At 69.5% G+C, this 57,671-nt stretch carries 42 protein-coding genes and 1 pseudogene (1 of these 43 running past the window's edge); 10 read left to right on the top strand and 33 right to left on the bottom strand.

The features are described from left to right. Positions 1 to 390, top strand: the final stretch of a protein-coding gene (locus MBA17_RS38840; protein ID WP_238502676.1) for a class I SAM-dependent methyltransferase. It extends 450 nt beyond the left edge of the window; 390 of the gene's 840 nt are visible here — the last part of the coding sequence; the start codon falls outside the window, past its left edge; it ends in the stop codon at positions 388 to 390. Between the two features lie 111 nt (positions 391 to 501). On the opposite strand, the gene MBA17_RS38835 is transcribed toward MBA17_RS38840, so the two are convergent. The 5 genes from MBA17_RS38835 to MBA17_RS38815 all read right to left on the bottom strand — a co-directional run bounded on the left by MBA17_RS38835 (position 502) and on the right by MBA17_RS38815 (position 8,072). Continuing rightward, positions 502 to 1,278, bottom strand: coding sequence for a tyrosine-protein phosphatase (locus tag MBA17_RS38835; RefSeq protein WP_238502675.1), 777 nt, complete (start codon positions 1,276 to 1,278; stop codon positions 502 to 504). A gap of 65 nt (positions 1,279 to 1,343) precedes the next feature. Beyond that, positions 1,344 to 3,353 carry a glycosyltransferase family 2 protein gene (locus tag MBA17_RS38830; protein WP_238502674.1) on the bottom strand — a complete coding sequence of 670 codons (2,010 nt, stop codon included), beginning with the start codon at positions 3,351 to 3,353 and terminating at the stop codon, positions 1,344 to 1,346. A 70-nt stretch (positions 3,354 to 3,423) separates the two neighbouring features. After that, positions 3,424 to 4,563 (bottom strand): UDP-galactopyranose mutase, encoded by a 1,140-nt coding sequence (gene glf / locus MBA17_RS38825; protein ID WP_238502673.1) that lies wholly within the window; start codon positions 4,561 to 4,563, stop codon positions 3,424 to 3,426. Between the two features lie 3 nt (positions 4,564 to 4,566). After that, positions 4,567 to 6,360, bottom strand: a complete 1,794-nt coding sequence (locus MBA17_RS38820; protein WP_238502672.1) for an ABC transporter ATP-binding protein — start codon at positions 6,358 to 6,360, stop codon at positions 4,567 to 4,569. Next, on the bottom strand, positions 6,357 to 8,072 hold the full coding sequence (locus MBA17_RS38815; RefSeq protein ID WP_238502671.1) for an ABC transporter transmembrane domain-containing protein: 1,716 nt from the start codon (positions 8,070 to 8,072) through the stop codon (positions 6,357 to 6,359). Before MBA17_RS38815 ends, MBA17_RS38820 begins: the two co-directional genes overlap by 4 nt. Before the next feature lie 91 nt (positions 8,073 to 8,163). On the opposite strand from MBA17_RS38815, the gene MBA17_RS38810 reads away from it, so the two are divergent. Beyond that, the gene (locus MBA17_RS38810) at positions 8,164 to 9,429 is read left to right on the top strand and encodes a hypothetical protein (protein WP_238502670.1); all 1,266 of its coding nucleotides are present in this window, start codon (positions 8,164 to 8,166) and stop codon (positions 9,427 to 9,429) included. Between the two features lie 134 nt (positions 9,430 to 9,563). On the opposite strand, the gene MBA17_RS38805 is transcribed toward MBA17_RS38810, so the two are convergent. The 13 genes from MBA17_RS38805 to MBA17_RS38745 form a co-directional block, all read right to left on the bottom strand. Next, a complete protein-coding gene (locus tag MBA17_RS38805) occupies positions 9,564 to 14,933 on the bottom strand; it encodes a condensation domain-containing protein (protein ID WP_238502669.1) in 5,370 nt (1,789 codons plus the stop codon). Then, positions 14,926 to 15,156: an acyl carrier protein gene (locus MBA17_RS38800; protein WP_238502668.1), complete on the bottom strand. Its 231-nt coding sequence runs from the start codon at positions 15,154 to 15,156 to the stop codon at positions 14,926 to 14,928. Before MBA17_RS38800 ends, MBA17_RS38805 begins: the two co-directional genes overlap by 8 nt. A gap of 98 nt (positions 15,157 to 15,254) precedes the next feature. Next, positions 15,255 to 16,592: a condensation domain-containing protein gene (locus MBA17_RS38795; RefSeq protein WP_238502667.1), complete on the bottom strand. Its 1,338-nt coding sequence runs from the start codon at positions 16,590 to 16,592 to the stop codon at positions 15,255 to 15,257. 72 nt (positions 16,593 to 16,664) lie between these two features. Beyond that, positions 16,665 to 17,531 (bottom strand): hypothetical protein, encoded by an 867-nt coding sequence (locus MBA17_RS38790; protein ID WP_238502666.1) that lies wholly within the window; start codon positions 17,529 to 17,531, stop codon positions 16,665 to 16,667. An 82-nt stretch (positions 17,532 to 17,613) separates the two neighbouring features. Then, on the bottom strand, positions 17,614 to 19,323 hold the full coding sequence (locus tag MBA17_RS38785; protein ID WP_238502665.1) for a condensation domain-containing protein: 1,710 nt from the start codon (positions 19,321 to 19,323) through the stop codon (positions 17,614 to 17,616). Further along, entirely contained in the window at positions 19,320 to 21,980 is a 2,661-nt protein-coding gene (locus MBA17_RS38780; RefSeq protein ID WP_238502663.1) for an FkbM family methyltransferase, read from the bottom strand. Before MBA17_RS38780 ends, MBA17_RS38785 begins: the two co-directional genes overlap by 4 nt. Next, entirely contained in the window at positions 21,973 to 22,929 is a 957-nt protein-coding gene (locus MBA17_RS38775; RefSeq protein ID WP_238502661.1) for a TauD/TfdA family dioxygenase, read from the bottom strand. The genes MBA17_RS38780 and MBA17_RS38775 overlap by 8 nt, the downstream gene beginning before the upstream one ends. 97 nt (positions 22,930 to 23,026) lie before the next feature. After that, positions 23,027 to 24,277, bottom strand: coding sequence for a M20 family metallo-hydrolase (locus tag MBA17_RS38770; protein ID WP_238502659.1), 1,251 nt, complete (start codon positions 24,275 to 24,277; stop codon positions 23,027 to 23,029). An 18-nt stretch (positions 24,278 to 24,295) separates the two neighbouring features. Next, positions 24,296 to 27,493: a non-ribosomal peptide synthetase gene (locus tag MBA17_RS38765; RefSeq protein ID WP_238502730.1), complete on the bottom strand. Its 3,198-nt coding sequence runs from the start codon at positions 27,491 to 27,493 to the stop codon at positions 24,296 to 24,298. A 43-nt stretch (positions 27,494 to 27,536) separates the two neighbouring features. Next, complete coding sequence (locus tag MBA17_RS38760; RefSeq protein ID WP_238502657.1) at positions 27,537 to 28,760, bottom strand: cytochrome P450; 1,224 nt, start codon at positions 28,758 to 28,760, stop codon at positions 27,537 to 27,539. A gap of 8 nt (positions 28,761 to 28,768) precedes the next feature. Continuing rightward, positions 28,769 to 30,775: a carbamoyltransferase family protein gene (locus tag MBA17_RS38755; RefSeq protein WP_238502655.1), complete on the bottom strand. Its 2,007-nt coding sequence runs from the start codon at positions 30,773 to 30,775 to the stop codon at positions 28,769 to 28,771. A gap of 441 nt (positions 30,776 to 31,216) precedes the next feature. Then, positions 31,217 to 31,444: a hypothetical protein gene (locus MBA17_RS38750; RefSeq protein WP_238502653.1), complete on the bottom strand. Its 228-nt coding sequence runs from the start codon at positions 31,442 to 31,444 to the stop codon at positions 31,217 to 31,219. Between the two features lie 380 nt (positions 31,445 to 31,824). After that, the gene (locus MBA17_RS38745; RefSeq protein WP_238502651.1) at positions 31,825 to 32,721 is read right to left on the bottom strand and encodes an alpha/beta fold hydrolase; all 897 of its coding nucleotides are present in this window, start codon (positions 32,719 to 32,721) and stop codon (positions 31,825 to 31,827) included. Between the two features lie 102 nt (positions 32,722 to 32,823). Between MBA17_RS38745 and MBA17_RS38740 the strand changes: the two genes are divergently transcribed. Then, positions 32,824 to 33,489 carry a TetR/AcrR family transcriptional regulator gene (locus MBA17_RS38740; RefSeq protein ID WP_238502649.1) on the top strand — a complete coding sequence of 222 codons (666 nt, stop codon included), beginning with the start codon at positions 32,824 to 32,826 and terminating at the stop codon, positions 33,487 to 33,489. A 78-nt stretch (positions 33,490 to 33,567) separates the two neighbouring features. Here the strand turns inward: MBA17_RS38740 and MBA17_RS38735 are convergent, their stop codons facing one another. The 3 genes from MBA17_RS38735 to MBA17_RS38725 form a co-directional block, all read right to left on the bottom strand. After that, positions 33,568 to 35,283 carry an ABC transporter ATP-binding protein gene (locus tag MBA17_RS38735; RefSeq protein WP_238502647.1) on the bottom strand — a complete coding sequence of 572 codons (1,716 nt, stop codon included), beginning with the start codon at positions 35,281 to 35,283 and terminating at the stop codon, positions 33,568 to 33,570. After that, positions 35,280 to 37,100, bottom strand: a complete 1,821-nt coding sequence (locus MBA17_RS38730) for an ABC transporter ATP-binding protein (protein WP_238502645.1) — start codon at positions 37,098 to 37,100, stop codon at positions 35,280 to 35,282. The genes MBA17_RS38735 and MBA17_RS38730 overlap by 4 nt, the downstream gene beginning before the upstream one ends. Before the next feature lie 260 nt (positions 37,101 to 37,360). Beyond that, positions 37,361 to 38,212 (bottom strand): alpha/beta fold hydrolase, encoded by an 852-nt coding sequence (locus MBA17_RS38725; RefSeq protein ID WP_238502643.1) that lies wholly within the window; start codon positions 38,210 to 38,212, stop codon positions 37,361 to 37,363. Positions 38,213 to 38,290: 78 nt separating this feature from the next. Here MBA17_RS38725 and MBA17_RS38720 point away from each other — a divergent pair, with 78 nt between their 5' ends. Further along, a complete protein-coding gene (locus MBA17_RS38720; RefSeq protein WP_238502641.1) occupies positions 38,291 to 39,175 on the top strand; it encodes an AraC family transcriptional regulator in 885 nt (294 codons plus the stop codon). Positions 39,176 to 39,369: 194 nt separating this feature from the next. Here MBA17_RS38720 and MBA17_RS38715 read toward each other — a convergent pair whose 3' ends face one another. Next, positions 39,370 to 39,513 carry a hypothetical protein gene (locus MBA17_RS38715; protein ID WP_238502639.1) on the bottom strand — a complete coding sequence of 48 codons (144 nt, stop codon included), beginning with the start codon at positions 39,511 to 39,513 and terminating at the stop codon, positions 39,370 to 39,372. A gap of 286 nt (positions 39,514 to 39,799) precedes the next feature. Here MBA17_RS38715 and MBA17_RS38710 point away from each other — a divergent pair, with 286 nt between their 5' ends. The 3 genes from MBA17_RS38710 (at position 39,800) to MBA17_RS38700 (ending at position 43,643) form a co-directional block, all read left to right on the top strand. Further along, entirely contained in the window at positions 39,800 to 41,542 is a 1,743-nt protein-coding gene (locus MBA17_RS38710; protein ID WP_238502637.1) for a pyruvate dehydrogenase, read from the top strand. A 405-nt stretch (positions 41,543 to 41,947) separates the two neighbouring features. Continuing rightward, on the top strand, positions 41,948 to 42,937 hold the full coding sequence (locus MBA17_RS38705; RefSeq protein ID WP_238502635.1) for a GlxA family transcriptional regulator: 990 nt from the start codon (positions 41,948 to 41,950) through the stop codon (positions 42,935 to 42,937). 76 nt (positions 42,938 to 43,013) lie between these two features. Continuing rightward, positions 43,014 to 43,643, top strand: coding sequence for a DJ-1/PfpI family protein (locus tag MBA17_RS38700; protein ID WP_238502634.1), 630 nt, complete (start codon positions 43,014 to 43,016; stop codon positions 43,641 to 43,643). 376 nt (positions 43,644 to 44,019) lie between these two features. Here the strand turns inward: MBA17_RS38700 and MBA17_RS38695 are convergent, their stop codons facing one another. After that, the gene (locus MBA17_RS38695; RefSeq protein ID WP_238502729.1) at positions 44,020 to 44,910 is read right to left on the bottom strand and encodes an aminoglycoside phosphotransferase family protein; all 891 of its coding nucleotides are present in this window, start codon (positions 44,908 to 44,910) and stop codon (positions 44,020 to 44,022) included. 9 nt (positions 44,911 to 44,919) lie between these two features. Between MBA17_RS38695 and MBA17_RS38690 the strand changes: the two genes are divergently transcribed. Continuing rightward, entirely contained in the window at positions 44,920 to 45,138 is a 219-nt protein-coding gene (locus tag MBA17_RS38690) for an NAD(P)H-binding protein (protein ID WP_238502633.1), read from the top strand. Here MBA17_RS38690 and MBA17_RS38685 read toward each other — a convergent pair whose 3' ends face one another. The 3 genes and pseudogenes from MBA17_RS38685 to MBA17_RS38675 form a co-directional block, all read right to left on the bottom strand. Beyond that, the gene (locus MBA17_RS38685) at positions 45,139 to 45,456 is read right to left on the bottom strand and encodes a hypothetical protein (protein WP_238502632.1); all 318 of its coding nucleotides are present in this window, start codon (positions 45,454 to 45,456) and stop codon (positions 45,139 to 45,141) included. Between the two features lie 2 nt (positions 45,457 to 45,458). After that, positions 45,459 to 45,602 (bottom strand): annotated as a pseudogene (locus tag MBA17_RS38680) (argininosuccinate synthase); the annotation flags it as partial. A 143-nt stretch (positions 45,603 to 45,745) separates the two neighbouring features. After that, complete coding sequence (locus MBA17_RS38675) at positions 45,746 to 46,207, bottom strand: SRPBCC family protein (RefSeq protein WP_238502631.1); 462 nt, start codon at positions 46,205 to 46,207, stop codon at positions 45,746 to 45,748. A 173-nt stretch (positions 46,208 to 46,380) separates the two neighbouring features. Between MBA17_RS38675 and MBA17_RS38670 the strand changes: the two genes are divergently transcribed. Further along, a complete protein-coding gene (locus MBA17_RS38670) occupies positions 46,381 to 46,641 on the top strand; it encodes a hypothetical protein (protein ID WP_238502630.1) in 261 nt (86 codons plus the stop codon). A 104-nt stretch (positions 46,642 to 46,745) separates the two neighbouring features. Beyond that, positions 46,746 to 47,654, top strand: a complete 909-nt coding sequence (locus MBA17_RS38665; RefSeq protein WP_238502629.1) for a thiopeptide-type bacteriocin biosynthesis protein — start codon at positions 46,746 to 46,748, stop codon at positions 47,652 to 47,654. A gap of 114 nt (positions 47,655 to 47,768) precedes the next feature. Here the strand turns inward: MBA17_RS38665 and MBA17_RS38660 are convergent, their stop codons facing one another. The 7 genes from MBA17_RS38660 to MBA17_RS38630 all read right to left on the bottom strand — a co-directional run bounded on the left by MBA17_RS38660 (position 47,769) and on the right by MBA17_RS38630 (position 57,530). Further along, positions 47,769 to 50,966, bottom strand: coding sequence for an AfsR/SARP family transcriptional regulator (locus MBA17_RS38660; protein ID WP_238502628.1), 3,198 nt, complete (start codon positions 50,964 to 50,966; stop codon positions 47,769 to 47,771). Positions 50,967 to 51,441: 475 nt separating this feature from the next. Next, positions 51,442 to 53,094 (bottom strand): ABC transporter ATP-binding protein, encoded by a 1,653-nt coding sequence (locus MBA17_RS38655; protein WP_238502627.1) that lies wholly within the window; start codon positions 53,092 to 53,094, stop codon positions 51,442 to 51,444. Positions 53,095 to 53,246: 152 nt separating this feature from the next. Beyond that, complete coding sequence (locus tag MBA17_RS38650; protein ID WP_238502626.1) at positions 53,247 to 54,710, bottom strand: alpha/beta hydrolase family protein; 1,464 nt, start codon at positions 54,708 to 54,710, stop codon at positions 53,247 to 53,249. Continuing rightward, a complete protein-coding gene (locus tag MBA17_RS38645) occupies positions 54,703 to 55,479 on the bottom strand; it encodes a hypothetical protein (protein WP_238502625.1) in 777 nt (258 codons plus the stop codon). Before MBA17_RS38645 ends, MBA17_RS38650 begins: the two co-directional genes overlap by 8 nt. After that, positions 55,469 to 55,681, bottom strand: coding sequence for an actinodefensin-associated protein B (gene adfB / locus MBA17_RS38640; RefSeq protein ID WP_238502624.1), 213 nt, complete (start codon positions 55,679 to 55,681; stop codon positions 55,469 to 55,471). The genes MBA17_RS38645 and adfB overlap by 11 nt, the downstream gene beginning before the upstream one ends. Then, positions 55,678 to 57,039 carry a hypothetical protein gene (locus MBA17_RS38635; RefSeq protein ID WP_238502622.1) on the bottom strand — a complete coding sequence of 454 codons (1,362 nt, stop codon included), beginning with the start codon at positions 57,037 to 57,039 and terminating at the stop codon, positions 55,678 to 55,680. Before MBA17_RS38635 ends, adfB begins: the two co-directional genes overlap by 4 nt. A gap of 95 nt (positions 57,040 to 57,134) precedes the next feature. Continuing rightward, the gene (locus MBA17_RS38630) at positions 57,135 to 57,530 is read right to left on the bottom strand and encodes a lasso peptide biosynthesis protein (protein ID WP_238502620.1); all 396 of its coding nucleotides are present in this window, start codon (positions 57,528 to 57,530) and stop codon (positions 57,135 to 57,137) included. Between the last annotated feature and the right edge of the window lie 141 nt (positions 57,531 to 57,671).

The raw sequence follows: 57,671 nt of genomic DNA, 5'->3' as shown, positions 1-57,671 counted from the left end.
ACCGTCCGGCTCAGTGATCGGCGGGAGGACACGGAGATTCCGCGCATCGTCAACGACGCGCTCCTCCCGTACGAAAACGAGGCACGCCCCGCACCGAAACGGCCGCGGGATCCTTTGGGCACCCGAGACGGCGTCGAAGAGGTGCTGGCGAACAACGGCTTCACCGGTGTGCGAGTCGTCGACGAAACGTATCAGGCCCGTTTCGACGATCCCGCCCATTACTGGCGCTGGATGTGGTCGCACGGCGCGCGAGAAAGGCTGGAGAAGATCTCGGCCGATCGGCTGGGTCCGGCGCGCGAGGCGGTCATCTCCGCCCTTTCGAAGTTCGCTCGCGACAAGCAGCTCATTTATCCGATTCCCGCCCGGTTCGTCGTCGCGGAAAGGGCATGAGGGACGCTGGGCGGCCGGCTCAGCCGAGCCCGAGCCGGCCGAAGCGCGCCACCGGCGAGACCAGACGCCCTCGCCGGGGGTTCACCGGCGCGTGAACGCGCGGCAGACCTCTCAGTCCAGGAGTTTGGCGCGTATCGCCTCCGTGTCGGAGCCGGTCCAGCCGTGTTGTGCGAGCCAGCGCAGGACGCCGCCGTCGCGGGCGTCGAGGACGTTGAAGAAGCGCTCGATGTACTGCGCGCGAGGCAGGTGCTCGCTCGCCGACCGGGGGTCCAGATCTGCTCGGTAGGTGTCGCTTCTGCGGAGCCGGGTCAGAATCCGCTCGAGCCGGTCCGCTGTCGCGAGGTAATCCTCGATGATCGCCGCGCGGTCGGCGCCGGCGATTTCGAGCGCGAGCGCGCACAGCACCGAGGTGCGGTCCTTGCCCGCGGCGCAGTGCACGATGGCCCCGCCGTCCTCGGACGCCATCGCGCGCAGGGCGCTCACCACGGAGTCCGGCCTTTCCCGCAGGTAGGTGTAGTACAACCCGGTGACACGCCGGTCGGCGTCGCCGTGGCGTTCGTGCCAGGGCAGCACCGGGTTGACGTCGACGGCATCGGTGTCGGTGCGGGTCCCGCCTTCGGCGAACAGCGTGTGGTGATGAATGGTCATTTCGGGCACGGCCGTCAACGGACCCGGGCCTTCGAGCGTCACCTCGCGTCCTGAGCGCAGGTCCACCACATGCCTGAGCTTCAGCTCGCCGACGACCCTTGCCACGTCCCCGGGCGTGAGTTCCTGGAGGTTGTCGGATCTGATGATCCGGCCGAACTTCGTCTCCCCGCCGTCGAGAGTGGCCAGCCCTCCCAGATCCCGGACGTTGACGGCGCCTTCCAGCTCGATCCACCTGTTCATCTCTGATCCTCCGTGTAGGGCAACGTGAAAAACGGCTGCTCAGGTGGCGCGGTGGTCCGCTCGGATCAGTCGGCTCGGCGTCGCCGGGATGCGATGACGCGCCGGAAGTAGTCGCCGAGCCGGGGGACGTGAGCGTCGAAGGTGAAGTCATCGCGGTGCCTGCGCATGTTCGCCGTCCGCTCCTGGATCAGCGCTGAGTCGTGAAGCTGCGCACCGAGATGTGGAATGCCGCTGAACGGGACGTCAACGGCATACCTGCGGGCGAGATTGCGAATGGCCGACGTCGATCCGTTGTGCGAGTCGGCCAGGATCCACGGCAGACCGGCCGCGGCGTAGCTGCTCAGCCGTCCGGGATAATTGAGGTCGGGCCAGCTGGCGCCTCTCAGTTCGCCGTGGTTCACGCTGTCGAAGACGTGCAGCCAGCCGGCATCGTACTGAGACAGCTCGGACACCCACTGCTGAGGCTCGACGGCCGGGTGCAGGTGAACGTAACCGCCCGCCACTCCCTTCGGGATCGATTCCCCGGCCAGTTCGTGATAGGCCTGACCATAGATGTGGACGTGGATTCCGGCTTCGGCGAGCTCCTTCCATTCGTCGACGTCCTTTCGCCACATGCCGGCGCACACGGTGTGCGCTTCGCCGGTCCGCTCGGAGAGCTTGGGCCGGAATTCTCCGTGGAACCAGTCGCGGGGCGGCATGTCGCCGTCCATGATGAGGTCCTCGCCGCTGAACTGAGGAATTCCGCGCAGGGCCAGCTCGAACCAGGTCCGGCACTCGTCGTTGATGAAGATCCGGCCATCGCTGCGGGACATGAGACGGACGAGTCCGGGCCACAGGGCATGTTCGATGGCGTGCCCGGGACTCTCCTTGAAATGCCAGACGAAAGGAGCGTCGAGTCCGGCGTCCATGACCTGCTCGGCCAGCGGAATCGACGACCAGTTGAGCCCGGCGTAGATGACATCGGGCCTGAAGTCCGCCGCCGCGCGACGCCAGTCGCCGGTCGCCGGAATATCGCGGATGTGTCCCCAGGGAAAAGGCCCGGTGGCCATCCACAGGTCCGGATCGGGATGCCATAGTCCGGCCAGTTCGTGACCGGCCTGCTCCAGCACGAGCAGGCGCTCGGGATTGAAGCCCAGATCGCCCACGACCAGGATGCGCAGACCCGTGCCGGCGGTCTTCGCGTGACCGGGCGGCGGCGAGTAGCCGACGTCGGACCGTCGCTTCTCATGGACGGGCCGTCCGCACCAGGGGCGCCAGTCCAGGTATTGCCCGGCAGGGACACCGTAGAACGAGCGGTAGCGTGGCAGGCCGCCTACCGGCCACCCGTATCTGCCGGGTGTGCCGCCGATGATGCGGTGATGCTGCAGGGGATGCTGCACCCACTGGCAGGTGGTCTTTCCGGCGTACCGGAAGGTCGCTCCAAGGCGGATGAGCCGCCGCCATTGGTCCGCCTCGATGGCGTCGGAGACGTATTCGTCGCGCGTGGTCCACGGGGACTGCTCCTCGGAATCCCTGCGGTGCATCACCTGGACCATCGCCAGGGTATTGCCGCTCTTGAGCGTGTCCAGCCAGCTCACCGGAGCCGGGGCGTTGAGGGTCTCGATCTCGTGGCCGATGACATCGTCGCCGCGAAGGGTGGCCGCGCCCATGCGGGAGGCCACGAGACCTCGGTTGAAGGCGATGTGCACGCCTCCGTAGGCGATGTAGACGCGGGGACTCTCTTCGAGCACCGCGACCAGCCTCTCAAGATGATCGGCATGGTAGATGTCATCGGACGGCAGATAGGAGATGTACGTGCCGGTGGCGTGGCGCGTCGCGAGGTTCAGCGCCGCCCCGAGGCCGAGATTCCGCTCGTTGCGCAGATAGGTCACCCGGTCGTCCCAGACCTCTTCCAGGAGGTCGTGCAGGAGTTCGTGGGTACGGTCGTGGGAGCCGTCATTGACGATGACGAGTTCCCAGTCGCGGTAGGTCTGGGCGCGCAGGCTTTCGATGGCTCGGGGAATGAAGGCTTCCTGCTGATACGTCGGCATGAGAACGGAGACTTTCGGCAGGCCGGCGGCGGCGGGATTGCTCATGAGGTGAAGGCTCCCCTTTCCGGTGCGCGTGACCGCGCGTTTTCGGCTGGTGATGGTCGATGGCCGGCGGTCAGGATCGCGGGCCGGTGAGGTGCGGAAGCAACCGCGTTTCGAACAGGTGCAGTGCCGACGCGATGGCCATGTGCATGTCCAGATACTGGTAGGAGCCCAGCCGGCCGCCGAAGAAGACGCCCGGCTCCTTGCGGGCCAGCTCTCGGTAACGGCGCAGCGCCTTACGGTCCGCAGGCGAGTTGATCGGGTAGTACGGCTCGTCCTGCGGACCCGCGAAGCGGCTGAACTCCCGCATGATCACGGTCTTGTCGGCCGGATAGTGGTCGCGCTCCGGATGGAGATGCCGGAACTCGTGTATCCGGGTGTAGGCCCTGTCCAGGTCGGCGTAGTTGAGCACCGATGTGCCCTGGTGGTCTCCGACCGGTACCACCTCGGTCTCGAGGTCGAGGGTGCGCCAGCCGAGCCGGCCCTCCGAGAAGCCGAAGTACCGGTCTATGGGACCTGTGTAGACGACGGGAACGTGATCGGCGATCTCGCTCCTCATCTCGAAGAAATCCACGTTCAGCCGGACGTCGATATTGCGGTGATCGCACATGCTTTCCAGCCACGTCGAGTAACCGTTGGCGGGGAGCCCTTCGTACGTATCCGAGAAATACCTGTTGTCGAAGGTGAAGCGAACGGGGAGCCGTCCGATGGTCTCGCCGGGCAGCTCGCGAGGGTCCGTCTGCCACTGCTTGACCGTGTAGTCGCGGATGAACGCCTCGTACAGTGGCCTGCCGATCGTGGAGATGGCCTTGCCCTCCAGCGTGCCGATGTCGAGTTCTTCGTCCCTCTGCGTGCTGAGCAGGGCACGGGCTTCGTGCGGTGTGAGCACCCTGCCGAAATAGCTGCAGATGGTGCCCAGGTTGATCGGCAGCGAGTAGACCCTGCCCCGGTGGACGGTGAAAACCTGGTGCCGATAGTCGGTGAAGTCCGTGAATTTGCTCGCGTACCGCCACACTCGCTCGTTGGAGGTGTGGAAGATATGCGAGCCGTAACGATGGACCTCGATGCCGGTCTCGTCATCGACTTCGCTGTAGGCGTTACCGCCGATATGCGAGCGGCGATCGATCAGCGCGACCCGCAGGCCGAGTTCCGACGCGCATCTCTCGGCGACCGTCAGTCCGAAGAGCCCCGCGCCGACGATGAGGATGTCCATGCACTACTCCAGACCAGGTGTGTGGTTGCCATTGCCGGTCCGGCCGCCGTGGTAGGCCTCCCAGAGCCGGTGGTACGCGCCTTTTCGGGGAAGGAGTTCGTCGTGTGTGCCGATTTCCACGAGCCTGCCGTCCTCCAGGACCGCTATACGGTCGGCCCGGCGTGCGGTGTGCAGGTGGTGCACGATGGAGACGACCGTGCGGCCCGCCAGGAAACGCGTCAGGGCTTCCTCGGTTCCGCGGACGGCCGACGGGCTCAGCATGGAGGTCGCCTCGTCCAGCACGAGCACCCTGGGGCCGGCCAGCAGGATGCGGGCGAGGGCGAGTTGCTGGGCCTTGTCGGGCGGAAAAGGGCCGTGGGCTCCGTTGAGCCGGGTATCGAGTTTCTCCGGCAGCTGCGCGGCCCAATCCGCCGCTCCCACGGCGAAAAGGGCCTCTTCGAGTTCCGCGTACGTGGCGTCGGGGGCGGCGATGCGCAGGTTCTCGGCGAGGGTGCCCACGAAGACGTGGCTCTCTTGGGTGGTGAGCATGACTTGGCGGCGCAGTGACGGAAGCCCCAGGTCGGCCAGCGGGATGTGCCCGAGTTTCACGCTTCCCTCGGTGGCGACGTCGACCCCGGCCATGAGGCGGGCGAGGGTGGTCTTGCCCGCTCCCGTGGGGCCGACCAGCGCGAGGTGCTCGCCGGGGCGCAGGTCGAGGTCGATCCCGTGGAGGACCTCGCGGGCGGCGGCGTCGTCGTAGGTGTAGCGGACGGCGCTGGCTTCGAGCAGGGCACCGGCCGGGACACGCCGTGTCTCCTTGCCCGGTTCACCGGTCGGCATGACGCCGACGAGCCGGGCGAGGCAGGCGCCGCCGGTCTGCAACTGGTCGAGGCTGTCCACGATGTTGATCATGTGCAGGGCGAGGGTCTGCATCAGCAGCGCGACCGTGGTGACGGTGCCGAGATCGGCCTGCCCGGTCCGGATAAGGATCAGTCCGAGGATGAGGGTGGTGAGCGTGGGCAGCAGCGAGCAGAGATCAAGGGTGGGGAAGAGCGCGCCGCGCAGCCGTATCGTCCGGTGAAAGGCGGCACGAGTGCGGGTGATCTCCTCTTCGAGGCGGCGGGCCCGGCGGTGCCGCCAGCGCAGGGTGTCGATGGTCCTGGCGCCGTCGGCGCTCTCCGCGACGACGGCGTGCATGGCGGCCTGCTGGGCCATGAGCGCGCCGAACGCTTGCGGATAGCGGGCGAAGTACCAGCGTACGGCGGGCACGAGGATGGGGAACACGATCAGGACGGTGACCGTGAGCAGCGGGGACACCGCGAGCGAACCCACCAGGAGGACCAGGACGGTGGTGGCGTTGACGAAGAAGGTGGGCAGCGCGTAGCGGAAGGTCAGCCCGACCTGATCGGCGTCGGCCGTCACCCGGGAGAGCAGATCTCCGGTGTCGAGCTTTTCCACGGCCGTCAAGGGCAAGGTGAGCAGCCCGTCGAGGAAGTCTTCACGCAGGCGGTTGAGGAGCCGTTCGGCGAGCAGGAGGACGGAGCGTGCGGCCCACCAGGAGAGCAGCGTCTGGGCCAGGAGGAAGATGCCGCCACCGAGAGCGCTGAGATTCAGCTCGCGCAGCAGATCAGGGCCGGCGCCGACGTGGACCTCGGTCGCGATCAGGGCCGCCATCCCGCCGAGGACGTTCGGCAGGCCGAGGGCGGCGAGAGCGGCGGCGACGTTCAGGACCGCGGCCGTGGCGACGGAACGGGGCTCACTCCGCAGGAGGGCGCGGGCGTAGCGGCGAACCCGCTCCGGCTCCGCGGTGGCTCTCACCGCTTCACGCAGTCGCGGTAGGGCCGGTGCCGGAGCAGCTCGGCATGGGTGCCGCGCAGGACCTCTCCGCCGTGGAAGACGACTTCGTCGGCGCTGGCCAGGAGCTGAGGAGAAGAGGTGGCCACCACGGTGGTGCGGCCGGCGCGGTGGCGGGCGAGCCGGGCGGTGATGCGAGCTTCGGTCCGGGCGTCGACGGCGGTCGTGGGACGGTCCAGGAGCAGGATGTCGCTGTCGGCGAGCAGGGCGCGGGCGAGGAGCAGGCGCTGGAGCTGGCCGCCGGAGAGACCGCGGCCGCGCTCGCCGAGGGTCATGTGCGTCTCGTACGGCTGGTCGGGCGGGGGGTCGAGGTCGATGTGAGATGGGTCGAGCCCGACGATGTCGAGGGCGGAAGCGGTGTGCAGGGCGCGGACGATCTCGTCCGCGGAGCGCCGGCCGTCCACGTCGAGCTGCTCGTGAAGGTCGCCGCTGAAGAGGTGGGCGTCGTGGTGGAGCAGATGGATGTGGGCGCGGACCTGTTCCATGGAGAACTCGGTGAGCGGAACTCCGGCGAGCCGGCCCGCCGGCTCGGTGTGCCTGGCCAGACGATCGAGTACGGCGGTCGCGCGTTCCGGGGACTCGTCCACCATGGCGGTGAAGCGGCCCAGGGCGATGGTGATCCCGCTCTCGGGATCTCGCAGCTCGCCCTGGTAGCGGAAGGGCCTCGTGCCACGGGTCTCGATGGTCGGCTGGGCGGTCAGGAAACCATGGATGCGCCGGGCGGCGACCCGGGCGTGCGCGAAGTGGTTGATGCCCATGATGGTGGTGCGCAGAGGACGTACCAGCAGGGTGAGATAGCCGAAGAAGGCGATGAAGACGCCCGGGGAAATCTCTCCCGCGACGGCCTTGTGGGTGCTCCACAGGACCACGACGAGCAGCAGGATGCCGGGCAGCAGCACCTGCGCGCCTTCCAGGACGGCACGCGAGCGGGCCACGGCCTCGCCTTCGCGTTGCAGGTCGCGGGAGGCGGTGCGATAGCGGCTCGCGAAGTATTCCTCTCCGCCGAGTCCGCGCAGGACCCGCAACCCGGTCACGGTGTCGCCCGCGAGGGTGTTGGCCGTGGCGATCCTTTCGCGCTGGGCGCTCTTCTGCCTTTCCAGCGAGCGGAAGGTGGGACGCAGGCACAGGAGCATGATGGGCATTCCCAGCAGCACGGTGAGGGCCAGGTCGGCCGACTGCATGATGAGCAGCGTCACGGCGACGCCGTAGGAGAAGAGGCTGCCGCCGAGCAGACCGATATAGGCGATGAGATAGCCGAAGGTGACCGCATCGGCCGAGGTGATGGAAACGATGTCGCCGGTGCTGAAGCGGCGGCCGGTCTCACCGCCGAGCCGCATGATCTGCTGCAGTATGGCGCGCTCCGTGCGGATGATGCCGTCCATGCGGGCCAGCTCCAGCACCGTCCAGGCGCCGTAGCCGCTGATCGTCACCACGGCGATGACGCCGACGAGTGTCATGACCCAGCGGGTCAGCTCCCGGCCGTCCCCGATGCCGCTCTGCAGTGCCTGACCGACCAGGTAGGGAACGAGGATCTGAGCGCCGAAGAACAGGCAGTACAGAAAGACCAGGAGCAGAATGCGATATCGCTGCGCGTCCAAGAGCCACCCGAAGACGGCGCGGACGGGACCATGGGCCGGTGCGAAGTTCGGCAATGGCTCCGCGGCGCTGTATGTCATATCCAACTCCGTCTGGCTGTTATTGATGGCGTCATGATACGCTGCGCAAAATGATTTAGTCGGTGTCGACGGCAAAATGGAGAGATAAGCCTTGGCATATCGGAGTGCCGGTCGGCTGCGTTATCGGCGAATAATCCAGGAATATGTGTCCGGCGCGTCCGATCTCGCTGAAAGTTTTGTTTTCGCGGACGCGGCGGTCCGGAAGGCGATTCCGGCCCGTGACCGGAGAGAGGCGGTGATACTCGATGTGACCTGCGGTGTCGCCGGGCCGATTCTGGTCACCTACACCACCTGGGTGCTGTCCGAGGCACGCCGCGCCGGTCTCCGGCGGCTCCGGTTCTTGTCGAGAGAAGGGCAGGTTCTTTTCGAACTCGCCCGTATCCTCGCGCCCGCGCTGGGAGCGGACCTGGATCTGGAATATGTTCATGGGAACCGGCTGACCTGGAACCTGGCCGCAGCGGATGCAGGGCGGCTGGGAAAGGAGTCATGGCTCTTCAACGGCTTGATGGAGTTGGGCCCGGCCGAACTGTGCGCGCGTCTCAAGCTGCCTGCCCGATTCGTGCCGCTGCTGGTGTCCTCGGGATTCACGGAAGACGGGTCCTCCGGTCCCGAAGCGCGGGCGTCGGCCCTGCGCGAATTTCTGGGCCTGGAATCCGTCATGGCGGCGGTGTCGGGAACCATCGGTGCCGCGCGAAGCCTGCTGGCCGAATATTCCGCGCAACACCGGCTGCTCGGCGCGGCGACCGGGATTGTGGACACCGGATGGGTGGGTCGCCAGGTCGAAGCCCTTATCACCGTAGGCGACGTGCCCAAGGAGGATCGACCGCGGGTGTTGTTCTGGGGGTATCAACCGTCATCACCCGTTCAGGCGAAGAACGCCGACATCTTCAGCGCGTACATGTACAACACGGTGACCGGGCAGGGGACTCTGCTGGCTGATGCGCCATTCGTCATGGAGATGTTCTGTACGAGCGATCACGGCACCCTCGTGGAGTATGTTCGGGACTCGGATGGGCAGGTCGTGCCTATTCTCGCCTCGTCGCGAAACGCGGCCGCCGAGGAATGGGGATTAGGTTATTACCGGGGCGCCTTGGTCTGCTTCGCCGAGGCGGTGGCGCAGCGGTGTGTTCACTGGGATCAGGATCTCCGTTCATTGGTCCGCGGTCTTCTTGAGCTGTTCTGGCATCACCCCACCGTCGACGAGGCCGTCACCTGGGGCGGTTTTCCCTACGAATTAACCTCGGACGGGTCCGTCATCACCTCTGTGGCGCGTCCGATTCTCGATCCAGGTGAACGAGCGCGGGTGGACGATCCTCCATGGCTGGCGGGATCTCTCATTTTGGGCGACCTCGCGTGAATCGGTGCGATGTGCGGCCGGCCCGATGGCCTGCATTTCCGGGCGCACATTTATTCTATCCGGACGGCGGCGGTCGGGTCTATGGTTCGGGTTGGTTTCGATGAGTTTCATGACGGGGGTCGTCCGTACGGGTTTCAGTCGAATGCGGCGAGAATGTCTTTCGTTATTTCCGGCGTCACCGTGGGGTCCAAGGTGATGCACTGAATAGCGGCGGATCCGTCGTTCTGGGCGGACACGCTCACCTGTGCGGAGAAATGGAACAGGTCACGCGCTGCGAGCTCATGGACGGCTGACAGCGGGGGCTGCCGGCGCGGCCGGCGGAAGGTGAAGGCGAGGGCGTTGTCGTTCCATTGCGGCCAGGTGGCGGCCGTCGCCCGAATGACCGGCAAAGGGGTTGTCGTGGCGGCGTGGACGGCGTGGGCGAGGGCGGCGAGTTCCTTGTCTCTTATCGGAATGGGTTGGAAATACCACAACAGGCCCAAGGCGTAGTCCGCGTGGGGAAGGTCGATGTCTCTGCCGTTGACCACCAGATACAGGGTCTCGACACCGAGATGCCGCCATGCGGCTCGACCGGCGGCAGCGGCCAGCGCCGCGCGCAGGTCCGTCCCGTGGCGGCTCGCCCAGGCGTGGGCGCGGCTGATGCGGGCGGCGGGTGTCTCGATGGTGCGGACGGCGGGAAGGGGGGCGGCGGAATCGCGGGCGGGGAGCGGTTCCACGTTCCGCGCCTGTCCGAGGGCACGTTCGTAGGAGACGTGTTTGCGCAGTGCGGTGCGGTCGGGCAGGTAGTGCGCCGGCGTGGGGAGGTCGGCGCGGCCTTGGTGCCGGGCGAAGCGGTCGATGAGGCGCAGCAGCCGTTGATTGCTCGGGCCGTCCATCAAGGCATGATGCGTCTCCATTCCGAGGAAGAACTCGTGGTCGCCGGGGAAAACGGTCAGGTCTGTCAGCGGCCCGCCGTGCCGCGCCGCCGCGGGGTCGATCAGGTCCGGGCCGTTCAGCCAGGCCAGCGCATGGTCACGACCGCTGCCACCGGTGTGGATCTGCAACGCTCGATCTGCCGGCAGCCACACCTGCTCCAGTTCTCCGTCACGGGTGCGGAAGCGCCGCCGGAAGGGGTCGAAGGCCGGCAGGAGGCGGGACAGCGTGCCGATGAACGCGGCGACGTCGGACACGCCCGTGACGGCCAAGAGCTGGCGGGGCAGGTAGACGCCCGAGCGGACGCCGGCGTGGTGCAGCATCAGCTGCTGCATCGTGCTGACCGGCAGGGCCTCCTCGGTGAAGCGGCGGGCGGGACGCGCCGGTGCGAGGTGGGGCGGTGCGGGGCGCGAGTCGGCGGTGTCGAGGGCGTCGTCGAGCGCGGCCAGGAGGTCCGCGGCGTGCGCGGGGGCGTACCGGTCGGGGTCGTAGTCGATGACGGCCTCGATGTGCCGCGGCCCGGGACGCAGCGACAGCGTGGCCTGATAGGGCAGCGCCGGCGAGCCGGTGACGGCCCGCGCCAAGGCCCGCAGACGGTCGGCGAGGAATTTGGCCGCCTGCGGGCGGAGCGGCTGTTCGACGATGTCCAGGGCGAACCGTCCCACCTGCGAGCCGAGATCGGCCCGCCCCGACCAGCGCAGCGCGCCGTAGCCGAGGCCGGAATCGGGGACTTCGTCGACGCTTCGCCGGCACTCTTCGATGGCGGCGGCGCTGAGCGGGGCATGCTCCAATGCGACCGGATGATGCACCGCGACCCATCCGACGGTGCCGCTGAGATCCATGGCCGGCAGCGCCAGGCGGCCATTGCGTTCCAGGTCCACCACACTGGCACCGGGACCCTCCACCGCGTACAGGGCATGGCCGAGCGCGGCCAGGAGGGTGCGTGACGGCTGAGCGGAAGCCCGCCTCAGGCGCTCCCGTCCGGCGGTGATGAGGCGGACGGAGCGCTCACGATGCCGCGACCGGGCGGCGAAGCCGGAAGTGATGCCGCCGCCCAGGACACGCCGCCACTGATCGGCGTCCAGATCGAACGCGCCGAGGTCGCGCTGCGCGGCGACGGTTCGCGCGTAGGCCGCGAACGTGTGATCGACGGTGGCCGGACCCTGATCACGTGGGCTGCGCAGCAGCCGGAGCAGACGGTCCTCGATGACATGCCAGGACCAGACGTCGACCACCAGGTGATGGGCGAGCAGGAGGAGCGCGCCCTGGCCGTGCGCGTCCCGTATGGCCAGGGCCCGGAGCATCACGCCCGCGAAGGGATCGAGCTCCCCGTGAAGGGCGGCGATGACGGCGGACAGTTCCGGGTCGCCGACGCCCGCGTCGACGGAGGTCACCACCACGGGAGCCTCTTCGCGGGGGATGAACCGCCGGCCCTGATCGTCGAAGCTCGCCCGCAGCAGGGGAGTTGCGGCCACCAGGTCGCGCAGCGCCCGCTCAAGGGCGCTGGTCGCGGGCAGGTCGGTGAAGGCGATCACGTGACGCTGCGCCCAGGCGCGCGGATGGTCTGGTGCGAGCGCCTGGAACCACTCCTGTGCCGGCCCCAGCGGGATGTGCCGCTCGGCGGGTGAGGGCACGGTCTGGACGGTCTCGTCCGAGCTCCGCAGGCCGTACAGGCGCGCCAGGTCGGAGTAGCGGGGATACGCGTAGATGTCGGCAGGCGTGAGTTCCAGGCCCGCGCCGCGGGTGAGACGGACCAACCGCAGTACCGTCAGGGAGTCGCCGCCACACTCGAAGAACGAGTCGTCGGGGCCTGGGGGAGCCCCGATGACCTCGGCCCAGCAGCGGCTGAGCACATCGTCCTCGTACGCGCCCGTCGCGTCGTGACCGGTGGGCGGGCGAGGCAGGTGTTCGCGTGGCAGCGCCGTCTCGTCGACTTTGCCGGTCGGCCGGCGGGGCAGGCTGTCCAGGGCCACGATGTGATGGGGCTCGGCGGCGGCCGGCACCCGATCGCGCAGCGCCCGGCGAAGCGCGGCGATGTCGGTGCAGCCCTGCACGAACAGCGTCAGTACGGTCCGGCCGGCCTCGAAACGCGTCGCGGCGAGATGCGCGTCGCCGCACAGGCCGCTGGCGAGGGCGGCGGCTTCGACCGCCTGCGGTTGCACCCGGATGCCGCGCACCTTGACCTCGCGATCCAGCCGGCCGCTCACGACGAACTGCCCATCCGGCGTAAGCCAGGCCACGTCGCCGGTGTAGTAGACGCGCTCGGATGAGCCGAACGGATCGGCACCGAACGAGCGTCGCGTCAGTGGTTCGTCGTCGAGGTAGCCGAGGGCGATGCCCGTTCCCGACAGCATCAGCTCGCCGGGCACGCCCGGCGGCGCGCCGGCCGCGCGATCGATGACCACGCGCGCCCCCAGGCCGCGGATCGCCCGGCCGATGGGCACGGGGTCGGCGGGGTGGTGCAGTTCGGCGACGATGGCGGTGACGGTGGCCTCCGTGGGCCCGTAGATGTTGAACACCCGAGCGTTGGGAAAGGCCCGCACGTCGGCCGCGACGCAGGCGTCACCGGCGGTGGCGATCATGCGCAGGCCGGGGAGGTTCTCACCGGCGAGCAACCGGAACAGCATGGCGGGCAGGAAGGCATGGGTGACCTGGTGGGCGCGTAACCGGTCGGCCAGCGGCGGGCCGCTGACGGGGTCCGCGTACACCAGGGTGGCGCCGGTGAGCAGGGCGGTCGCCACGTGGCATATCCACGGGTCGACCGTGGGCGGCGCGATCAGCAGCACCCGGCTGCCGTCCGTGATGCCGTAGCGGCCGGCCTCCCCTCGTACCAGATTGTTGAGAGCCTCCCGGCTGACCACCACGCCTTTGGGCACGCCGGTCGAGCCGGAGGTGAAGATCACATACGTGGGGGAGCCAGGACCGAGGGGCGCGGGCGGGGCCGCTGGGCGTCTGGAGCCGGCGGGTTCGAGGCCGTCGGCGGTGAGGCGGGCGGCGACGGGCGTCGATGCCGTCGAAGGCGGATCGGCGGGGGTGTAGACGGCGCCGAGTCGCAGTACGGCGATGAACGCGGCGATGCGGTCGAAGGTGGGCAGGTCGTGCACCACCACGAGGTCCCCGTGGCCGACGCCGGCCGCGCGGAGCCGTTGTGCGAGGTCGTGGACGCGCGCGAGAAGATCGTGCGCGCTATGGGGGCGATCGTCCACGAGCACGATCCGTGCGCCGTCGGCGGTCAGGCTCCGCAGGATGTCGTCCTCGAGCGACGCGAACGGGTACGGCGGGCTGGGCGTCGCGAGCGCCGTGATGCGCGCGCGCACCGAGGGCGGCAGCAGTTCGTCGCTTCCGCACCGTACGTCCGGATCGGACTCCAGCCCCGCGAGCGTGGCGTCCATCGTCTCGCCGACGCTGACGATGAGCGGGGACAGGGGACTGGTGGGCCCGGTGCGCACGTGCAGGTGCACGCTCCCGTCGGGCTGCTCGCGGGCCACCGTGGTCAGGCACGCGACCTGGTCGGTGCTGCGGAGGGCGATGGGGGTGACCTCGGCATCCGGCAGGGCGAGCGGGGCGGCGGTGAAGGGTTGCATGATGAAGGCGGTCGCGTCGCTTCTGCCGGCGCTCAGGGGCACGCCCAGGTCGTCCAAGGTGTCGAAATCGACGACGGCGTGCTGGCGGAGCCGTAGCAGGTCGCGGGTGACGGTGGCGGCCTGCCGGCCGATGGGACGGGCCCAGTCGTGCCGGATCCGCAGCGGCAGCAGGGCGGTCAGTTGGCCGAAGGTCTGCAGCGCGTCGATGTCCCTGGTGTCGACCGCCACCTCCGTACTGATGTCACCGGTGCCCAGATGGCGGGCGACGGCGTGCGAGTGCGCGGCCAGGAGGGCGCCCGCCATGGTGCTGCCCAGCCTTCCGGTGGCGGCCCGGAGCCGCGCGGTACGGCCGGGCGGCAGGCTCAGCCGGAACTGCGCCGCGCCACCGTCGGCGGGGGGCGGCGTGGCGGGGTCGAATCCGGCGAAGGCGCTTGTCCAGTAGGCACGGCTCCCGGCGCCGGGCCGCGTAGCCGACAACACCGCGGCGTAGGAGGTGCGTTGAGCGGCGGACCGCGGGCCGTGATAGTGGGCGGACACCGCCTCGTGTAACAGCGCCAGCGATCGGCCGTCCGCCACGATGTGGTCGAAGACCTCCAGGACGATCCACTGATCCTCGTGGACCCGCCAGATGTGCACCTCGCCGACAGGCCCGCGCCGCAGGTCGAACGTCGCCGCCGCGTGCTCCTCCAGCCGGCCGAGTAGGGCCGGGCCGGGCCGCCCGTCCACCAGTGGCCTCGTAGGGCGCAGGTCGGCGCGGCGCAGCCGGAAGCGAGGCGTGGAGTGCACATGCCAGGAGCCGGCGGGCACGTCGCCGCTCCAGCGCATTCGTAGCGCATCGAAGCCGCTCAGCGCCTGGACGTAGGCGGTGGCCAGACGCTGTTCGTCCAGGGCGCCGGAGATCTGGAAGGCGCTGGTGCACGAGAGTCCGCCGGGGAGGGCGGCCCGACCGGCCAGGAGCCGTTGCTGGGCGGGATGGGGCGCGATGCCCTCGAGGGCAGGCTCAGACATCGGTGCCTTGTTCGGTGCGTTCGCGAATCAGGACGGCCAGTTCGCGGGCCGTGGGGTGGTCGTAGACGTCCACCGGGTCGAGGGAGACGCGGTATTCGCGGAAGAGGGCGCCGATGATGCGGACGATCTGGATGCTGGTCAGCCCATGGCTGAGGAGATCGCCGTCGGGGGAAAGGTCGGCGATGATGATGACGCCGCAGATCTCGCTGATGCGACATGCCATCTGGTCTGTTTCCCGGAAGCGGTCGCCGCCGGGCCCGGCGGCCATCGGGGTCGTGGGGGTGTCGATGGTCGATGCTCCTTGTGATGAAGGCGAAAGGGTCACGCCGGTTCGCTCAAGGCCTGGGCACGGGCGAGGAAGTCGGTGACGAGACGGCCGGCCGCGGCGGCGTCGCCCGCTCCGGCCCTCCAGACGATCCGCCCGTCGCCGGCGTGCCCGGCGGCCGCCGGGGCCAGGAACACCGTCACGTCCGACTTGGCGGCACTGTCGGGAGGAGGCAGCGGCGTCCAGCGGACGGGGCCGATCCGCCGGTGCGCGTGGCGATTCTCGAACGACAGCACCGCCTGTGCGGGGCCGCCCAACGCGGTGTCGCAATCGGCGAGCGAGGCATGCGCGCGGGCGGCGGCGAAGGTGACGGACCGCTGCCATCGGCCGATCGCCTGCCGTGGCGTCAGCGCCGGATCAGGGGCCTGGGCGAGCACCGGAACGAAGGCGACGTAGCAGCCGACGACGTCGGCGTCGGCCGCTGTGGTACGGCGGGTCATGGGAATGTGCAGCGCCAGCCGGGGAGGACGGGCGCGGGCCGCGAGCGTCTCCGACAGCGCGGTTCCGTAGACGGCGGCGACGGGGACGGCCAGGGCCGCGGCCTGGGCGGCGGCCGCGGTGCTCAAGGACTCCGGGAGGGCGAAGCGCAGCGGCGGCGCCGAGGCCGCCGGAGGTCCCGCCGTCGCGGGCAACGTGCCGAGCCCGGCGGCGCGCAGCTGCCTGACGATCTCCTGGGCGGCCTGCCGAGCGGCCTCCTGCGCGTGGGGGGCGAGGCTGCCGGCGGCCCAGCGCGCGTACCGCCGGTCGTGGCGCTCGGGGACCGCCCGCTGCGCGATCCGGCGGAACAGCTCGCTCCACAGCAGGTCGGTGGCGTGCTCATCGAGCAGGACATGATGGGTGACCAGGGTGCAGACGGCCTCGTGACCGCCGGCCGGCGCGACAGGGGGCAGCCGGAAGACGATCAGCCGCGTGTACGGGGTGTCGGAGTCGAACAAGTTGACGACCCGGTGGCGTTCGGCGCTCAGCCGCTCGGCCACGGCCAGGTCCGCTTCCGGCGAGCTCAGGCTCGACACGTCGACCTGTTCGATGACGAAGGGAGGGACGCCCGAGCCAGGCTCGGCGCGGACGTCGATCTCGAAGGCGGAGTCCAGGTCCAGCCGCCAGGCGAAGACGTCGTGGCGGGCCAGCGTCGCGCGGGCCGCGTCGAGCAGCGCGGCCCAGGAGGGGATGCCATGGGCGCGCACGGAACTGAGCAGCGTGTAGGCGCTGGGATCGCCGGCCGTGGCTTGGGCGCTCAGGATCGCCAGCTGGACGGCGGACAGGACACGTGCGGTGCCGTCGAAGGTGCGGTCCGCTTCGAAGGCCGTCAGGCGTTCGTCGGCGTCGCCGGTCATGGTGCTCGCCTCCTTCGGAGGAAAGGTGGCGCCGGCGCCACCGAGCCGGGGGACGGACAAAAGGGAGAGGCCTCAGGAGGCCGCCGGAGCGGGTGGCTGGGTCAGCCAGTAGCCGCACATCAAGGTCCGGCGCTCGACGCCCGGCTCCCCGCCGAGGACGCCGTGCAGCGCATGGGGGGCGTTGGGCATGACGAAGGCCCGGTTGGGCGCGAAATCGAGCTGGTGGACCGCTTGGTGATCGGCGTTGGAGGTGAAGGTGAGCGGCCGGACGGCGCCGGGTTGCGCCGAGTACAACGCGGTCCCCCAGCGGGTGGCGCTGTCGGGCGTGACCGCGCCCTTCAGATCGAGGTAGACCACGATGGTCAGCAGCTTGGGCAGGGCGTCGACGTGTGCGCCCAGCGCGTCGCTGACGCCGGCGTCGAGGTTGGCGTACAGCTTGAAGTTGGTGGTGTCGAGGCTGCTCAGGTCGAGCGTGGCGAGGTTGCGCTCGACGGTGTCGGCGAAACAGGTGAACAGGCCCCGGACGAATCGGGGATGGCGCAGGGCCAGCCGCAGGCGCAGCCAGGTGGCGCCGGACAGGCCGTCGCCGGCCAGCGAGTTGTCGACGATGCGCTGCCTGCGTTCGCCGATATAGGCGGTCGAGGCGGCGCCCGGCAGCCCGGTGACGGCGGCGAAGGCCTCGGCCGCCGGCCAATCGCGCAGGATGTCCTGGTAGAGGGTCTCGGGCAGAAAATCGTCGATCGTGGCGACGGTGAAGGACCGCTCCAGCACCCGCATGTGATCGAGGGTGGGGGCGAGGTCGATCTCAGGCACGCCGGCGAACTCGTCGAGTGCGCCAGGGCCCTGCTCGTAGCGGGTGAGGAAGTCCTCGACGAGCGGGTACGCCGGCGCGGCGGCGCCATCGGTGGCGGCGTGCCGGGCGGTGGCATCAGGAGTCATGTTCGGTGTCCGATCAATGGCGTGGGCGGATGGGATGGGCGAAGCAGACAGGGGCGGGGACGACGCGCGGGGTGTCTCGCGCTCACTGTCGTGTCCGGGTGTCGATCGCGGCGGCCACCCCTTTGAGGGTGGGATCCTCGTAGACCGAGGGGACGGGCAGCTCGACCGCGAACGTCTCGCGAACCTGAGCCACCATCAGGGCCACCAGCAGGGAGTGCCCGCCGAGGTGCAGGAAGCTCGCGCTCGGCTCGATGTCGTCGGTGTGGAGCAGGCCGGCCCAGATGCCGTACAGCGCCTCCTCGGTGGCGGACATCGCCGGGGAGCCGGAGCTCTGATCGGCCGGGGCGGCATCCACGGAGGGGAGCCGGACGGGAGATGGCCGAAAGTCGGGCACGGGCAGTGCCCAGTCGCGGATCGGCAGGTCCGGGTCGGCGGAGACGAGGCGGAGGACGTCGTGGTAGGCACAGGCCAGGTCGTGTGCGGTCTGCGCGTCGATCGTGTCGGTGCGGTAAAGCAGTCGGCCGGCGAGGGTGCCGTCGTCATCCGACCAGAGGTGCAGCTCCAGGGGATAGCGGATGTCGACGCGGTCGATGGGGAAGCGCTCGATGCGCACTCCGTCGAGCTCCACGTCCTGGTAGGGCAGGTTGGCGAAGGCGAGCGAGATCTGCGGCAACGGTCCGATGCGACCCGCGTGGTGTTGGGCGAGCCGCTGCACCACCTGGTGGTAGGGAGCCTGGCTGTGATCGTAGGCATCCAGCGCGGTGGAGCGCGTCTGCCTGAGCAGGTCACGGAAGGTCATGGTGTCGGTGAAGCGGAAGCGCAGCGGCAACACGTTGACGAAGAAGCCGATGAGCGACTCGAAGTCGGGCGGGCGTTCGCCGTAGGGGGTGTTGACGATGACGTCGCTCTGCCCGCCGGCGTGCCGGATGACGGCGGCCAAGGCGGCGTGCAGGGCCATGAACACGGTCGCGCGCTCGTGGCGGGCCAGCGCGGTCAGCGCGCGGGAGGTGGTCGCGCCGATGGCGAGTTCGATGCCGGCGCCCAGGCCGCCGGTGGCGGCGGGCCGGCGGATCCGCGGGGTGAGCGGAAGCTCGGGCAGGTCGCCGACGCCGTGGAGTTGGGTCTCCCAGTAGGCCAGATGAGAGCTCAGCACGGCCGGATCGAGGGCCCGCTGCCAGGTGACGAAGTCGCCGTAGGTCGCCGGCAGTGCCGGCAGCGGGGAGGGCCGCCCGAAGCGGTGGGCGGCGTACAGCTGGGACAGCTCAGAGGCGAACAGGCTCTTCGACCAGCCATCGCAGATGATGTGGTGCGTCATCCAGAAGAAGATCTGCTGCTGGTCGGCCACGGTGAGCAGCAGGCATCGCAGTCCCGGTTCGCTCCGCAGATCGAAGGGGACGGCGGCGGCGGCGTTCAGTATGGCCGAGGCCGCGCTGTCGCGCTCCGCGGACGGAAGGTGCCGGAGGTCGTGGACCGGCAGGTCGACGGGGCACGGGGGATGCACGGCTTGGGTGACGTTCTCGCCGTCGAGGACGGGGAAGGTGGTGCGCAGCACGTCGTGCCGGGCGACGATGTCGGTGATGCTGCGCCGCAACGCCGCCTGATCCAGCGGGCCGGTCAGCTTCAACGCGGCGGGGACGTTGAAGATGGGGCTGCCGGGGGCGGCGCGTTGCTGGAGTGCGATCCCGTGCTGTCCCGGTGACAGCGGGCGCGTGCGGAACGCGTCGCCGCCGGATGCGGCCCTGCCGGGCTGCTCGTCGAGGTCCATGGTGGGTCCGTTCTCGATGGGGGTCATGGCAGCTCTCGCGGGGACAGCAGATCGTGCACCGCGGCTGCGAAGGCGTCGAGTTCCGGCGTATCGAAGAGGGTCCTGATCGGCAGGTCCGGCAGGTCGTAGCGGCGGCGGACGCGCGTGATCACTCGGGCGGCCGACAGCGAGGTGCCGCCGATGGCGAAGAAGTCGTCACCGCCGCCGACCGGTTTGCCCAGGACGCCGCCCCACAAGGCAGCGATCTCGGCGGCGAGGGGGCTGGCGGCGTGCCGGTCATCGGTGTCGAGGCTGGTCGGAACGTCCCTGATGAGCACCCCGCGATCGATCTTCCCGCTGGCAGTCCGGGGAAGATCATCCAGGATGGTCACCGTGGCCGGCGTCGCGTGCGAGGGGAGACGGTCGGCCAGATGCCGGGACAGCTCACGATCCGACACCGCGGTGATCTGGTCGCCGAGCAGGCCGGGAGCGGCCGGGTCAGGACGGCGGGCGCCGGGGCGGCGCGCGTACAGATAGTGCAGTGCGGAGCCGGTGAACATCACGTCCTGCCGCGTGACGACGGTGTAGCCGCGCCGGGTGAGCAGGCCGGTCATGACCTCCAGACGCCCGTCGATGTCGTGGACTTCGGCGACGATCTGCTGGATGCGCGCCCAGTGCCGATCGTCGATCCCGGCCAGCAGGTCGAGCTCGGACTTCTGCACGTCGATCTTCAGCAGGTCGATGAGGTCGATGCCCTCGGCGTCGATGACGTCGCTGAGGCGCGTCAGCCGGCACGGCAGGGAGCGCTGCACCAGCTTCGCCTCGGCCAGGTCGTCCAGCAGGTCGTGCAGTTCGTCCCGATCGGCAAGGGCGTGATGCCGTACCTGATTGGCGATGATCGAGGTCAGGGTCTGCAACTCCTCGGAACTGTCGGCGTGCACCGAGGACAGGCCCGTGCTGTGCGGATACCACGTCAGGGTCGCCGTCCCGGTGTGATCGCTCAGCCCCTGGACGCGGACGGTGACGTTGCGGCAGTCGTTGGCGCGCAGATTCGCCTTGAGGATGCCGGCGGTGGGCAGCGCCGGCTCGAAGGCCAGGACGCGGGCGTGCCGGTATCGGGCGGCCACGCTGAGAGCGAACAGGCCGGCGTTGGCGCCGGCGTCGATGACGTACGCGTCCGCCGGCAGGCCGATGCCGTGCTGCAGGTAGATCTCACGCTCGAAGATCTCCTCGTACATGAAGTCGGTCTCCGCGCGATGCAGGTCCATGATGCGCAACCCGTTGGGCAGCAGGCGAAGGCGGTCGGACAGGTCCTGGCTCAGGTAGCCGTCGCGCAGCCGGGCGAAGGCCAGCAGGCGCGGGCCCTGTTCGGTGGGCAGCGCGACCACGGCGGACTCCGCCACCGCCGCGTGCTCGCGCAGCGCCGTCTCGATCTGCGCGAGATCGACCCGCTTGCCGCTCACCTTGATCAGGCGGTCCGCGCGGCCGGCGAAGGCGAGGACGCCGCGCTCGTCCAGGCGCCCCAGGTCGCCGGTCCGATAGTGCCTGGCGGGAACGCCGTCGTGGCCCGGGCCGAGCGTGAAGCGGTCGGCGGTCAGGATGGGATCGCCCCGGTAGCCGAAGGCGAGGCTCGGGCCGGCCACGGCGATCTCGGCCAGGCCGTCACCGGCCGGTGAGGTTCCCGGGTCGATGAGTTCGATCTCGACGCCCGGCAGCGGCGTGCCGATCGGGACGATCGGGGCCGTGTGATCGCTGCTGCCGAGGGGGTGCAGGCAGACGATGCCGGCGGTCTCGGTCTGCCCGTACATGTTGAACATGGCCAGATCGGGTCGGCCGGAGGCCGCGCGCCAGGCCGCGACGAGCCGGCCGGGCAGCGGTTCGCTGGCGAGCAGCAGCATCCGCAGGCGGTTCCCGAGCGCCGCGGCCACCTCCCGCGGCGGCAGGCCGTCCACGGCGTCGAGCAGCACCGACAGCAGCGAGGGAATGAGGTCCGCGACGGACACGCCGCTGTCACGGATCAGCCGCAGCAGCGCGTGCGGGTCCAGGCGCTGGTGCTGCGTCGCGATGACCACGCGCGCGCCGTACAGCAGCGGCAGGAACAGTTGCCGCACGGAGGAGGAGAATGCGAAGGAGGCCACATGCAGGTAGGTGTCGTGAGGGGTGATGCCGCCGACCGCGGCGCCGAGGGCATGGAGGTTGTGCCGCACACCGGACTGCCCCACCTCCACCAGCTTCAGCGCTCCCCCTGACCCGGAGGTGGGCATCACGTAGGCCAGTCCGGGCGTCGGCTCGGCGACGGCCGCCGGCGGGGGCGGAAGCGGCTCGGTGGGCTCGCGCGGACCGCCGGCGAGCGCGACCAGGTCGCGGGCGCCGGCCAGGATCAGGTGCGGCTGAGCCTGGTGGAGGATCTGCCGGAGCAGGTCGGGCGGGGCATCCTGATCCAGCGGCAGGTACGCGCACCGCGCCCGCAGAATGCCGATGATCGCGGCGACCGTCTCCAGGTCGCGTTCGGCGGGGAGCGCGACCAGGCCGCCGGCCGGCACACCGGCACGACGCAGTCGATCGGCCGCCAGGCGGGTGGCCCCGTCCAGTTCCTGGTAGGTGAGGGTCTGACCGCGACACTCGATGGCGATGGCCCGCGGCGTTCGCTCGGCCCAGCGGGCGCAGGCGTCGGACGGCCACGTCTCGGATGCGAACTCAACCATGCCGGCCGACCTTCTCGACGTCGGCCAGGCGGGTGGGGCCGCCCATGGCGACCAGCACTTCACGCTGACCGGTGAAAGCGGCGCGGCCGTGGGCGGTGAGCATGTTGTCCAGGAACAACAGGTCTCCCGGTCGCCAGTCGAACGTCCGCCGCTCGGCGTGGTAGGCCGCACGGATGGTGTCCAGCACGTGCGGGTCCAGGTCGCCGCCGTCAGGGAGCCTGGCGTCCATGGGCAGGTCGTCGCCGTAGATCTCCCGCCACAGGGCTTCGAGGTCGGGGCCGCCGTTGGAGGGATGCCATTGGTGGGCCTGGTTGAACCAGACCCGCTCGCCGGTGACGGGATGGACGATCGCGGCCGGCCGGACCTGGCTCGTTCGCAGGGTGCCGTCGCTCAGCCAGGTGAAGTCGATGTCATGCGTGCGGCAGTACGCCTCGACCGCGCCGGGATCGTCAGTGGCGAAGACCGTGGGCCAGCCGACCCCGGCGCCCTTGCCCTCATGCATGTGCCGCAGATAGCGCACGGCCGTCGGCGGAGGGGAGGGGGAGTCGGTCTCGATGCGCGCATAGATCCTGCGGCTGTCGGCCAAGGGGGTCTGCCCGCCGCTCTCGGCGGCCTTTCTGCAGTAGAACGCCAGTGTCGCGGGCCATCGCGTGCTGTAGGAGAGTTCGTTGTGCAAGGCGATGACCTGGTCGGCCGCGTACTCCGTCGAGGTGTAGACGCCATCGTCCACCGCGGTGCGTGGCGAGGCCCCCTCGACGTAGTCCATGAGCGGTCCGAGGATCACCGCGGCGGCCTCGCGGAATGCGCCCGGCGGCAGGACGGCGAAGCCGCGGACGAGGACGGCTCCGTCCGTGAGGAGCAGGCCGCGGACGTCCTCGCGGTGACGTTCCAGCCAGGCGGTCAAGGCAGGGCCGGAGCGCTGGGGGGAGAGCAATGACGGCAGGGTCATGGCGAGTACCTGTTTCGGCGGTCGGAGCAGGCGAGGAGACGGAGCGCCGCGGTGCGGGGGGCGCTCGCCGGGTGGTGGCGGGGCCCGCCGGGGAACGTCATCGCCGTCCCGCCGCACGCAGCGTCGCGCCGAGCAGCACGCGGGCTCCGGCGATCAGGTCGGCCGGCGAGGTGTCCTCCTGCGGCACGTGGCTGACACCGCCGATGCTCGGTACGAAGATCATCCCTGAGGGCGTGATCCCGGCCATGATCTGGGCGTCATGGCCGGCACCGCTGGACAGGATGCGAGCGGCCAGGCCGTGCGCGGCGGCGCTGCCGGTGATGTGCCGCCGCATCTCGGCGTCCATGGCCGTCGGCTCGGAGCGGACCAGCCGCCGGCATCGGACGCCGAGCCGGCAGCGGGCCGCGATGGAACCCGCCTGATCCCGTACGGCGTCTTCCGCCTTGGTCAGCCGTGCCGCGTCCGCGTCGCGTAGGTCGACCAGCAGGCGGGCATGGCCGGCAAGGGTGTTGGCCGAGTTGGGCTCCACCTGCACGTGTCCCACGCTCGCGACGTGGCAGAGGCCCTGCTCGGCCAGCTCGCGGGTGGCGGTGATCAGATGAGCGGCGCCCAGGAGCGCGTCGGCGCGGGCGGCCAGGGGAGTGGTGCCGGCGTGCGCGGCCTCGCCGGTGAAGTCGACGGCCAGGACGGCTCGGCCGGTGATGGCGTCCACGATGCCGATCCGCTCAGGACCGGCCGCAAGGATCGGGCCCTGCTCGATGTGGAGCTCCAGATAGCCGCGCACGCTGGGCGATGGCCATACCGCGGTGGGCAACGCCTCGAGGTCGCCGCCGGCCAGGGCCAGGGCAGGGGCGAGAGGATCGCCGTCGTGATCGGCCGGTTGCTCGGGCAGGGAACTCAGCATTCCCGCGGCGACCATGGAACCCCAGAACGCCTGCGGGAACAGGGCCCCCTCCTCGTTGGCGAAGGCGATGGCGGCCACGTCGCAGCCGAGGTCGATGTGCCGCTCGGCGAGGACCTGGACCACCTCGAGTGCGGACACCACGCCGTACGCGCCGTCCAGCCATCCGCCGTTGACCACGGTGTCGAGATGCGAGCCGATCAGAAGGGTCGGGCGGGTCCGGTCGATGGCGGCGCGGCCGAACAGCACGTTGCCCGCGGCGTCGATCTCCGCGTGCAGGTTCGCGCGCCGCGCCTGGCCGATCAGAAAGGCGTCGGCCTGACGGCCGGCCTCGCTGAAGCCGGGTCTCGTGATACCGCCTTCGGCCGTCCGGCCGAAGGCCGACAGGTCGCGCAGGCGTCGCAACAGCCGCTCACCATTGATGTCCGGTTCGCTGCCGGCGCCCATGGGAATCACCTTTCCTCCTCACCGCGTGCCCGGGTGGGCAGGCGGGGACGTCCCCGCCGGTCCGGGGCGTGCCGATGGGTGGCCCTGCTGATCCAGCAGGGCGGCGAACTCACCGAAGGTCGCGCTTCTGCGGATCAGATCCAGGACCTGCTCGACGGGCAGGACGCCCTCCTCGGCCAGCCGGGCGGCGACCTGCACGTCGCGGGTGAGGTCGCCGTCGGACGTGGTGAGCCGGGTGTCCACGGTGACCTCGGCGAGCTCATGGACCCGTCGCCACACGTCGGCGGCCAGCTCGCCGCGGGCCGTGACCGCCGCCGCGCGGACGCGGGCGCTGCCGGCCTGATGCCGCCCAGGAGCCGGCAGCGCCTTGCGGTCCACTTTGCCGTTGCTGTTCAACGGGATCTCGGCCACGGAGATCAAGAAGCCGGGCACGAGGTAGTCGGGCAGAGACTCGCTGAGAAAGGTCCTCAGCAACTCAGGGGTGACAGCGCCGCGGGGAACGTAATAGCCGGCCAGCGCGACCGTTTCGCGGGTGGCGCCCACACGGGTCACCGTCGCCTCCGCGACCATCGGATGACGCGCGATGGCGGCCTCGACTTCGGCGGGGTCCACACGATAGCCCCGGATCTTGAGCTGGTCGTCGACTCTGCCCAGGAACTCCAGCACGCCTTGGGGCGACCAGCGGCCGATGTCGCCGGTGCGATACAGGCGCGCGCCGGGCCGGGAGTCGAACGGATCGGGGATGAACCGTTCCCGGGTGAGCTGCTCGCGATGGGCGTACCCGCGCACGACACACGAGCCGCCGATGTACAGCTCACCGGGCACACCGATGGGCAGGGGCGTGAGCTCCTCGTCGAGGACGTACATGGTGGTGTTGGCGATGGGACGGCCGATGGGGATCAGGTCGCCGTCCTCGCTGCCGTCCACGACGTGGACGGTGTTGCCGACCGACGCTTCGGTCGGGCCGTACTCGTTGAGTATGGGGGTTTCGGGGTCGAGCCGCCGCCAATGCCGGAGGGCACGTACGGAGAACGCGTCGGCTCCGACGACCAAGGTCCCGGCCAGACGCCGGGCGGCGGCCGGTTGGATCAGCTCGCTGAAGGTGTCCAGTTGCCCGGGGGTCAGTTTGATGAAGGTGAAGGGGGCCAGTCGTGCCAGCGTGTCGGCGATGTCGAACAGGCTGAGATCTTCACCGAGGATGCACACTCGCTCCCCGATCAGCAGGGGGATGTAGAGATTGGGCACGACCATGTCGAAGGCCACGGAGGAGAAGACCGGCGCCCCGCCGTGGCCGCGCCGGGCGTAGATGTCGATGCCGTGCTGCAGGTAGTTCGCCACGCCGCGGTGCGGGACCTCGACGCCCTTCGGCCGGCCCGTCGAGCCCGAGGTGTAGATGACGTACATCAGGTCGTCGGCGTCACTGGTGCGCCCGAGATTCGTGCCGGGCAGGCGCGCCGCGTCCGGTGCGGGCTCATCGACGAGGAGGATGCGCCAGGGGCCCGGGGGCAGGGTGCCGACGTGGCGGTCGTCGGCCAGGACGAGCAGCGCGCGTGAGTCCTGCAGCATGTAGGCCGTCCGCGGCGCGGGCTGGTGCGGGTCCAAGGGGACGTAGGCGGCGCCGGCCTTGATGACCGCGAGGAAGGCCACCAGCATGTTCGCGTCTCGGGTGGTGTAGACGCCCACCGTCCCGCCGACCCCCACGTCGTACGTCCGCAGGTGGCGCGCGAGCCGGTTGGCGCGGGCGTTGAGCTCGTCGAAGGTGAGGGTGACCTGGCCGTCGGTGACGGCGGTGGCATGGGGGGTGCGGCGCACCTGTTCTTCGAACAGCTCGTGGACCGGACGGTCGAGGTCGTAAGGCCGGGGGTGGAGGTTCCAGCGCGTCAACGTCAGGTCGCGTTGTGCGGCGGTCAGGGCCGGCAGCGGTTTGTGGTCGTCATCGCTGGACAGGTAGTGGCGCAGTGCCTCCAGGTGCAACCGCATGACCTCGCCCAGTTGCCCGCTGGTGAGGCCGGGCGCGGCGGTGATCCTGAGCAGGATGCGGCCCTGCGCCGTCGCGTGGAAGAACTCCGCGGCGATGGTGCCACTGAAGGGCAGGTGGGCGTGGCCGATCTCCGCCGTCGGGGCGGGCCGGGACGAGCGCTCGGTACGGGTCGTCGCCAGCGGTGTGATGGCCCCCCGCGCGCCGTCGAGCAGGTCCGCCTCGAGCGACCACGTGCTGTAGACGAAGGTCGCGTCGGGCACCTGCTCCACGTCGCGGATCCGTTGCAGCCGCACGGGGGAGAAGGCCGCGGCGAGGGCGGCTCTGCGGGTTTCGCGTACCTGGTCGACCGCGGCCTGCCAGGAGGACGGCAGCGCGATCAGGACGGGCAGGGTCGCGGTCAGCATGCCCACGGGACGCGGCACGTCGAGCTGATGGAGGTCCGCCTCCAACTCGATCGCGACGCTGGAGCGACCGGTGCTCAGCGCCACCGCCTTGCCGTGCACGGTGAGCAGGATGTCGGCGATCGAGACGTTGTGCCGCTCGCCGGCCTGCTGCAGCCCGCCGACCAGCTCCGGCGGCAGCTCGGCCTCGATCTGCGGTGGTACTGACCCGGACCGGTCGCTTTCCCCCTTTTCGACAGGCTCTTCCTGCGCGGGAGCGATCCAGTGCTGGGGTGGGGCAGCGGTGATCTCGTGAAAGGTCGCGGCCCACTCCTGGACGGCCGCCGCGTCGGGGCTCGGCGTGGTGAAGGCCGGTGGCGGCGAGGCCGGAGCCGCCGGATCCGGTTCGCCGTGGGCGGGCGACGCGTGGTAGGCGGTGAGCAGGTCCGAGAAGATCCGGGGGAGGCTGTGACGGTCGAGAAGGGCGGAATGAGCCACCAGGACGATGTGAAACTCATCCTCCGTCAAGCGATGGCCGCTCAGCCGTACGAGCGGGGCCCGGCTCAGCTCGAACGGCTTCGCGGCCTCGGCCCGGATCCACCGGCGAAGCTCGGTGCGCGGATCGGCCAGGCCGCGCAGATCCGCGATGGCGGGGCCGATCTCGGCGACGGCGTCCACCACCTGCCGTGGTTCGTGGCCGGGAAGCAGGTCGAACCGGCTGCGCAGCGCGGGATGCCGGACGGCCGTCAGGCTGACCGCCCGGCGGAATCGCGCACCATCGAAAGGGAGGTGACAGACGAGGTGAGCGAGGGCATTGACAGTGCGGGAACCATCTGTGCCTCGTACGGGCCACATGCGCGCGAGCTGGTGCTCCGAGACCTGTGACCAGGTCCGTGCCTCACTTCGCATCGTGTCCCCCTTCGTACCTGAGCAGGCGGGTGGGGAGGTAGTCGAAGCCCCAGGTGCGGTTCGATCTCGACCGCCGTGCGGAGCCCGTCACTTCGAGGCGGCTCGCCCGAAGGGCCAGCTCCTCGATGAGGATGCGCAGCTCTTGCTGGGCGAGCCAGGCGCCCAGGCAGAAGTGGCTGCCGGCGCCAAAGGTGAGATGGCGGTTCGGCTGCCGGCCGACATCGAAGGTGTGCGCCTGAGGAAAGACGCTCTCGTCCCGGTTGACGATCGGGTTCCAGATCGTCACCCGCTGCCCCTTCTTGATGAGGGTGTCGTTGATCTCCAAGTCCTCGGTGGCGGTACGCATGACGTTCAGGCTCGGCGCGGACCAGCGAAGAATCTCGTCGATGGCCGTCTCCACCAGCGATGGGTCGTTCCGCAGCCGCTGCCATTGATCGGGATGCTCGCTGAAGGCCACGGCGCATCCGGTCAGCGCCTGTCGTGTGCTCTCGTGCCCACCGGCCAGAAGGAGGTGGACATTGAACAGGATCTCTTCGTCGCTGAGTTGTTCGCCGGACGTGGATCGGGAGTTCGCCAAGGCGCTCAGCAGATCCGGCCGAGGAGCCTTCTTGCGTTGCGCGAGCACGCCGGCGAAGTAGACGAACAGCTGGGTGTTGGCGGTCATGACCTCGGACGGTGAGACCACGCCGACGTCCGGCCCGGTGGTGGATCCGAACGCGGTCTCCGTCCACCTGGCCACCGATCGGAGATCTGCCGAGGCAATGCCCAGCAGACCTCCCAAAGCCGTCATGGTCAATCGGCTCGCGATCTCGGTGACGAAGTCGAACGGCTCGGAATCGACGAACTCGTCAATGGCTTCGCGCGCCGCCCTGCGCACTTCGGGTAGGAGTTCGTGCAGCCCGCCCGGCGTCAGGTGCCGGCTGACGATGGCCTTGATGCGACGGTGTTCGCCGCGGTCGGACAGCACCAGCATCTTTCCCGCCGCCGGCAGGCGGTCGGTCGATATCTGGCCTACCTGGATACCCTGCTCCGAGGTGAAGGCCCGGGGGCTCCGGTAGACCTTGAGCGCGTCGGCGTAGCGCGTCAACGCCCAGAATCCGCCGCCCTCGCGCAGGCCGTTCCAATAGACGGGGTGGCGTTGTTGCAGAAACCTCAGCTCGGCCAGGCCGCCGGTGGACGCGTAAAGGTCCGGATCCGCGAGATCGATGGCCATGGCCCGTCTCATCCTCCCACTTCGGAGTCGTACTGAGGCAGCGGGAAGCGGGGTTCGGGCAGCGCGGGAACCGCCGCCCAGCGCACCAGTCCGCGGCGACGCAGGTCCAGGGTCAGATCCACGGCCTCGTCCTCGGTGACGCCCAGGGCGATGGCGATCTTCCGTACCGGCAGGTCGCCCGTCGCGTACTCCAGCAATTGCTCGACGTGCGGATCGGCATGCCGGGCAGGCGCTGTTTCGCTCCGCTGCGGGCACAGGGCGGCGAGGTCCGGGCCCTCGATCTCATGGTCGCCGAGAAAAAGGCGGTCGAGACGGGTGCCGTACAGGAATTCCATCGTGTGGCGGGGATCCTCGACGATCGGCCTGCCTCGGATGTTCAGACTGGTGTTGAGAACCAGCGGCAGGCCCGTGAGCCGGTGGAACTCCTCGATGAGTGCCCGAAAACTCCCAGGCAGGTCCGGGTCGACGGTCTGCAGCCGAGAGGTTCCATCGACGTGGACGACCTCCGCCACGAGATCGGCGCACTCCGGCCGGGCCGGGCAGATCATCAGCATGAAAGGGCTGTCACGGGCCGGAAGGTCGAACCATTGTGCGGCGTGCTCGGCGAGTATCGAGGCGGCGAACGGCCGGAAGGCCTCCCGGAACTTCACCCGCGCATTCAGCCGATCTTTCATGCCGGCGATTCCGGGGTGACACAGGATCGATCGCGAGCCCAGCGCGCGAGGCCCGAACTCCGCCCGGTCCTGGAACCAGCCGATGATCTCGCCACGCGCGATGGCCAGGGCGCCGGCCTGGGCCGCCGAGCGGGGGCTGTGATGACGGACCGCGGAGAGCTCCCATTCCCTGGCGAGGGCGTCGATGGTGTGATCCGGTTCGGTGGTCAGGCGAGCGGGGCCGAGGAACGTATGCCGCATCGCTGCGTCGCCCCTGGCCGTGCCACCGCGGGTCTGGTCCTTGAGCAGGACATGATGGGCGTACAGCGCGGCGCCGATCGCGTTTCCGTCGTCGGTGGCCGCCGGAAAGATGTGGATGTTCTCGAGATCGATCTCCCGGGCGACCCGAGCGTTGAGCAGGGAATTGAGAAAACATCCGCCTGAAAGCACCAGATTAGAACTTCCGGTGCGAGCCAGGATATCGTTGATCAGATGCATGCATGCTTCTTCGAATTCCGCCTGAATCTGCGCCGCCAGGTCTTTGTGAAACTGCTCGATCGGGCCGTCGGCGGGACGGGGAAGTAACTTGACACCGTCACCGCGGCGCGCTGCTACTTTGAGATCGACCAAATTGTCCGTCGCGCCTTCGAATGACAGGGAGCCGCCGTCGACGCTGATGAACAGATTGCCGGATGAGAGCCGCCGGCCGTAAGCGGAAAGCCCCATGGTCTTCCCCGCGTCGTCGTACGTCGATCCATTCTCGGAGAAGCCCAGGGCCAGGGTGACGACTCGATAGAGTTCCCCGATGCCGCTCAGTTCGCCGGGAATCCACAGTTCGCCGTTCCGGCGTCGCCCCGCGATGCGGTCATCGTCGCGGATATTGCGCCAGACGAGCCGGGGATCTTCGCCGCGGCGAAACATGAAAGCGCTCTCCCGCTCGCGCGAACGCCCGATCAGGGAACCGTACGAATCGATCACGAGCGCGGCCGCGTCGGGCAGGCCGCTGGTGTAGAAGGCGGCGCTGGCGTGCGCGAGATGGTGGCCAGGATGCGGCAGGGCCAGGCAGGAGTCCCGGTCCGCCAGCGATCCCAAGGCGTCGATCAACTGATCTTCCGCGGTCTGGTCCTGCGATTCGGTGGAGGTGGCGATCCAATAGTCGATGCCGGCCGCTTTCAGACCGGCCGAAGCCAGGAGGTCGCGCGTCAACCGGGCCATCGCCGGGGCGTACGCATGCGTGGGAACAATGCCCCGTTTGACGCCACTGGTCCGTTCCAGAGCGAGCGCGGCGGTGACTCGTCCATCTTCGATCAGGCAAGCGCTGCTGTCATGGCTCAAGTTGTAGCCGACAATTCTCAGCGGCATGTCCCATGTCCTTCCGAATAGCTGAGATCCTTGGCTCGGTTCTGGCGCTATCGCGGTGCAGCAGATTTGTGCGCGGTCGTTCTCATCGGCGCTTCAAGGTGATGCCACCGCGGCGCCGTGGATGGGCTGCGTGAGATCTGCCGCTGGACAACAGGTGATTCGGCCCATGCTGAAATGCTCCGTCTGAGTGCATGCTGATCGCTCAGGGTGGCGTCCTTTCCCGTTGACGCGCCAGTTCACCATAGGTCAGCGAATGCATAGATGCTGCATATGCTACGTATGCGAACATGCCGGTCCATCGCCCGTGTGCCCGGCAGGGCGTGTCCGCCCGCTGCTCGCTCCGCCGCACCCCGTGCCGGGCTCGCGGTTACGAAACGGGACACCGCCCAAGGGCCCCGCGAGACGGATTTCGTACCGGGCCTGTGTACAAAAAACTGATCGTCAGGTCGATTGGGGAGAGGCGGATCGTGCGAGTCGTCGTCCCATGAGGATGATCACGCTGACATCGTCGCTGCGTTTGACGATCTCCAGGGCGAGCCGGAGGTGCTTCTTGGCCCAGGGAATGAGCTTGCCCGCGTAGGCGCTGTCGGGCCAGATCAGCGAGATCCGCTCGTACCAGTCGCACAGGCGTTCCAGCGCGGGCTTGGCGTCGAAGAGAACCACTCCCACATAACGAAACGATCTGGAAGGAAACATCCATATGGAAGCTTTCCCCGCTGAAGGGCAAAAGAGCTGTTGGTTGAGCATGGACTCTACGGCTCGTTCGCGGCGACATGGGCCAACATCGAAGACAACTAGGCCTGCTGTGCACGCTTCCCTGATATCCCAGCCGTAATTATCGATCTTGGGTTGTCGCCGCTGGTAGTGGCTTGGCGAGCGTGGGCTTCATTGCGTGTCGGGGCATGACGAGCATTGGAATGAAAAGTCCCGGTAGCGGCCAAGCCGAGTCTCATCGACAAACGTTGCCGCTGCACGCGAACAGAACCACAGCACCTCAACTGAACGCCCCACCTCCGATTTGGTATGCGCTCGCATGGTCAGGAAGGTCTTCAGGAACGAAGGCCGAGAACCTCGTCGACAATCGTGTCCCACACGGGCTCGGGCAGTTCGTGACCGACGCCTGGGAGGATCCGCAGGCGCGCGCCTGGGACGCGAACCGCGATCCGGCGGGCCGCGCTGGGGCGGATCAAGGGGTCGCCCTCCCCGTGCAGCACCAGCGTGGGCGCCTTGATCGTGCTGATCGGCGGGCCGTGCCATTGGGCGCCGATCTGACGACTCTGGCTTCGCGCGTCCCGGACGCCCGCGTCGGCGATGCGCGTGATCGCCTCGCGAGAGGATCGCTCGTCGAACGGGTAACCGGGCGAGGAGACGAGCCGGGCGACGGCGACACCGGATTCGATGTCGCCTTCGACCGTGTCGGGAAATTTCAGGCGCGAAAGCTTGACGAGCGTGCTCAGCCGGACGTACCGGATGGTCTCCAGGCCCGCTGCGTCGCCGGGGACGGCCGACATCGTCGTCAGCGTTCGGACACGGCCGGGGTGCCGTATGGCGATGCGCTGGGCGATGGCGCCGCCGAGCGAGACGCCGAACAGGTGCGCGGACTCCCAGCCCAGCGCGTCCAGCACGGCGATCGCGTCGTCGGTCATCTCCTCTGCGGTGTAGGCCGCACCGCGCCTGCCGAACAGCGCTGCGATGGGGCTGCGTGCCGCGGTGGCCGGCAGGCGGGTCGACTGTCCTGCGTCCCGCTGGTCGTAGCGGGCCACGGCGAAGCCGCCTGCGCCGAAGGCCTCGCTCAGTCCCTGGGGCCACCACAGCCGGGAGACGCCGAGGCCGGTGATCAGCAGCAGAGGTTCTCCCTGATCGTTGCCGGTCAGCCGGTCGAAGGCCAGGCGGACGCCGGCGTGTGTGGCCCAGCGGACCGGAGTCCACGCCTGGGATGTGGTCACGACTGCCTCCCAATACTGCGATCGATGTTCGCAGTATTCTAAGATAGCAGTCATACCCAGGCAGAAGGAGAGCGGGTGCCCGAAGAACCGGCGAGCATATGGATGAGACCCGAACGGGGCGCGCGCGGTCCCGCACCCGAACGCAGCCGGGCGCAGATCGCCGTGGTCGCCATCGACCTGGCCATCGCGGGCGGGCTGGCGGCGGTGTCCACAAGGCAGATCGCCAAGGCGCTCGGCACCGGCCCGGCCTCCCTCTATCGGTATGTCGCCACGCGTGACGACCTCATCGACCTGATGCACGACACCGTGACCGGCGAGATCGACCTCAGCGTCCCGCTCACCGGCGATCCGGTCGAAGACCTCCTCTCACTGGCCGTCCGCACCAAAGACCTGTACCTGCGATATCCCTGGCTTCTGGACGTCCCCGTTGAACGAACCCGGCTGGGCCCTCGCGCCGCCGACTACCTGGAGCACGCGCTGCGCGCCCTCCAGCACGTACCGATGACGGGACGCCAGAAGCTCGAGGCCATCAGCCTGTTGAACGGCCTGGTGACGCTGTTCGCGCACATCGAGATTCAGGAACGGCGAACGCCCACGGCCCGCCAAGCCGCCCAGGCGGCCTATCAAGCCCAGCTCGCCGCCGACGGGCGCCACCCTCTGATCGCGGCCGCCATGGCGGACTCGACCCTCGACCCGCCCGACGATCCCCGGCAATCATTCGAGCGCATGACACGGCGGCTTCTCACCGGGCTGGGGTTGCCGGGCTGACGGCTGTCCCTGCGTCTGATGCCAACGCGGCGAAGAACCCGACCAGTGGCACCCCTGGCAATTCGCCCGAGCTCCGGCTCATTCCCGCGTAGCGGGAGCCATGGAGATGTTCCAGAAGTCGGTGTAGCGGCCGCCGTGGCCGAGCAGTTCGTCGTGGCTGCCTTCCTCCGCGATCCGGCCGCCGTCCAGGAAGACGACGCGGTCGGCGCGTTGGACGGTGCGCATCCGATGGGCCACCATCACCACCGTCCGGCCGGCCATCAGGCGTTCGATGCCTTCGTGGACGGCTGCCTCGTTGACCGGGTCCAGCGCGGAGGTCACCTCGTCGAGCAGCACGATGGGGGCGTTCTTCAGCAGCGCCCGCGCGATCGAGACCCGCTGGCGCTCACCACCGGACAGCGACGCGCCGCCCTCGCCGACGTTCGTCGCCCATCCACCGGGCAGGCGCTCGATCACCTCGTCCAGCTGTGCCGCGGCCGCCGCGGCCCGTACCTCGGCCTCGTCGGCGTCGGGACGGCCCAGGCGCACGTTCTCCTCGATGGTGCCGTCGAAGAGGTAGACGTCCTGGAAGACGATGGCGATCCGCGCCGTCAACGCCTCGGTGCTGATCGCGCGCACGTCCACGCCTCCCACGCGCACCGCGCCGGCGTCCACGTCGTAGAACCGCGCCAGCAGCTGCAGCAGCGTGCTCTTGCCCGCGCCGGACGGCCCGACGACCGCGAGCCGCTGTCCCTCGGGGACGGTGAGCGACACCTCGTCGAACACCGTGCGCTCGCCGTGCCGGAAGGTGACGGCGTCGAACTCCAGGCCGTGGTGCGCCGGCTGGATCGGCGCGCGAGGTTCCCGCAGCGGCTCGGTGCGCAGCACCGTCTCGAGTCGGGCCAGCTCCGAACGCGCGCCGCGGAGTTTGCCGCCGATGTCCGACAGCGACAGCAGCGGGTCGGCGCAGCGGGCGGCCAGCACCAGGATCGCCAGGATCTCCGCCGCGCCGATGTTCCCGCCGAGCGCGAGGTAGGCGCCCAGGACCAGTAGCCCGGTGAAGATCGCCTGCACGGTGAGCGTCAGCCCCACGGCGCTGGGCAGCGTCGCCAGCACGGTACGGCGGGAGGCGCGCTGGGCATCCAGCAGCGAGTCGTCGAGCAGTTGGAAGCGTTCGCCGGTCCGGCCGCCGGCCCGCAGCACCGGCTGGGCCTGGAGGAATTCGATGACGCGCCCGCCGGCCTCCTGGTCGCGTTCGTGATGCTCGGCGTCGGCGGCGGCCGTCGCGCGTGTCGTCCAGGCCTGGATCGCCGCCACGACGGGTGCGGCGAGCAACGCGGCCAGCCCCATCCGCCAGTTGAAGGCGATCATCACGGCCACGATGGTCAGTGGCGTGACCAGGGCGGAGATGAACGGTGCCAGCAGATGCGCGGCCACGCCCATGGCTTGCAGGAGGCCGCGGCCGGCCAGGACGGACACCTCGGCGATGCGACCGGCGTTGTACCAGCCGAGGGGGAGGCGGGCCAGGTGCTCGCCGAGCCGGTGATACATGCCGCGCAACATGGTGGTCCCGACCCGCATGCCGGACAAGTCGCTGATGTAGCGCAGCACGGCGTAGAGGGCGACCGCGGCCCCGAACGCGACCAGCCAGGGCACGGCGTCCGCGGGCGTGCTGCCGAGCAGCGCCCGCAGCACCGGGACCAGCAGCGCGTAGGACAAACCTTCGACCACCGCGGTGATCGTCATCAGGATCACGGTGCGGCGCATCGCCCGGGCGTACTCGTCTCCGAGCACGCGCAGCAGCATTCGGATCATCGGGGCTCGTCTCCTCGCAGTGCGCCACCGTGGGTTTCGATCTCGGCGGATTGGTGGGATCGCCAGAACGCGGCGTACCTTCCGCCTCGTGTCAGCAGGTCGGCGGGCCTGCCGCGTTCGACGATCGCTCCGTCCTCCAGCACCACGACGGTGTCGGCGTCGGCGACCGTCTCCAGCCGGTGGGCGATGACGACGATCGTGCGGTCGCCGCTCAGCGTCGCCAGGGCCCGGCGGACCGCCTGCTCGGTCTGCGGGTCGGCGAAGGAGGTCGCCTCGTCCAGCACCAGAACGGGCGTGTCGGCCAGCAGCGCGCGGGCGATCGAGATCCGCTGCGCCTCGCCTCCGGACAGCTTGGCCTCTTCACCGAGCACCGTGTCGTATCCGCGCGGCAGCTGGAGGATGCGATCGTGGATGCCAGCCAGCCGGGCGGCGCGGACCACGTCGTCGCGGCCGGCCCGCGGCACCGCCAGCGCGATGTTGTCGGCGACCGAGACGCGCAGCAGACGGACGTCCTGGAAGACGAAGGACACCTGCCGATACAGCTCCCGGCTGCCGATCTCGCGCAGATCGACGCCGCCGAGAAGGACCGAGCCGTGGGTGGGGTCGAAGAACCGCGGCAGCAGCTGGACCAGCGTGGACTTGCCGCTTCCCGACGGCCCGACGACCGCGGTGACCGTCCCCGGCTCCAGTACCAGGTCGATGCCGCGCAGCACCTCGTGGTCGGCGTCGTAGGCGAAGCGGACGTCACGCAGTTCCACCCGGTGCCCCTGCGGCGGACGCGGGCGGGCGGGCTCGGGCAGTGGCCGGACCGCGAGCACGTCTTTGATCCGGCCGACCGCGCGGCCGGCGCTCTGCAGATCGTCGAAGCCGTGGCCGAGCGCCGCCACCGGAGCGGTCAGTCCCAGCCCGAGCAGCAGGAACGGCAACAGATCCGCCGGGGCCAGGCCACCGGACGTGATCAGCGCCGCGCCACCGATCAGCACGATGAGCAGCACGAACGGCGGCGACAGCGCCAGCTGCATCCCGGCGGCGATCACGGACATGCCGCGCACCCAGCGGGAGAAGATGCTGACGAAGTCGTCGGCGGCCGTCAGGAACGTGCGGTGGGCGCGCTCGCCTCCGCCGAACGCCTTGACCACCGAGATGCCTTGCACGAACTCGACGACGGAACTGGCGATCCGTCCCATGGCCGCGTCGTAGGCCTCCTGCTCGCGCGTCCTGGCGGGCAGCATCAGCAGCGGGACCAGCGCTATCGCCAGCACCACCGGGATCAGCGTGATCAGCGTGAGCCGCCAGTCGACGGTGAACAAGTAGATCAGCGACACCAGCGGCACCACGAACGCGGCGACGAGCTCGCCGGGGGCGTGGGCGATGAACGGGTGCACGGCGCTCACGTCCTCGCCCACCACCTTGGCCAGCTCGCCGGTGCGGCGCCGGGAGAACCAGCCGATCGGGACGCGTCCCAGCGACGCGGCCAGCTGCCGGCGGAACGTCAGTTGCACCCGGCTGTCGAGAAGATGCCCGATTCCCGACGACGCGGCGGTGAACAGCAGCCGGACGAGCAGGCCGGCCGCACCCGCGATCACCACGGTCCAGACGTGAGCGTGGTCGATCGGGCCGGGCGACAGCAGGGTACGGCCCAGTTCGACGACCGCCAGCAGCGGGGCCAGACCCGCGAGCGCGCCGATGACCTGCAGGATCACCACGGCCGCGAAACTCCGCAGATGAGGGCGCAACAGCCGTGTCATGCTCTGTCCCGCCGCGGAATCGGCATCCGGCTGCTCGATCGTCTGAGCGAGGTCGGTGGTGGCGGTCATCGTTCTCCGGTCTTCGTCGATCTCGTCACGACCCGGCCCGTGGCCGAGCCGACGGTGGATGAGAGGGCGGTGGATGAGAGGGCGGGCCGGCCTGGGCGGACGGTCATGCCGCGACGACCTTCCTGTGATGAGTTTTCAGCCGGCGGGTCGGGATCGCCCGCGACCCGTGGAAGGTGCCGGGCCGTACTCGCCCTTGGCGCAGGTCGTGCGCATGCTGGACATCGTGGCGTCCGGGCCGGTCCCGATCGCCGCTTCCGAGGTCATCCGCCATCCGCCGGACGTGTCGTCGACGAGGCGGCGTGGATCTCGGCGAAGGCCAGCAGGGGTGTGGCGGTCCGCTGCGGATCCTCCAGGATGGGCGAGTGCCCGAGACCGGGCAGCAGCTCGACCCTCGCGCCGGGAACGGCGTGGTAATCGGCGGCGGACGAGGAGCGCCATCTCCGGTCGTCCTCACCGAAGATCACCAGCAGCGGCTTGCCGAGGACCGCCAGCCGCTCCGGGAGCGCCTGCTGCTTCAGGTAGCCGGTTGTGGCCTGCATCGTCATGGTGAGCGTGTGGTAGGTCATGGCGCGCACCTCGTCCAGGAGCTGTTGCGGGATCTGGTAGCCGGCGCGACTGAAACCGGTGCTCGCGAACTGGCGGATCTGCTCGTCGGTCGGCGGCCACTGCGTGGGGTCGATGGCGGCGGACCCCGCCGCGATGAAGGCGTCCAGGCTGGGTCCGGTGTTGATGAGCACGAGCGCAGTCACCAGATCGGGTCGTCGCTCGGCGAGGGCGGTGGCGACCACGCCGCCGCTGGAATGGCCGACGAATATGGCGTGCTCGACGCCGAGCCGGTCAAGTGCCTGTCCGACCCGGCGTGCCTGGTCCGGGGTCGCGTAGCTGTGGCCGTCCGGTTTGGCCGATCGGCCGTGCCCGAGCAGGTCGATCCGGATGACGCGATGGGATCCGGTCAGCAGCGGAACCAGCGCGTCCCACGAGCGTGCCGAGGAGGCGGACCCGTGGACGAGGACGAGTGCGGGGGCATCGTGGGGGCCGTCCTGGCACACGTAGACGTCGCCGTCGTCCAGGGCCAGGGTCGAACCGTCCGTGGTGCCGTCAGGAATGGTCATGAGCCCACTGTCGCCGCCGGTGCGCGCCGGTGGATTGGACAAATGTTCCCCTCGCTTCGGCTCCTCTAGCATGGGAGCATGCGGTCCACTGTGCGCGAACGTGACGATGCCGTTGTGTGGGACGTCGAATCCTCAGTGCGGCGCAGCCGGGTGACGGGTGTCACCATGGCCGGCTTCCTTGACCGGGGCATGGCTCCGGAGGGTCACAGGATGATTCCGCACCCGGCCGTGACGCTGGTTCTGGACTTGAGGGCCGGCCCGCCCGTCGTTGAGGACGTCGCCGGGCGGCAGCACCGGGGAAGTCTTGTCGCCGGGCTCGGGCTCAGCGGCGCGGTGTGGGTGCGAGGCCAGGACATCGCGTGTGTTCAGGTGCGCCTGTCCCCCGTGGTCGCCCGCGCGATTCTGGGCGTCGGCCCGGCCGAGCTGGACGGCTGCGTGGCGACGCTGGACGACCTGTGGGGCAGGCAGGCGTCCCGGATCAGCGAGCAACTGGGCGAGGTCTCCTCCTGGCAGGATCGCTTCGCGTTGATCGAGGCGTTGTTCGCCCGCCGGTGTGAGGCGGGGTCGCCGGTCGAGCCGGAGGTGGCCTGGGCCTGGCATCGGATCGTGGGCAGCCGCGGCCTGGTTCGGGTGGAGCGGCTGGCGGCCGAGCTCGGATGGAGCCGCAAGCGCCTGTGGTCGCGATTCCACGCGCAGATCGGCCTGCCGCCCAAGCGCGCCGCGAAACTGGTCCGCTTCGACCATGCCGCCCACCGCCTGGCCACGGGGCACGACGCGGCCGGGGTCGCGGCGGACGGCGGCTACGCCGACCAGTCCCACCTGCATCGGGACGTCATGGAGTTCGCCGGGGTAACCCCCGCGGCCGTGGCCCACGAGCCGTTTCTGGCGGTTGACGACGTCGCCTGGCCCAGCCACGGAACACCCGACCAGCCCGGCGCTGCCGATCGAGCGCACGTGGCGTGACCGCCCTGCGCGAGGGGACCCGCCCTGCGCGAGGGGACGGACGTCGGCCGCGGATCTACGGCGGCGGGGTGGATCGGTGGCGCCCCATGATGGTGTGCCACCGGTCGAGGCGCCCCGGGCTGAAACGCCCGAGGCGACCCGGCCGGTAGTACCCCCTTCTGCTCCTGTCAGCGGCCCGCGACCAGCCGAACACATCACATCGACCATTCGTCTGCGACACGCATTGCGGCCGGCCGGTTCAGCTTGGCCCGGATGCCCTCCACCTGCCCCGATGCGGTGCCCAGCCCGGCCACTTGGCAGATGCGCTTGCAGAGCAGCGGGCCGTCCGCGGTCGTCACGGTCTTCAGGAGAAGCTGGTAGTCGGCGGGGAGTTCGCCGACGCCGGAGGGCTGGCGCCGGCGGAAACGGGAACGCTAGCACAGCAGCGGGCCGTCCGCGGTCGTCATGGTCTTCAGGAGGAGTTGGTGGTCGGCGGGGAGTTCGCCGACGCCGGAGGGCTGGTGCCGGCGGAAACGGGAACGCTAGGGGAATCCAGCCGGACAAGGCGATTCGATGGAGATTCGGCCGATCAGGGACGGGGGTCCGCAGGTCGGCCGGGGTTCGAGCAGACGGGGGCGTCGGGATATGGCCAAGCAGAGCGTCGCGGAGCAGTTCGTCGACATCCTTGCGCGAGCCGGGGTCGAGCGGTTGTACGGCGTTGTCGGTGACAGCCTTAATCCCGTCACCGACGCCATGCGCCGCCATCCGGCGATCGAGTGGGTGCAGGTGCGGCACGAGGAGGTTGGAGCGTTCGCGGCAGGTGCGGAAGCGCAGCTCACCGGGCGTCTGGGCGCGTGTGCGGGCAGCTGCGGCCCAGGTCATCTGCATTTGATCAACGGGTTGTTCGACGCGCAGCGCAGCATGGCACCGGTGCTGGCGCTGGCCGCCCACATCCCCAGCGCCGAGATCGGCACCTCGTTCTTCCAGGAGACCCACCCGGACCGGTTGTTCGCCGAGTGCAGCCACTACTCCGAGCTGATCTCACATCCGGAACAGATGCCGCGCATCCTGCAGACCGCCATCCAGCACGCGATCGGTCGCTCGGGCGTCGCGGTCGTCAGCATGTCGGGAGACATCGCCGGCCAGGACGCGCCGCAGCGGACCGTCGAACCAGCTCTGCTCACCCAGCGGCCGGCCGTACGGCCCGGTGAGGCCGAGATCGCCGAGCTGGCCCGGCTGGTCGACCAGGCCGAGAAGGTGACCCTGTTCTGCGGCAGCGGCACGGCCGGCTCCCACGAGCAGGTCATGGCCTTCGCCCAACGCGTCAAGGCACCGGTCGGACACGCGCTGCGCGGCAAGGAATGGATCCAGTACGACAACCCATTCGACGTCGGCATGTCCGGCCTGATCGGCTACGGCGCCGCCTACGACGCGATGCACGAAGCGGACCTGCTCATCCTGCTCGGCACCGACTTTCCCTACACCGCCTTCCTGCCCGACGACGTGCGCATCGTCCAGGTCGACATCCGCCCCGAGAACCTGGGCCGCCGCTGCAAACTGGACCTGGCCGTCTGGGGCGACGTCCGCGAGACCCTGCGCGCGCTGACGCCGCAAGTGCGGGAGAAGAGTGACCGCCGCTTCCTGGACCGGATGCTCAAGAAGCATGCCGACGCCCTGGAGGGCGCCGTCGCCGCCTACACCCGCGACGTCGAGCAGCACCGGCCGATCCATCCCGAATACGTCGCTTCCCTGCTGGACGGCGAGGCCGCTGAGGATGCGATCTTCACCGTCGACACCGGGATGTGCACCGTCTGGGCGGCCCGTTACCTGTCCCCGAACGGTCGGCGACGCCTGCTCGGCTCCTTCTCCCACGGGTCGATGGCCAACGCCATGCCCCAAGCCATCGGCGCGCAACTGACCGACCGCAGCCGGCAGGTCATCTCCCTGTCCGGTGACGGCGGATTCTCCATGCTGATGGGCGACCTGCTCACGCTGACGCAGTACGACCTGCCGGTCAAGATCGTGCTGTTCGACAACTCCGCACTCGGCATGGTCGATCTGGAGATGATGGTCGCCGGCTTCCCGCCGTACGGCACGACTTACCCGCCGACCGACTACGCGGCGATCGCCCGCGCGGCCGGAGTTCACGGCATACGGGTCGACGATCCACGAGATGTGCGAGACGCGCTGCGCCAGACGCTGGAGCACGACGGACCGGCCCTCCTCGATCTCGTCACCGACCCCAACGCCCTGTCCATGCCCCCACACATCACCGGACAGCAACTGGCCGGCTTCGCCACCACGACCAGCAAGATCGTGCTCAGCGGCGGCGTGGGCCGCATGATCCAACTCGCCCGCTCAAATCTGCGCAACATCCCGCGCCCGTGACTTCGACGTGTACACGCCGACCTGGTACGCGACGCCTTGGGCCGAGGCCATCGGCTGACGCAGGCGGGCGCCATACCGCCAAGATGCGCTGGAACGGCGAGGACGCCTGGATCTGGTCGAACCAGCGTGTCCACGAGGCTCTGGTCGACATGGAGACCTTCGAGCAGGTCCAGGAGATCATGGCGGGCAGGGGGCGAGGCCCGGCGCTCCCCAAGCCGCACATGGTGAGAACCGCAGCAGGTCGTAGGCGCGGACTTGGTTGGTCACCAGCGACCCCGCCACCCGGACCATGTCCCGACCACTGCGCTCGCCGCGCGGTCCCGTGCATGCCCGGGGGAACGGGTGGCAGGATCCGAGGGGTGCCCGTCGTTGCGGACACGTCCGGAGGTCTCGGATACTCGTGGCATGGCAGCGAGCGGTATACGGGACGTGGTGATCGCACTCTACGACGACATCCAGCTCCTCGACGTGGCCGGACCGGTCGATGTGTTCGACACGGTCGGCAAGATCACCGGCCGGGGAGCGTACCGCGTGGTCACCGCCTCTCTCGGAGGCCGGGACGTGATCACCTCGTCGCGGGTGCGGATCGGGGTGACGGCCGACCTCGCCCGGATCGCCGAGCCGCCGCACACCCTGCTGGTGGTCGGCGGCTGGGGCGCTGAGGCGGCGGCCCGAGACGAGGAGCTGCTGGGACACCTGCGACGGCTGGCGGACGGGGCGCAGCGGGTCGCCTCGGTGTGCACGGGGGCGTTCCTGCTCGGAGCCGTCGGGCTGCTGGACGGCAGACGGGCCACCACCCACTGGTCCCGGTGCGCGCAGCTCGCGGAGAGCTACCCGAACACCCGGGTGGAGCCGGACGCGATCTTCGTGCGGGACGGGAGGATCATGACGGCCGCCGGGGTCACCTCCGGCATCGACCTGGCGCTCGCCCTCGTCGAAGAGGACCACGACGCCGACCTGGCCCGCGCGGTCGGCAAGGCGCTCGTGGTCTTCCTGCGCCGCCCCGGCGGCCAGTCGCAGTTCAGCGCGTGGACCCAGGTCCGCAGGGTGGGGGACAACACCCTGCGCGACCTGCTCGACCACATCGCCGCCAACCTCACAGACGACCTGTCCGTGCCCGCCATGGCGCGGCGGGCCGGGATGAGCGAGCGGCACTTCGCCCGCAAGTTCACCCGGGCGGTCGGCACATCGCCCGGGCGCTACGTGGAACGCGCCCGCGTGGAGGCCGCGCGGGCGTTGCTGGAGTCCGGGGCCGACAGCGTCGAGACGGTCGCGCGGCACTGCGGATTCGGCACGTCCGAGACGATGCGGCGGATGTTCCTGCGCGAGATCGGCGTCCCGCCCGGCGCCTACCGCGACAGGTTCCACGCCACCGGCATCCTGTCCGCCGTCTAGCGCCACACCCCATCAGAACGCGCCACCGGCCCCAGCGGGTCCGCGGGCGATCCGACCATTCCAGAAAGGGACCACCATGGAGATCGCATTCGCCCTGTATCCGGGCATGACGGCACTCGACTTCACCGGCCCGCACGAGACGCTCGTCCACATCCCCGGCATCACCGCCCGCTATCTGGCGGCCCGGCCCGGGCCGGTGCGCTGCGACTCCGGCCTGGAGGTCACCGCCACGGGCGTGTTCGGCGACCTGCCGCGGCCGGACGTCATCGTGGTGCCCGGCTCGGGGCAGTGGCGGCGGGTGCTGGAGGAGGAGGTCGACCTGGTCGCCTGGCTGGCCGCGGCCCACCCGCACACCGTCTGGACGACGTCCGTGTGCACCGGCTCGACCCTGCTGGCCAAGGCGGGCATCCTGGACGGCAGGCCCGCGACCACGCACTGGGGCGCGCGCGAGGACCTGCGGGCACTGGGAGCCGAGGTCAGCACCGACCGGGTCGTGGTCGGCGACCGCGTCATCACCGCCGCCGGGGTGTCGGCCGGCATCGACATGGGACTCACCCTCGTCGCCCGGCTCCGGGACGACGACACGGCGAGAGCCGTACAGCTGTTCATCGAGTACGCCCCCGAGCCGCCGTTCGACTCGGGCACGCTGGAGACGGCCCCGCCGTCCGTCGTGCAGCGCCTGACCACGCTGCTCGCCGAAGCCTGAGGCGCGGATCCCGCAGCCTTTCGCCCTCCGGGTCCGGGGCGGGGACTGCGAAGAGCTCCTGCGGTGCGGTCACTGCCGCAGCCGGCAGCCGCTCCATCGTGATGCGGGAGCGTTTCCATAAGAGCAAGATCCGATCGATGCCGTGTGCGGTCGTATGGGCCGGGCCCCGGCGAGCTGGGCGCGCCGGGGCGGGGGTTGAGCGACGTCGGACGTCAGCCCTGGAACTCCCGGCTCTTCACGCCGTAGAACGTGGCGTTGTGCGGGCCAGGGCCTCGATGCCGAGCTCCAATTCAGGTGCGTCCGACCTCGCGGCGGTTGGTCCTCGGGGACCCCCCGTCCGCGTCAGCGGCCGGCTCGACGCGGACGACAGGCGGCATCACCCGGCCGATGCCAGGATGCGGTCGAGGGTGCGGCGCCCCATCGCGCTCATCGCCGGGTTGCTGTCGACGTAGTACCAGACGGCGCCCATCGCTTGCATGAGGGCCCAGGCCATGCCGCGCTCCCATTCCAGGCCGTCGCAGGCCAGGGACCGACGGAGCACCTCCCGCGGACCGGGCCGCAGCAGGTGCCATGCGCTGACCAGGTCCAGCGCAGGATCGGCCGGGCCGAAGCCGCCTCCGTCGAGGACTCCGCTGAGGCGGCCGGCCGAGACCAGCACATTGCCGGGGATCAGGTCGCCGTGGCTCATCACGTCCGCGCCGTTGCGCGCCAGCCGCCGGAGCCGGTTCCACAGGCGGCGAAGCCGCGGCACATCCAGCAGCCCCTCGCTTTCCTGGAAGCACTTGTCCATCCACGCGTCGTGGTGCGTGAGATCGCCGCCGCGGCCCTGGCCGCTGAACCGCCGGCCGCGGGTGTCGGCCCCCCGCAGTGCGGCGATGAAGGTCGCAAGATCTTCCGCGAAGACCTCCGCCCCGCTCGGATCGGCGTCCGTGGCGGCGATCCCCGGCAGCCACGTCTGGACCGACCACGGCATGGGGTAGCCCGCGCCGGGCTCCCCGAGGGCCACGGGTTCGGGGGTGGGGAACGGCGAGATCTGTGTCAGCTCCGCGCTCGCGCAGGCTTCCCGCTCCAGAGCCGACCGCGTGGTGTCTGCATCGGCCAGGCGCAGCGGGAAGCGCGCCGCGAGACCGTCCCCGATGCGGACGATCGTGTTGACCGTTCCGGTCGACCGCAGCGGGCGGATGTCCATGCCGCTCCACTGCGGGAACTGCTCGTGCACCAGGGTGGCGGCCTGCTCGGCGGTCACGTCCACCTGGTCGTCGTGCATGGTCACGTCGTGCGCCCTTTCGTCGGCCATTCGTGGGTGGGGACGTGCCCGCTCGACTGGACGATCGTGCGCCCGCCGCGCCTGCTCGACACTCCGGCGCGCGGGGACCACCGCACGCGGGTCGACGGCGCGGTGCGCGGCGGCTCCACCATCGCCCGCGCCGACGCCGTGCTCCGCGTCCTGCCCGACTCAGGCGCCCACCGCCACACCGGCGACGTGGCCTACTGATCAGCGTGGGCGGCTGAGGGCGGCCTCGGCCAGATCCGTCCATTTCTCGGCCGAGGAGTGGGGCACGACCACCCAGTCCTTTATCGCCCTGCCCCGCCCCGAGGGGTCAAACAGGGACGCACCAGCCAGCTGGAGCGCGGTTGTGTGTTCGGGGGTGTCCCTGACCAGCCGGAACACCATCGCGCCATCGCGCTGCAGGCTCGCGAACACCTTCCCCGCCTGATCTTTGAGCGCGGGACTCCCCATCATCCTGGAGATCCCTACACCCAGGTCGGCCAGCTCGGCGCCGACCTGCTTGAAATCCTCTTCCGCGCTCATCGTCAGTCGGTCCCAAACTCCATGGCGGCGTGGTCGAGCAGTTCGTCGTGGTCGGGGCTCTTCCCGCGTGACGCGATCGCTTCGGCCCCGCCTTCCGGCAGCACGGCGATCAGGCTAGTCGTCCTGGCGGCACCGATCAAGGCCGGCTCCGCCTCGATCTCGCGCACGCGTACTCGCTCTGCCACCCGGACAGGGTGACGGCCACACGCCGCCAGGCACAGCACCGAGACAGCGCGTCACCTCACGACAGGGCAAACGTTGCCTGACGCGGCATCAGCGAGGGCGAGGGCTACTGCTCCGTGTAGGCGGCGAGGTTCGTCAGGGAAGAGGCGAGCCCCTCGGCGTGGTCTTCCGCGGAGATGCCGTCGGGGACGTCCCCGGCAACGATGTCGACGCGCGTCCCCGCTTCGACAGCGGTGACTTCCCAGGTCATGGTCATCGTGCCGGCGTAGGCAGGATCGTCGGAGACGAAGTCCACCGCCTGCACGACCCGCACGCCGGGGACAATGTCGACGAAGCGAGCCTCGACGATGTCGGAATCCACGGTCGCCTTGCCGGGCGCGCCAGACGCGTCGGAATAGGTCAGCACCAACCGGTACGACCCGCCCGGCCGGGCCTCGAATCGCTCGAACCTGCCAGTCATCCCGGCAGGAGGGAGCCATGCCATGAGCGCCTCGCGATCGACGAGTGCGGCCCAGACGCGATCGGGTGGCGCAGCGATCACCCGCGACGCCCTGTCCGTACGTGGCATGGCGCGACCCTAACACCCTCGCGTGCCTCTACATCCCGGCCCGCTCTGTCGCTGGGGCAGGCTACGGTCCACCCATGAACGATTATCGGATTCGAAGCAGCTTCCCGCCCTCGGGCGAGGTGACTCTCGGTGGCGCGCTGTTTCCTGTTCAGGGGTGGTAGCGGCGGGCGGCGGTGTCCGCGCTGACGTCGAGCACGCGCCCTCGCCAAAGCGCTCGTTCAGAGAGTTCGCCGGGCTCGCAGTCAGGTGACGTCACCCAACTGTTCGGCCAGCCGCTCCAGGCCATCCTTGATGAGCTGCCCATATTCGTCATCGCCAAGCGCGCCGATCTCGGCCCGAGCCTGCTGCAGGTGCTCACGGGCGCGACCGAGATCGCCCAGTTTGGTTCAGGTGATGCCCGTGCCTATAGCTGGCGGCTCACCAGACGCATGTAGGGAGCATGTACTGGAGTTATTCCGGCGCTCGCTACATTCCCGTCATTCGTGGTGACCGGTTGATCTGCCGGTCGCGGTGGCAGGGACGAGGCAGGGAGTGTGCCGTGCGGGTGGCCGACACGCGGTCGTGGATCAGCGCCCACGTCTTCTATGACGGCGACCTCGATCTCGTCATCACGGATCTGCTGGCCACGGTGCAGGACCGTCTCGATCACGTTGCCGCCGGCGGGGGCCTGTTCTTCCTGCGGCACTGGGAAGGTGGACCGCACCTGCGGATTCGTGCCCTGGTCGCTCCGGGACGTACGGACGACGTACGGCGGATCATGTCCGGGGCCATCACGGACTTCCTGAGCCGCCTCCCCGCACCCACCCGGGGAACCCAGGCGGACTACGACCTCTACGCGCCCTCGATGGCGGCACTGGAGCAGATGCCGTCGTACGAACGCCACCGCCGGCCCAACAACTCCTTCGCGTTCATCCCGTACCGGCCGGAGACCCACAAGTACGGCACGGGCGCTTCCCTGCACGCCGCCGAGGACCACTTCGTCCACTGCAGCGGAGCGGTACGGCGGCTACTGGCGACGGAGCCCTCCGGCAACCGGCGCAGTACGGCCGCGTTCACCGCGCTCGCCGTGAATCGGTGGATCGCCTCGCGCGGCACCGGGTGGCCGGAGCCCGAAACGCCCTCATGGCCACCTGGCGGGGAGGCCGAGGGCGAGGCCGCGGCCTGGTACGAAAGCCAGCGACACACCCTGCTCGCCATCGCGGAACGGACGCGGGCGCTGGCCGCGGACCCGCCGGGGGAGCCGTTGGGATTCGCCGGCGCCCTCGCGGCCTCCGCCACGGCGCTGGCCGGCCGGATCGGGGAGCCCAACGCCGTGCGGGATGTCCTCGACATGTGTGCCCACCTGACCTGCAATCGCCTCGGTGTGAGCCTGACCGAAGAGTCCTACCTTCGCGATCTGGCCGACCGGGCCTTCGCCGAGCTCGCCCGCGAGGAGGCGGCCGCATGACGATGGCCGGCGGGCACAGCGTGCACATTCACCACTACGGCGACGCGACCGGACCGCCGACCGTCAGATGGCGGTCATCCACGGCGACGTGTCGCCGATGAGCCTGGCTGCCCTTCACACGAGCCGGGCGTCCAGCGTTCTCACGCCATCCTCGTGCGAGATCCCGCGGAACAGTTCGCGGGCCTCTTCCCAGACGGCCCTGGCCGTGCTGTGGTCGCCGGCGGCGCCGTGGGCGTCGCCGAGGGCGCGGAGCGTCCGCGCCAGGTAGGGGATCGAGCCGCGGGTTCGCCACACCCGGACGGAGCGTTCGAGGGTGGCGATGGCGGCGGGCAGGTCTCCTTCGGCCAGGCTCAACTGCCCGAGAACGCTGAGCGCGTCGGCGAGATAATGGCCGAAGTTGCCGTCCTCGCTGTAGGCCAGCGTCAGTTCGGCGGTCGCCCTGGCCCGCTCGTCCCCGACCATGACGAACAGCTTCGAGAGGTAGAGCAGCGAGAACGTCTCCAGATAGCGGTAGTTCAACCGCCGTGCCATTCCCAGGGACCTCTCCAGCAGTTCCTGGCCGCCCGTGGTGTCACCGCAGAACGATTTCGCCGCGCCGAGGAACTGGGTGATCGTCGTGGTGTAGTGAGGGTTGCCGAGCGCCTCGGCGACCTTCGTCGCCTGCTTCAGGACCGTGAGCGCCCCTTGAGGGTCGTCCTCGCCGTGGATGATCGCCATCACGTGATAGGCCCGCGCCTGGCCGCCGAGGTAGTCCGCGTCGGCGGCCGTCCGCAGGGCGTGCTCCGCCAGGGCCAGCGCTTGTGCACCGATTCCGTCGGCCGTCATGCTCCAGGCCAGGGTCGCCAAGGCATCGGCCATTCCGACCGGATCGTTCAGCATGGTGAACAGGTCGAGGAGCTGCGAAGCGCCGGCCCGCATCCGTGTCATCGCCGGTCCGGGGCCCGCCGGTGAGTTCCAGGTGGTGACCTCCAGGAGGCCGCGCATCAGCACGGCCTCGCCGCGCTTGTCGCCGGTCTCACGGCAGAGCGCGAGCGCCTGCTCGTGCATGCGCTGCCAGCCGTCATACAAGCCGCGCACGTTGAGGTACGTCTCGGTGGACCCCGCGAGGTCCCATGCGAGTTGGGTCAGGCGCGCCTCGCACGCTTGGGCGACCCCCGCCATCAGCGCGGCGTGCTCAGCGCCGAACCAGGCCATCGGGTCGGCCAGCAGCGGGCCGGAAACCGCCGCAGGCAGCCGCCAGCGCGGCGCACAGCTGTGCATGAGCGCGTAGCAGGGGCCCGGGATGTGCTCCGCCGCGACCTCCGCCAGTGCCAGCCACGCACCCAGGGCCCGCCCGAGCGCGGCCTGCCGCTCGGGTTCGGAATCCTCGCGCTGCGCCCGCTCACGCGCGTACAACCGGATCAGGTCGTGGAACCGATACCTGAGCCTGCCCGTCTCGTCCGTCCCGGTGAGGTTCAGCAGATGAGCGTCGACCAGGGATTCGATCTCGTGTTCCGCCTGCCGTACCGGCACGTCCAGGAGGGCCGCCACCGCCCAGGAGGCGAAATCGGGCGCGTCGAGCAGTCCGGCCAGCCGGAAGGCCCGCTGCGCGCCCGCGGGAAGCGTCCGGTAGCTCATCTCGAATCCCGCGCGGATGTCGAGGTCGCCCGCCACAAGTTCGTCCAGCCGGTGCCGCTCCTCCCCGAGGACGCCGGCGAGGTGGGACAGACTCCACTGCCTTCTGCCGAGGAGCCTGGCCGCCGAGATGCGGACCGCGAGCGGCACCCGGCCGCACAACCGGGTGATCTCCAGAGCCGCGTCCGGGTCGTCCTGGACGCGTTCGTCGCCGACGATCCTTCTCAGCAGGCCCATGGCCTGGGCCGACGGCAGGACGTCGAGTTCCAGCAGGCTCGCGCCCTCGAGACCGACCAGCCGGACACGTCCGGTGAGGAGCACGGCCGTGCCGGGAGCCCCGGGCAGGAGCGGCCGCACCTGCTCCTCCCCGGCGACATTGTCGAGCAGAATGAGAATTCTGCGTCCGGCCAGGCAACTCCGGTAGAACGCCACGCGTTCTTCCAGGGATTCGGGTATGCCGGTGGCGCTGTTGCCCAGTGCGAACAGGAACCGGCTGAGCACGTCCTCCGGGCGGGCAGGGTCGGCGGAGGCGCCGCTCAGGTCCGCATAGAGCTGGCCGTCGGGAAAGCGATCCGCGATCCGGTGCGCGACGTGCACGGCGAGCGTGGTCTTACCCAGGCCCCCCAGACCCGCGATACTGGCCATGGCGACGGTGCCCGGCCGTGGCTTGGTGAGGACCTCGGTGAGGTCTGCCACCTCGCCGTCCCTGCCCGTGAAATCCGCGATGTCCGGCGGTAACTCGGCGGGGGTGGGGGCCGTTTGAGCTTCAGGCATCGGGGTCGTGGCATGGACGGGACTGTCGGCGGACAGGGCACGTATGTGGGCGTGCCGCACCTTCTCGCTCGGCTCGATGTCCAGTTCATCCGGCAGGCGCGCAGCAAGGTCACGGTGGGCCGGCGTGTACGGGCCCGGCCCCACAGGGGAGCCCGTGATCGTCGCCATGACGCGAGGAACGAGATCGAGTGAGGGGTCCTGAGTGAGGATTCTCTGATGCATGTCGTGCAGCTCTTCGGCCGGGTCCAGACCGGTCTCCGCGATCAGGGTCTTGCGGGCACGCGTGTATTCGGCGAGCGCGTCCGCCCGCCGGCCACAGCGGTACAGCGCCAGCATCAGCTGCGCGCGCAGCCGCTCCCGGAGTGGGTACTCGCTGGTGAGCGCGGTCAGCTCGCCCAACAGCCCGGCGTGGCGTCCCAGCCTCAGGTCGACGGCGATCCGCGACTGCAGGACCGACAGGCGGACCTCGTCCAGCCGTGCGGCCTCCGCGGCCAGCATCGGGACATCGGTCATGCCGGCGAACGCGGGCCCGCGCCAGAGACTCAGCGCCTCGTGCAGGCGTTGGGTCGCCACCTCCGGCTCACCGGCGGCCTCCACCGCCTGCCCTGAGCCGGCCAGGTTCTCGAACCTCGCCGCATCCAGCTCGTCCCGGACCACCGGCACCAGATAGCCGGAGCCCTGCCGCACGACGCGAGCCGGGTCGCCCAGGTGCCGCCGGAGCCGGTGGACGTAGGTCTGCACATTCTTGGTGGCGCTCTTCGGAGGGGTGTTCCCCCAGAGTGCCACGGCCAGTTGATCTTCCGAAACAGGGTTACCCGCTTGGCACAGCAGAACCGCCAACAGCACCCGCGCCTTAGGCGTGCCGAGATCGAGCTGCTCACCCTCTCGCCACACCGTCAGCAGACCTAATATCCCAAATTTCATCGTGCCCCCTTGGCTGGACGCACTGTAAACCTGGACGGCCTGTTCCGGTGGTCCACTAGATGAAGAAACGATTGCGAACGCTTCTCGCCCGGCCCTCGACCCCCGACGGCATCGGTGTCGAACGCGCCTGGCCTGAGCTAAGCGCGAGCGGCCATGGCGCGGGCGTTGACGCCTCCAGGCCGCCCGTCCGGTCGCAGGATCGTATAGGCGACGCAGCCAGGGGACACACAAAGGGCCGTACGGCCCGGTTCATGCATGAGAGGCGGCCGCTCCTAGGAGCGCCACTAGCTCAGACACGACGAAAGGTGCATGGGCGCATTCCATCGTCAGCTGGCGTGATCCGGGGGAAACCGGCGGACTGCCCATGCGCGCCGCTGCTCTTTTACCTCCGAACGAACGGCGGTCGCCGATTCGGCAGGTTGACTTCAACCAAACTTGAGGTTTCACGGTTTAAGGGACACCGCTGGTGTGGTGTTCAGGCTGGCGTGGCGTCGAGATACCCCGCCGCTTGGGTGAGGAAGAGGTCGGCATAGCGGCCCTGGGTACGCATGAGTTGGGTGTGCGTACCGTGCTCGATGACGCGGCCGGAATCGAGGACGTAGATGCGGTCGGCGCTGCGGACGCTGGAGAAGCGGTGAGAGATGAGTAGGACGGTGCGGCCAGCGAAGAGATGACGGATGCGGGCGAAGAGGTCGGCTTCGGCTTGGGGGTCCAGGGCGGCGGTGGGCTCGTCGAGGATGACGAAGGGGGCATCGCGGTAGAAGGCGCGGGCGATGGCGAGTTTCTGCCACTGGCCACCGGAAAGGTCGGTGCCATCGGTGAATTCGCGACCGAGGACGGTGTGGTAGCCGTCGGGGAGGCTCTCCAACAAGGTGGCGACGCCGGCGGATTCGGCGGCGTGTCTGATGCGGCTGTGGTGGGGTTGGTCGTCGACGCGACCGAAAGCGATGTTGTCGTGGGCGGTGAGCTTGTAGTGGACGAAGTCCTGGAACACCACGGCGCAGCCGTGGCGCAGTCGGTGCAGGTCGGTGGCAGGGTGGCCGTCGCGGACCAGCGTCCCGCCAGTGGGCGCGTACAGGCCGGCGAGTAGCTTCGCAAGGGTGGTCTTCCCGGAGCCGTTGGCTCCGACGAGGGCGATGATTTCGCCTTGGTGGAGTGAGATATCGATACCGTGGAGCGAGGGGCGGTCGGCGCCGGGGTACGTGAAGGTCAGGTCGTGCGCACGGAGCGTCCTGAATGGGCGTACAGGTTCGGCGAGTCCGGGGAGTGGCTCGACGGCTGCGGCTGTGAAGTTGTGCAGGTCTTTGAGGAAGTAAAGGGACTGGCCCACGTCGTTGATCATCTGACTGGCCATTCCCATGCGGCTCGACAGCAACCAGAGTCCGACCAGGCCGGTGGAGCCGGCTGCCAGGGACACCATTCCGGTGTTCACCAACGCCCAGACGGAGGCGATGACACCCACGATCAGGGCGCCGGACAAGAGTTTGGCGCGGATCTCCCGTCCCGCATGAGTGCGGATCAGGCGGGCCATGCCGTTCAACTCCTGGGCGTATTCGCTGTCCCAGCGGGTGTGGAGGGTGGTGCCGAGGTTCAGGGCCCGGATCTCCTTGGCCTCGTCCCGGCGGGTGAGCAGCTGCTCCAAGTACTGGCGGCGGCGGTGGTTCTCGGCCAGGGAGTGGTGCATTGTGTACACGGCGTTGCGTCGGTCCTTGGCTGCCTTGAACAGCGGCAACGCGCAGAGGGTCGCCAGGGGGAGCAGCCACCAGGCCATGGTGATGAACACGCCCGCTATGGCCACCACGGTCAGCACCGCCTGCAGCATCGCGACCAGCATCATGACCACCTTGGCCGGCTCGCGCCGCGAGGCGTGTACCGCGCGCTGTAGCCGGTCGTGGAAGTCCGGGTCCTCGAATTCCAACAGCTCGGTGTGGGCGGCGGTACGTAACACCAGTGAGATGACGTGCCGGTCCACCCGATCGGTGAGGATCTGCTGCCGCATCCCACTGAGCGCCTGCAGGATGCCACCCACCGCACCGAGGGCGACCAGCACCATCAGCCCGGACACCAGCCTCCATAGGTCGACTCCGGCGCCGCCCCCCTTGGCGAGGGCCATCACGTCGTCCACCATGCCCCGCAACAACAGCAACGCACCGGCCAGGCCGACCGCGGTGGTCAGTTGAAGCCCCACCACGGTGAGGACACCGCGCCGGTCCGCCGCCCAGGACATGCGTACGGCGAGTACCGCCGCCCCGCACATGTCGCGGACGGTGAGCCTGGGCGTCACTGGGTCCACCGCTCGATCCAGTTGCGGTGCTCGGTGCTGAGGAACGCGATGTGTTCGGCGTAGTAGAACGCGTGGCCTGCGCCGGGGAGGAGGAGTAGGCGGGCGGTGCCGCCGTTGGCAACGATGGCCTTGTAGAGTTCGACGGATTGTTCGGGGGCGGTGGCGGGGTTGGTGTCGTTGGTGCCGTGGGCTAACAGCACCGGCCGATCCAGCTTGTGGGCGAACTCCAGGGCACTGAACGCTCGGTAGATGTCCGGGGCTTGCCACAAGTGGCGTTTCTCGTGTTGCCAGCCGGTCGGGGTGAGGGTGCGGTTGTAGCAGCCGCTGTGCACGATCGCTCCACGCAACTCAGGGACATGGGCGAGGGCATACAGGGCGAGGGTGGCGCTGAAGCTGTGCCCACCCACCAGCATCGGACCGTCCACGGTGGCCATCGCGGCGCGCACCGTGTCGATGATCTGCAGGTGCAGGGATTCCACTGTGGCGTCGGCCGGCCAGTGCAACGGCAATTCCAGGTGCGCGACCGCGTGTCCGGTATCCAGCAGGGGGGGCGCCGTTGCCGGGCTTCCAGGGCGGGCGTTGCGCAGCCACAACACTGCTGCCGGCTCTCCCGGGTGGTGCGTGAGCGAGGCCTGGTGGTACCCGGTATCGATACTGATGCCCGTTGGGTGGGTGGGTTCGGGGACCGGTGTCCCCTTCGACGGCGCCGGCTCGTGCGGAGCCTCCGCGACCGGACGAGGCGAGCCGGAGCCGTCGACCGATACGGTCAGGCTGGACCAGGACAGCCCGTCCTCGGAGGCGGGGTCATCCTCGGCGTACTCCAGATAGAGCTCGCCGTCCAGGGCGGCCAGACGCCGTACCACCAGTGGGTCGGTCAGTCCGATCGCCTGGCCGGTAACCGGATCCAGCGCCGCGGGCCGGGCAGCGATGAGCTCGGCGAGTTCGGGCAGGGTAGGCAGGAACTTCACGTACATCGGACCCGTCGCCTCCAGTGCCACCGGATTCCCGTGTGCCAGCGGGGTTTCTGCCGCTGGGGGCGACGGGAGGAGCAGGACGAGGCGGTCGTCCACCCAGGCATGGGGGGGCCATGCGTGGGAGGTCGCGGCCCGAATCTGGTCGAACACCGTGACAGTCTGGGTGGCGTAGTCGGCCACCCACGGGTGGGCATGCCGGTCCCGCACCACCAGCCCTGCGACGAGGGGCCGTTCGGGGTGCCAGGCCAGTCGTGCGGGCAGCACGTCGGTGAGGGGGAGGATCCAACCCGGCGACGTGCTGTGTGTGTGGATCTCGATGCGGGTCGGCCATGCCTGGTCTACTGCGAGCCCGGCCAGGTCCGGGTCCACCCGCAGTTCGCGCCAGTACGCGACGGCGGGATTCGCCTGCGAGATCGATGATCGGGCCGGAGTGGTCAGCCGCGCCCACGCGCCGTTCGGTGAGCTGTCCCTCCAGCTCCTAAGCATGTGCGGTGACCACGATCGAGTTGATCAGAGCCTTGACCGAGCCGATTCCAGAGACCGGTTCGCCGACGGGTTCGCCGGCGGCATCGAGGCCCTGCGCGCAGGGCACACCCATCTCCGCCATCGCTCCGGGTGCCGCATCATCGCGTCCGAGCACGGTTTCGGCGACCGCGTCGCGGCGGGCCGGTTCCATACCTGCCACAAGCTTCTTCAGTGCCCGGCAAGACGGGCAGGACGCGGAGGTGTAGAGCCGTACGCTGTACACCGCATCGGTGCGTTCCACGATCTGTTTTTCCTTTGCTGCTTCGATCGCGCGGGCACGGTGGTCCACTGCGAAGACCACACCCGTGATCAGGGCGGTTGCTGCTACCGCGAACCCGACGCGCAACGCCGTCTGGGCGCCGGGGCCCATCAGTAGAGCGATGACTGCCAGCAGCGCGCCGGCGGCGTTCATGAGGACGTGGGTGCGACCTACCGAGGCCAGCCGCGCCAGCCCGAAGCAGGCGCACTTCTGGCCGCGCAACGCTTGGGCTACGGCGGTCAGCGCCAGGTACGCCACCAGGCCACCCACCGCGGCAAGGCGGCCAGGCACGATGATGAGCAGCACCGCGCCGACCAGCTCGGCGGCGGCGACCAGTCGCGGGCCGTGAGGCGCCGCCAGGGGCCCGCTGCGGATCGGCCAGGACAGTTTCTCGGTCGGCGCCGCCAGCTTCGCCACACCGGAGACGACGAGGGGCCCGGCCAGGACCGCCACCAGCACATCAGCCGGCATCGCTCAGCACCACCCAACCGTCCGCGATCAGAACCTGGGCCAACTGCCCTTCCGGTACGCCGCCGGCCAGCAGTTCATTGATCGCCGCTGTCTGCGGCTCATCGCACTCGGCGATCGCCAGATTCACGCCGTTCACCAGAACCGCGCCGCCGTACGGCAATCGGGTCAGGGTTACCTGGGGCGCCAGTTTCACCGTGCTCATGCTTGACCTCGCATCCAGTGGCCGGTCCACACCAACCGCAGCAGGGCCAGGGCGTGCTCGCTCATCTGCCGAGGGTCGCGCAGTGCTGCGGCGACCTGCTCGGCCTCGATCAGGCCTGCCTTCGCCAGGGGGGAATCAGCGACAGACGCCGCCAGCTTGTCCCGCTGTGCATACAGGTGTTCCGCGGCGGCCAGGCGCAGCCAGTAACCGGGCGCCGCCCGCCGTACGCCGGTGACGCCATGCGCGTCGAGCGCCTGCCACAGCGGCAGGTTGTTCCGAAACACGCCACGCTCGATCCGGCCGATGTCGTCGGCTGAAAGCGCGGCCACCGTGGCGAGGACCTGCGGGTCGAGGGCCGGCAGCACCGCGCCGGCCCCCCCGCGCTCGGCCAAAGCGGCGTCGGCCTTGCCCAACACCGGCGGGAGAGACTTGATGTGTTCTTCCCACAGCGGAAGGCTCAACTGTCGCGCGATGCCGTATTCCTCCTGGCCCGCTTCGGTCAGACCAGGCACGAAGTTCGTTCCCGCCGGCACCGGTGCCGGCTGAGCACCGGGCTGCTGCTCCTCTGGTGGGCCCTCCACACCGGCCATGGGCGCATGCACGGTCTGTCCCTCCAGGAGCTTGCGCGCCTCGGCCAAGGTGGGCAGGGTTCCGGCCACGTGGAACGGCTCGCATTCGAGGAGCTTCTCGTCGCTGATCTCGGCTTCGGGCAACCGGATCGAGACCAGGTCCTCCAGCAGCGCCCCGGTTGCCAGCGGCAGTTCCACCGCCGCGGACAACTTCGCCACGAGGCGCCGGCGCACCTCCACCTCCGGCGTCGGGGGTCGTGGTACCTCGGTGGCGATCGGGTGATGGTCCAGCAACTCTGAGACATCCATCGGCACCCGTCGCAGCTTCAGGCCGGGTATCTCGGGCACCGGCAAGTGCGCGAAGGCCGCGCCCAGATCCGCGTGCACCAGTACCGGCCGCTTACCCGCCCGGTACGCCGCCACCGCCAGGAACGCCGAGGAAAGTCCACCGCTGTAGGCGATCCCGAACTCACCGTCCGGTAGCGCCGCACCGACCACGTCGATCAGATCCCTCTCGGGGCTGGGCGATCGTGGTGCCTGCCGCTCTACCCGCACCCCGGCGGCGTCCACCCGCACCACCGTGCCGGTCGTCAGCCGTTGAACCCCGGGCACACCCAGCGCGTCATCCGGCGCCGGTACGGTGCCGTGCACCAGCGCGAGCAGGTCCCACGCCTCCGGACCGGGAACCGCTGCGCCACCGGCAAAAGCGGCCAGATCCTCGCCCCACTCCAACCCCGAAGGATCGATCCGGTAATAGACCGGCAGCGTCGACGGCAGCTCCAGCGTCAATTCAAACGAATCCTTTGAATTGACGATTCGCAGCCCGGGAACCATCGTCCCCGGACCACTCGACCGCACCCCGCGCTTGGTAATTTCAACTCGGTTCATGCCCGATACACCTCTAGATACGTCTCCTTGACGGGAAGGGATGTACTCACCACTTCGCCGTCACACTCCACCCACGCGTAGAATCCTGCCGGTGGCATCGCCGGCACCGATTCCCGGCCGAGGTGGAACGAGGCCGGGAAACCCGACCCGCGCAGCCCTGCCGTCACATACAGCGCGTCCTCCACCGGATCCAAGAACCCAACACTGTTGCGCTGCTCCACCCGCAACGAGGCCACAACGTCGTCGACCCGCCGTGCCGGGCGCCCCGCTATCACCTGCGGCCACGATTCGATCCTGTACGCCCCCACGCCATCCCTTACCGACTCCAGAAACTCGCGCGCTTCCATCGCCGCCGTCCTCACCATTACTGAAACCCCTTCCCTTGCGCTCATGTCCAGTTTTGGAGCCGCAGCGCGGGCAGTCCAATCCTTCCAGGCGGGCAGTATTAGTGTGCGATTCATCTCGATTGCGCCGGGGGGGGGGGCGGGGGTTGGGGGCGGCCCCCCCCGCGGACTAAATTGGGCGGGGGGGCC

It is taken from the genome of Dolomitihabitans soli, assembly GCF_022213955.1.
Classification (GTDB): domain Bacteria; phylum Actinomycetota; class Actinomycetes; order Streptosporangiales; family Streptosporangiaceae; genus Streptosporangium_A; species Streptosporangium_A soli.
Note: the sequence above shows the minus strand (reverse complement) of the source record. Positions and strands in the feature narration are given on the sequence as shown.

What these genes read in the sequence shown, in the direction of transcription:
- MBA17_RS38835 (WP_238502675.1), bottom strand. Translation starts at nt 1,278, where the DNA reads ATGAACAGGTGGATCGAGCTGGAAGGCGCCGTCAACGTCCGGGATCTG.
- MBA17_RS38830 (WP_238502674.1), bottom strand. Translation starts at nt 3,353, where the DNA reads ATGAGCAATCCCGCCGCCGCCGGCCTGCCGAAAGTCTCCGTTCTCATG.
- glf (WP_238502673.1), bottom strand. Translation starts at nt 4,563, where the DNA reads ATGGACATCCTCATCGTCGGCGCGGGGCTCTTCGGACTGACGGTCGCC.
- MBA17_RS38815 (WP_238502671.1), bottom strand. Translation starts at nt 8,072, where the DNA reads ATGACATACAGCGCCGCGGAGCCATTGCCGAACTTCGCACCGGCCCAT.
- MBA17_RS38805 (WP_238502669.1), bottom strand. Translation starts at nt 14,933, where the DNA reads ATGTCTGAGCCTGCCCTCGAGGGCATCGCGCCCCATCCCGCCCAGCAA.
- MBA17_RS38800 (WP_238502668.1), bottom strand. Translation starts at nt 15,156, where the DNA reads ATGGCATGTCGCATCAGCGAGATCTGCGGCGTCATCATCATCGCCGAC.
- MBA17_RS38795 (WP_238502667.1), bottom strand. Translation starts at nt 16,592, where the DNA reads ATGACCGGCGACGCCGACGAACGCCTGACGGCCTTCGAAGCGGACCGC.
- MBA17_RS38790 (WP_238502666.1), bottom strand. Translation starts at nt 17,531, where the DNA reads ATGACTCCTGATGCCACCGCCCGGCACGCCGCCACCGATGGCGCCGCC.
- MBA17_RS38785 (WP_238502665.1), bottom strand. Translation starts at nt 19,323, where the DNA reads ATGACCCCCATCGAGAACGGACCCACCATGGACCTCGACGAGCAGCCC.
- MBA17_RS38780 (WP_238502663.1), bottom strand. Translation starts at nt 21,980, where the DNA reads ATGGTTGAGTTCGCATCCGAGACGTGGCCGTCCGACGCCTGCGCCCGC.
- MBA17_RS38775 (WP_238502661.1), bottom strand. Translation starts at nt 22,929, where the DNA reads ATGACCCTGCCGTCATTGCTCTCCCCCCAGCGCTCCGGCCCTGCCTTG.
- MBA17_RS38770 (WP_238502659.1), bottom strand. Translation starts at nt 24,277, where the DNA reads ATGGGCGCCGGCAGCGAACCGGACATCAATGGTGAGCGGCTGTTGCGA.
- MBA17_RS38765 (WP_238502730.1), bottom strand. Translation starts at nt 27,493, where the DNA reads ATGTGGCCCGTACGAGGCACAGATGGTTCCCGCACTGTCAATGCCCTC.
- MBA17_RS38760 (WP_238502657.1), bottom strand. Translation starts at nt 28,760, where the DNA reads ATGGCCATCGATCTCGCGGATCCGGACCTTTACGCGTCCACCGGCGGC.
- MBA17_RS38755 (WP_238502655.1), bottom strand. Translation starts at nt 30,775, where the DNA reads ATGCCGCTGAGAATTGTCGGCTACAACTTGAGCCATGACAGCAGCGCT.
- MBA17_RS38740 (WP_238502649.1), top strand. Translation starts at nt 32,824, where the DNA reads ATGAGACCCGAACGGGGCGCGCGCGGTCCCGCACCCGAACGCAGCCGG.
- MBA17_RS38735 (WP_238502647.1), bottom strand. Translation starts at nt 35,283, where the DNA reads ATGATCCGAATGCTGCTGCGCGTGCTCGGAGACGAGTACGCCCGGGCG.
- MBA17_RS38730 (WP_238502645.1), bottom strand. Translation starts at nt 37,100, where the DNA reads ATGACCGCCACCACCGACCTCGCTCAGACGATCGAGCAGCCGGATGCC.
- MBA17_RS38725 (WP_238502643.1), bottom strand. Translation starts at nt 38,212, where the DNA reads ATGACCATTCCTGACGGCACCACGGACGGTTCGACCCTGGCCCTGGAC.
- MBA17_RS38720 (WP_238502641.1), top strand. Translation starts at nt 38,291, where the DNA reads ATGCGGTCCACTGTGCGCGAACGTGACGATGCCGTTGTGTGGGACGTC.
- MBA17_RS38710 (WP_238502637.1), top strand. Translation starts at nt 39,800, where the DNA reads ATGGCCAAGCAGAGCGTCGCGGAGCAGTTCGTCGACATCCTTGCGCGA.
- MBA17_RS38705 (WP_238502635.1), top strand. Translation starts at nt 41,948, where the DNA reads ATGGCAGCGAGCGGTATACGGGACGTGGTGATCGCACTCTACGACGAC.
- MBA17_RS38700 (WP_238502634.1), top strand. Translation starts at nt 43,014, where the DNA reads ATGGAGATCGCATTCGCCCTGTATCCGGGCATGACGGCACTCGACTTC.
- MBA17_RS38695 (WP_238502729.1), bottom strand. Translation starts at nt 44,910, where the DNA reads ATGCACGACGACCAGGTGGACGTGACCGCCGAGCAGGCCGCCACCCTG.
- MBA17_RS38685 (WP_238502632.1), bottom strand. Translation starts at nt 45,456, where the DNA reads ATGAGCGCGGAAGAGGATTTCAAGCAGGTCGGCGCCGAGCTGGCCGAC.
- MBA17_RS38675 (WP_238502631.1), bottom strand. Translation starts at nt 46,207, where the DNA reads ATGCCACGTACGGACAGGGCGTCGCGGGTGATCGCTGCGCCACCCGAT.
- MBA17_RS38660 (WP_238502628.1), bottom strand. Translation starts at nt 50,966, where the DNA reads ATGAAATTTGGGATATTAGGTCTGCTGACGGTGTGGCGAGAGGGTGAG.
- MBA17_RS38655 (WP_238502627.1), bottom strand. Translation starts at nt 53,094, where the DNA reads ATGGTGGACGACGTGATGGCCCTCGCCAAGGGGGGCGGCGCCGGAGTC.
- MBA17_RS38650 (WP_238502626.1), bottom strand. Translation starts at nt 54,710, where the DNA reads ATGCTTAGGAGCTGGAGGGACAGCTCACCGAACGGCGCGTGGGCGCGG.
- MBA17_RS38645 (WP_238502625.1), bottom strand. Translation starts at nt 55,479, where the DNA reads ATGCCGGCTGATGTGCTGGTGGCGGTCCTGGCCGGGCCCCTCGTCGTC.
- adfB (WP_238502624.1), bottom strand. Translation starts at nt 55,681, where the DNA reads ATGAGCACGGTGAAACTGGCGCCCCAGGTAACCCTGACCCGATTGCCG.
- MBA17_RS38630 (WP_238502620.1), bottom strand. Translation starts at nt 57,530, where the DNA reads ATGAGCGCAAGGGAAGGGGTTTCAGTAATGGTGAGGACGGCGGCGATG.